Genomic DNA, 57671 nt, shown 5'->3' with positions numbered 1-57671 from the left:
AGGCCAGCAGCTCGGGGCCGAGCGTGTCGGCGCGCAGGCCGTGGCGTTCCTCGATCGGGCGCGGCGTGGCGGGCTGCATCACGCGTCCTGCTCGAGGCGGCCGATCAGGTCGCGCAGATGCGTCATCGAGGCCAGCGCCATGTAGATCGGCTCCAGGTGACCCGCGCGCGACAGCGCCTGCAGCGCCTCGCCGTCCAGCGCGCGCAGGCGCTCCTCGTGGATGGTGTAGCAGCCGCGCAGATGAATCTCCTGCCCGCCCGTCAGCTTCACGTCCAGCACGAACGACTCCAGCAGCTCATGCGACAACAGCGCCTGGATGAAGGCGCCATTGCCGGCCAGCCCGTCATGCAGGGTGCGCAGCAGCGCGACCATGTGCTGCAGCAGCGGCGCGTGGCCGCCATGCTCGAGGAACAGCGGCTCGCCCTGCGGATCGATGCGCGGATGCTCCAGGTCCACGTGCAGCATCGGCTCGCCCTGCGCGTCGCGCCCGATCGCGAACGGCTGGCGCTCGACCGCCATCGGCACGTAGTGGGCATCCCAGCGATCGCCGCGCAGGAACAGGTTCTGCCCCGGCTGCAGGCCCAGCAGCGCCAGCGGATGGAACACGCCCTGCGCGTCCTTCTGGAACACGATCGGGTAATAGGCCTGCAGCGCGCGGAACTCGCCCGGGAAGGTCACCACCGACATCGCCGCATCGTCCACCCCCGCGCCGTGGCGGGTGGAGACGCGCAGGTCGCGATGGTCGATGTTGTTGAGCAGGGCGTAACGCGGCATCGGCATTCCTGAGAATCAAAGACGGGGCAGGCCATGGGCCTTGATGTGCTCGACCAGCGCGCGATGGCTGGGCAGCGCCGGCAGCATGCGCTGCACCAGCGCCGCGCTCTCGGCGAAGCAGGCCTGCGCGGCCTGCAGGTCTTCCGAGCGCCGTGCGGGACGGGAGTGCGGACGGGCGCCCATGCCGTAGAGGATGTACTGCCAGCTGGCCGAAGGAAAGATCTCCTCGCTGCGCGGAAAATCACTGCGCGAGGGCGACTGATGGCGCCACAGCTGCAGCAGCTCACGCAGGCGCGACGGCAGGCTGGCGTCCTCGCGATGCGCCTGCCAGTAGGGCGTCATCCGGCGGCTGAGCACGTAGTGCAGCTTGAGGAACTCGATCACCCGCTGCCAGCGGTAGGCGAAGGTCTCGTTGAAGCGCGCGGCCAGCAGATCCATCTGCCCGCGCGTGGCCGGCATCTCGTCGGCCAGGCGCGCGGCGGCCAGTTCCACCAGCACCAGCGAGGAGGCCTCCAGCGGTTCGACGAAGCCGCTGGCCAGGCCGACGGCCACGCAGTTGCGGTGCCAGGTCGTGGGCCGATAGCCCGGCTGGAGATCGATCCGCCGCGCCGGCGGCAGTGTCGCCGCGGCGGGGCCGCCGCTGGCTTGGATATAGGCCCGCAGATCCGCTTCGGCCTCCTCGTCGGAGGTGAACGCGCTGCTGTAGACATGGCCGACGCCACGCCGCGCCGACAGGCCGATGTCCCAGATCCAGCCGGCGCGCTGGGCGGTGGACAGCGTCTGGCAGGCGATCGGCGCATTCGGGTCCACGTAGGGCACCTGCAGGGCCAGCGCGCGATCGTTGAACAGGATGTCTTCGACGCCGACCGGCGCGATGCCGTAGTGCGCGCCCAGCAGCAGCGCGCGCAGCCCCGTGCAGTCCACGAACAGGTCGCCTTGCAGCGCGGGCTGGTCGCGCACCGCCAGCGCGGCGATGTCGCCGTTCTCGTGGCTGAGCACCGCGTCCATGTGGCCGACGACGTGCTGCACGCCGAGGCGTTCGACGCAGTGCTGGCGCAGGAAGGCGCCGAGCCGGGTCGCGTCCAGGTGATAGGCGTAGTTGGCCACCGCGGCGTACTCCGGGGTCGCGAACTGCTTCGGCCCGCGCCCGGCATCGCACAGATGCGGCTGGAAGCAGGCCAGATGCGCGAAGGGCACCCCGCCATGCGCCGCCCAGGCCACGGCCAGCTGCGTCTCGCCATAGCCCTTGGGCAGGGTGAAGGGATGGGTGTAGCGATCGTGCGCGCCGCCGTCGACCCAGCCGACGAACTGCGAGCCCTGCTTGAAGGTCGCATCGCAGGCGCGCACGAAGTCCGCCTCGCCCACGCCGATCCGGCGCAGCGTGTCGCGCATGGTCGGCCAGGTGCCCTCGCCGACGCCGATCGCCGGCACGTCCGGCGACTCGAGCACGCTCACCCGCAGCGTGGGGCCGTGGCGATCGCGATGCTCGGCGGCGATCAGTCCGGCCGTCAGCCAGCCGGCCGAGCCGCCGCCCACGATCACCACATGCCGGATTGCCTCGTCCATCGCGCTTCCCGAACCTTCGCACCTGCCTATCAAACGCGACGGGCCACTGGTTTGCCAGTGGCCCGTGCGCCGCGTCCGCCCGCCACGCGGCATTTCCTGCAACGCCTCTCCCCACTTCACCTCGTCGTTCCCGCCAAGGCGGGAACCCAGCGACTTGGCGCGGAACGCCGAAGGCACTGGATTCCCGCTTGCGCGGGAATGACGGCTCAGCGTGCGCTTAGAACTTGTAGCGCGCGCCGAACATGTAGCGCGGCCCGAACTGCTCCAGCGAGTACACCTGGTGCATGTTGCGGCCGTGCACGCGGGTGGACTCGTCGGTCACGTTGATGCCTTCCAGCGACACGCTGAAGTGGTCGTTGATCTCGTAGCTGAAGCTGAGATCCAGCTGGCCATAGGCTTCGACGTAGAGCGGATTGTCGCCCTTGCCATCGCCCAGGGCGCTGAGGAACTCGTCGCGCCAGTTGTACGCCGCGCGCGCCTGCCACGGGCCCTTGTCGTAGAACACCACGAAGTTGGCCGTGTCGCTCAGGCCGGTCAGCGCGAACTGGGTGCCCAGCACGCCGTTGTTGTAGGTCAGGCCCGAATCGACCTTGGTGTAGTTGGCCGCCACACCGAAGCCGGTCTCGCCGAACACGTGCTGGATGTTGAACTCCCAGCCATCGAGCTTGTCCGAGCGGTTGTTGACCGGCTTGGAGATGTTGAACGCCAGCACCGGGTCGCCCGGCTGGCCGACGATGCTGCCCGTGGCCGCGTTCACGCCCGGATCGCCGTCGTGGTTGGCGAAGATGTAGTCGCGGATGCAGGGACGGTCGGTCTGCGCGCAGCCGGCGGCCACGGCCTCGTTCCAGTACGCGCCACCGGCCGGGGTGTACAGGTCCGGGATCGGAGTCTCGCGCTGGGTCTGCCGGGCGATGAAGTTGTCGATCTTCTTGTAGAAGTAGCCGACCGAGACATAGCTGCCCTCGGCGTAGTACCACTCCCAGGACAGGTCCAGATTCCTGGACACCAGCGGCTTGAGCGCCGGGTTGCCCGAACCGCCGCCGCCGCCGTCGTAGCGCGCCGGGCTGCCGAGCGTCTGCGCGGCATTCAGGTCGCCCCAGTTGGGACGGCCGATGGTCTTGCCGGCGCTGAAGCGCAGCTTCATGTCGCCGGTCAAGTCCAGGGCCAGGTCCAGGTTCGGCAGCCAGTACTTGTAGTCGCCGCCCAGGGTGTAGAACTCGTTGCCCTGGTAGACCAGGTTGAACTCGTTGGCGCTGGCCCAGTTGACCGCCACCGGCGCCGGCTGCAGCGCCGAGGCGGTGACCTTGGTGTCCTCGTAGCGCACGCCGACGGCCACGCTCAGCGGCATGGACAGATCGTAGGTGTTGCTCCACTCCAGGTAGGCGCTGTGCGACTTCTCCTGCACGCGGCTGTCGCCCACCGTGCGGCTGGCCGAGCTGCCCGGCACCGCGGCGCCGGAGTAGTCGGTCGAGGCCAGATAGTCCTCCGGCACGCCCAGGCCGGCGTTGGTGCGGGCATTGGCCGCGGCCTGGCGCATGGCCTCGAAGTCGAACAGGAAGAACGCATCGGAGAAGGCCGGGCTGTTGGCGCCGCCGCCGTCGAAGTAGTCGCCCATGTGCGCCAGCTTGAACAGCGAGTCGTCATAGGCGCCCGGGCCGGCGGGCACGTTGCCGCCCCAGGTATCCAGCTGCACGTTGGTGAAGGCCGAGCGGTTCTTGTACTCGGTGCTGGACACGCCGAAGTTCAGCTTGGAGTAGTCCTCGAACTGGAACTGGCCGGAGAGCTGGCCCTGCTTGATCTTGGCCTTCTGGTAGTCGTTGCGGAACACCGAACCGGTGGCCTGCATCATCGACGGGTCGATCTCGCTCATGCCGGGCGGCAGGTTGAGCATCAGGATCGGGAAGTCGCCGCTCATGTCGAAGCCGGCGCCCTGGCGGAAGAAGCCGGCGGTGGACATGGTGTTGCTGGAGCCGTACGGGCTGTCCGGACGCGACTCGGCGCTGGAGTCGTGGTAGTCGAAGTTCAGGCTGAAGCTGTCGGTCACCCGCCAGTCGACGTTGAAGCCCAGCGACTTGTTCTCGTGCACCACGGCGGTCTTGGACGCGCCCATGGCCAGGTCCGAGCAGCCCGGGTCGCTCGCGCCGCCCGGATAGACGCGCGGCGTGCAGCCGTAGGTCTCGTGATAGGTCAGCGGCGAGGAGCCGGAGCCATTGGTCCACGAACTCTGGTCGGGCGTGAAGTTGAACCACACCGACATGTCGTTGCGCGCCGACTGGATCTTGTTTTCCGAGTAGGTGTAATCGAGCGTGGCGGTCAGGTTGTCGGTCGGCGCGAACTGGAAGGCCAGCTGGCCGTTGGTGCGCTGGCGATGCACCGAGTTGACCGAATAGCCCAGGCTCTGCGGCATCGAATACACATCGTTCGGGCCCGGACGGTTGGTGACGTTGGGCGAGGCGGCCAGCGCGCCGTTCGGGCCGCCCACGCCGTTGGCCTGCGGGGTATCGATGTAGGTCTGCCAGCCGTTGCCCGGCGCGACCTGGGCCAGGGCCGACCCGGACTCGCGGTCCTGGCGGCTGGCGCTCAGCGAGATGCCGAAGCGGTTGTCGGCCCAGGTGTTGCTGAAGATGCCGGAGATTTCCGGCGTGACGGTCTTGCCTTCGTAATGGCCCGGCAGATCGTCGTCGGAGGTGTCCACCACGCCCTTGACGCCGGCGCTGGCGTGGAAGCCCGGGTTCTCCAGCGGACGGGAGGTCTTGATGTTGATCGTCGCGCCGATGCCGCCGGCCGGGGTGCTGGCGCGGCTGGTCTTGTAGACCTCCACCGCCGAGATCGCCTCGGAGGCCAGGTCGGAGAACTCGAACGCGCGGCCGCCGGTGGCGGTCGGCATCTGGCGGCCGTTGAGCAGCACCAGGTTGAAGTCCGGGCCGACGCCGCGCACGGTGACCTTGGAGCCCTCGCCGTTGCTGCGGTCGATGGACACGCCGGTGATGCGCTGCAGGGACTCGGCCAGGTTGGTGTCCGGGAACTTGCCCATGTCCTCGGCCACGATGCCGTCGACCACGCCCTGCGAATCGCGCTTGAGGTTGGCCGAGGACGTCATGCTCTGGCGGATGCCCTTGACCTGCACGGCGTCCAGGTTGGTGGCATCGGTGCTGGACTGCGCGCTGGCGTTGCCAGGCGTGGCCTGCGCGGCCGAACTGGCCGGCGCTTGATTCGATTCCGGCGCGGTCTGCGCGGCGGCCGTCGCGGACAACGCGACCAGCATCGCCGACACCAGCAACCGCCGACGCGGCATGGCAACCATCTGCTTCATACGACCCTCCCCAGGTGCGGATATGACGAATGCCGTCCGAGCCCTTGAATTCAGGTCTCGTACACGGCAGGTGCGCCGTTTTGTCAGAGGGTGACAGCGCTGTCACGCCGCATCGCAGCACCGCGCCGCAGGGGCAAGCGCCGCCATCGGAAGCGGACGTGGATGGCGCCGGCGGCAAAGGCCCGCCACGCGGGGCTGGAATCGTTTACGTTCCGTTAGGAAGCGATGACAACGTTGGTCACCGGCGCGACTGGCGCCGGAGCGCTCAGTGCGCGGCGCGTTGCGCGGATTGCGCGCCCTGCATCAGGCGGTCGGTCCAAGCGATGCCGATGGCCGACAGGATGAAGACACAGTGGATGATGGTCTGCCACAGCACGCCCTGCGGGGTGAGCGTGGAGCAGCCGGTGGTGCCGATCGCGCTGGCCGCGGTGGCGCTGGCCAGCAGCTCGGGCGAGCAGAACGGCAACCCGCCCAGCGCCCCGGCGGCGATGAAGGTCTTGAGCAGGTGGATCGAGGAGATGCCGATGATCGCCATCGCCAGCTTGACCTTGAGCACGCTGGCGTTGACGTGGCTGAGCCACTCGGGCTGGTCGGGATGGCCTTCCAGCCCCAGGCGCGAGACGAAGGTCTCGTAGCCGCCCACGATCACCATCACCAGCAGGTTGGAGATCATCACCACGTCGATCAGCCCCAGCACGATCAGCATGATCTGCTGCTCGCCCAGGCTGGGCGCCTCGTGGATCAGGTGCCACAGCTCCTTGCCGAACAGGAACACGTAGACGCACTGGGCCAGGATCAGCCCCAGGTACAGCGGCAGCTGCAGCCAGCGCGAGGCGAAGATCAGGCCGGCGATGGGGTTGAGGCGGGCGGGCGGCTGGGGCGACATGGCGGAACGATTCGTCTCGTGGGCGCGGCAGCGTAGCCAGCCGCCCATGACACTGCCAAGCGAAGCCGCGCCGTAGACTCGGCTTCTTTCAGCACTGTAAGGAACCGGCGCGATGATCGACCTGTACTACTGGCCCACGCCCAACGGGCACAAGATCACCCTGTTCCTGGAAGAGGCCGGGCTGGACTACACGATCAAGCCGGTGGACATCGGCAAGGGCGACCAGTTCGCCGCCGAGTTCCTGGCCATCTCGCCCAACAACAAGATGCCGGCCATCGTCGACCACGCCCCGGCCGACGGCGGCGCGGCGCAGAGCGTGTTCGAGTCCGGCGCGATCCTGCTGTACCTGGCCGAGAAGACCGGCGCCTTCCTGCCGACCGAGCCCCGCGCGCGGATCGAAGCGCTGGAGTGGCTGTTCTGGCAGGTGGGCGGGCTGGGGCCGATGCTCGGCCAGAACCACCACTTCAACCAGTACGCGCCGGAGAAGATCCCCTACGCGATGGACCGCTACACCAACGAGACCCGGCGCCTGTACGGCGTGCTGGACAAGCGCCTGGACGGGCGCGACTTCATCGCCGGGGACTATTCCATCGCCGACATGGCGGCCTATCCGTGGATCGTGCCGCATTCCAAGCAGAAGATGGACCTGGTGGACTTCCCCAACGTGGCGCGCTGGTTCGACGCCATCAGCCAGCGCCCGGCGACCGCACGCGCCTACGCCCTGGGCCCGCAGGTCAATCCCGCCCTGGGCGAACCGCTGACCGAGGAACAGCGCCGGCATATGTTCGGCCCGCGGTAAACCTTCCGCGCGGTGGAAGCCGCTTGCTCGGTGGGAGAACGGTCTGTCAGTTCAAGCCCCGGCCTCCTTGTAGAGCGGAGCTTGCTCCGCTGCTTTTCTGCCGGATCATGGGAAAGCCCCAGCGGAGCAAGCTCCGCTCTACAGGGGGGAGCCGCCAAGGGCGGCGATGAGGCTTTCCCGGTAAAGCCCCGCGCCGCCATGGCGGCTCCCAACCCACCCCCCAACCGCATGTGGCATCGACGATCATGTCCACATGAAGCCCGCTCCTCCCCTCGCCCCGCAGCCACTCACCCTCGACGCCATCACCGGCGATGCGCCGCTGAGCGGCCCGAGCCTGCTCAAGCCCACCCTGTCGCCCGACGGCGCGCGCGTGGCCTATCTGCGCGGCCGCGACGGCGCGCGGCACCGGCTGGACCTGTGGTGCTACGAGGTCGCGGCCGGCGAACACCGGCTGCTGGTCGATGCCGACCACGTGCTGCCGGCAGGCGGGGAACGGCTCAGCGCCGAGGAAGCCGCGCGCCGCGAGCGCCAGCGCATCGCCGCCTACAGCGGCATCGTCGACTACCAGTTCTCGCAGGACGGCGCGCGGCTGCTGTTCCCGCTGGGCGGCGCGCTCTACCTCTACGACCTTCGCGCCGCGCCTGCGCAGGCGGTGCGGACGCTGACCCGGAGCGAGGAAGGCTTTACCACCGATGCGCGCTTCTCGCCGCGCGATGGCTTCGTCGGCTTCATCCGCGGACGCGACCTGTGGGTGGTGGACCTGGCCGACGGCGCGCAGCACCGGCTGACCCACGACGGCGATGCGGTCATCGGCAACGGCGTGGCCGAGTTCGTCGCCGACGAGGAGATGGGGCGCCACACCGGCTACTGGTGGGCCCCGGACGACAGCGCCCTGGCGTTCGCGCGCATCGACGAATCGCAGGTTTCGCTCAAGCAGCGCAGCGAGATCCACGCCGACCGCACGGTGGTGGTCGAGCAGCGCTATCCGGCCGCCGGCGAGCCCAATGTTCGGGTGAGGCTGGGCGTGATCGCGCCCCGCTCGGGCGCGGCCCCGCGCTGGATCGACCTGGGCGACGAGGCGGACTTCTATCTGGCGCGGGTGACCGCGCGCGATGCGCAGCGCCTGACCTTCCAGCGCCAGTCGCGCGACCAGCAGCGCCTGGACCTGATCGAGCACGATCTGCGCACCGACGCGCAGCGCACCCTGATCACCGAGACCTCCCCGACCTGGGTGCCGCTGCACGATGCGCTGCACTTCCTCGCCGACGGGCGCTTCGTGTGGGCGTCCGAACGCAGCGGCTTCCTGCACCTGTCGCTGCACGAGGAGGACGGCAGGCTGCGCACGCCGCTGACCGCCGGTGCGTGGCCGGTCGATGCGCTGCTCGCCGTCGATGCGGCGCGCGAGCAGGTGTACTTCAGCGCCGGCATGCGCGACGGCTCGGCGGCGCCGACGCAGGCCCATGCGTTCGCCGTGTCCTTCGACGGCGGCGCGCCGCGGGCGCTGACGCGGGAGGCGGGCGTGCATGCGGTGCGCTTCGCGCGCGATGCCAGCGTATTCGTCGATCACTGGTCCAGCCCGTCGGCGCCACCGCAGCTGGTCCTGCATCGCGCCGATGGCACGCCGCTGGCCGCGCTGCTGGCCAACGACCTCGACGATCCCCGCCATCCGTATGCGCCCTACCGCGCCGCGCATCGCCCGCCGCGGTTCGGCACCTGCCTGGCCGCCGACGGCGTCACGCCGCTGCATACCAGCCTGCTGCTGCCGCCCGGCTTCGACCCGGCGCGGCGCCATCCGGTGATCGTGCATGTCTACGGCGGCCCGGCGGCGCAGACGGTGACCGAGAGCTGGCCCACGCGCGGCGATGCCTGGCTGGACCAGGTCCTGGCCCAGCGCGGCTATGTGGTCTTCAGCGTGGACAACCGCGGCACGCCGCGGCGCGGGCGCGCCTTCGGCGGTGCGCTGTACGGTCGGCAGGGCACGGTCGAGGTGGACGACCAGTGCGCGGCGGTGGACTGGCTGCGCGCGCAGCCCTGGGTCGATCCGGCGCGCATCGGCGTGTACGGCTGGTCCAACGGCGGCTACCTGACGCTGATGCTGCTGGCGCGCGCGCCGCAGCGGTTCGCCTGCGGCGTGGCCGGCGCCCCGGTGGTCGACTGGGCGCTGTACGACACCCATTACACCGAGCGCTACATGGGCCATCCGCGCGACAACGCCGACGGCTACGCCCAGGCCAGCGTGCTGACCCATGCGGCGGGCATCGCCCCGGGCGCGCTGTTGCTGCTGCACGGCATGGCCGACGACAACGTGCTGTTCTCCAACGCCACCGCCCTGATGAGCGCCCTGCAGGCGCGCGGCACCGCCTTCGAACTGATGGCCTTCCCCGGCGCCCGGCACGGCCTGCTCGGACACGACGCGCGGTTCCGCTACCGGATGATGGAAGACTTCTTCGCGCGCAAGCTGGGGGTTGGCAGCGCAGGCTGACGGCCTCGGCCAACCGCTCTGCGCTCCCCATCGCGCGACGCACGCCAAAGCCTCCAAGCGCTTCGCCCCCTCCCTTGCGCCGAAGGCGAAGGGGAGCTCGAAGTCGCGGCTAGCGACTGAGGGGGTGTGGTGCCTTTGCTCTTGCTTCGGGGGCTTGTCCGGTAAAGCCCCAACCCCTCCCCAGCCCTCCCCTGCGCTACGCGCAAGGGAGGGGGCCTTGAGTTGCCTCCCTGCGCAGCAGTGCGTAGCGTCGCCGCACTCTCCTTGCCTGCCAGGTGTCGTCCATGATCAAGCCGCTGGTGCTCGCCCTTGCCCTGGCGCTGTGCGCGCCGCTGCCCGGCGTGGCGGCCGAGGCCACCTCGCCGGCCGCGCCGGCCTGGGTCGCGCGCAGCAACACCTACGCCGAGGCGCTGCTGGAGGCGCAGGCGGCCTTCATGCCGGAGATGGCGAGCCAGGTGGGCCTGTCGGCCTACGACGCGCGGGTCGCCGATCTGGGGCCCAACCAGCCGGCGCGCTATCGCGCCGCGATGACCGCGGCGCGCGCCAGGCTCCAGGCCGCGCTGCAGACCGAGCGCGATGCCAACGTGCGCCAGGACCTGCAGATCCTGCTGCACGCGGTGGACATGGAACTCCAGGGCAGCCAGCTCAACGAGGCGCTGCTGCTGCCGTGGGTCGACGCACCGCAGTCGGTGTTCAACGGCATCAACAACCTGCTCTCCGACCAGGTGCCGCCCGCGCGCCGGGCCAAGGCGCTGGACCGGCTCAAGGCCTACGTGGGCCTGACCCCGGGCAGCACGCCGTTCACCACGCTCGCGCGCCAGCGCTACGAGGAGAAGCTGGCCAATCCGGCGCTGCTGCCGCCGACCCGGCTCGAGGTCGAGCGCGCGCTGTCCAACGTGGACACCTACATCGACGGCATCCGCGAGCTGTTCACCGAATACAAGATCGCCGGCGCCGAGCCGGCGCTGGCGCGGATGGCCACCGAGCTCAAGGCCTACGCCGACTGGACCCGCGGCACCGTGCTGCCCAAGGCGCGCACCGACACGCGCCTGCCGCCGCAGCTGTACGCCTTCCAGCTCAAGCAGGTCGGCATCGACATCGATCCGCAGCAGCTGATGCAGCGCGCGCAGGTGGAGTTCATGGAGACCCGCGCGGCCATGCAGCAGCTGGCGCCGCAGGTGGCCAAGGCGCAGGGGCTGCGCGACACCGACTACCGCGCGGTGATCAGGGCGCTCAAGCGCGGCACCATCGCCAACGACCAACTGGAGGCGCACTACCGCGATGTGATCGACCGGATCGATCCGATCATGAAGCGCGAGCGCATCGTCACCGTGCCCAAGCGGCCGCTGCAGATGCGGCTGGGCTCGGCCGCCGAGAGCGCCGCCTCGCCCGCGCCGCACTACCTGCCGCCGCCGCTGGTGGGCAACACCGGCCAGCAGGGCCAGTTCGTGCTGCCCATCGGCAACCCGTCGGCCGATGGCCAGGACGCAGGCAGCCGCTACGACGATTTCAACTTCGCCGCCGCGGCCTGGACGCTGAGCGCGCACGAGGGTCGCCCGGGCCACGACCTGCAATTCGCCGCGATGGTCGAACGCGGGCTGTCGCTGGCGCGCACGCTGTTCGCGTTCAACTCGGTCAACGTCGAGGGCTGGGCGCTGTACGCCGAGGCCGAGATGGTGCCCTACGAGCCGGCCGAGGGGCAGATGATCGCGCTGCAGTTCCGCCTGCTGCGCGCGGCGCGCGCGATGCTGGACCCGATGCTCAACCTGGGCCTGATCGACCGCGAGCGCGCGCGCCTGGTGCTGGAGCACGACGTGGGGCTGTCGCCGGCAATGGCGCGCCAGGAGCTGGACCGCTACACCTTCAACGCGCCCGGCCAGGCCGGCAGCTACTTCTACGGCTATAGCCGGATCCTCGAACTGCGCATGCAGACCGAACTGGCGCTGGGGCCGGCGTTCGACCGGCAGGCGTTCAACGACTTCCTGCTCGACCAGGGACTGCTGCCGCCCGACCAGCTGGCCGAGGCGGTGCGCACGCAGTTCGTGCCGCGTTACGCGGGCAAGGCCGCGCCATGAAGCCGCTGGTCGTGCGCCGCGTGGTCGCCAACCTGGCCACGCCCGATCCGGCCGGGCTGGCGGCGTTCTATCGGGCGGTGTTCGACCTGGAGCTGGCGATGGACCACGGCTGGATCGTGACCCTGGCCAGCGACGCGGCGAGCATGACGCCCCAGGTCTCGCTGGCCAGCGAGGGCGGCAGCGGCACGCCGGTGCCGCAGCTGTCGATCGAGGTGGACGATATGGCCGGCGCCTATGCGCGGGTGCAGGCGCTGGGCGCGCCGGTCGAGTATCCGCTGACCGACGAGCCCTGGGGCGTGCGGCGCTTCTTCGTGCGCGATCCGGCCGGACACCTGCTCAACGTGCTGGCGCACCTGCCGCGCTAGGGCCTTGGGTCAAGGCGTGGCGGGCGCCGTCTCGGCCGCGCGCTCGGCGCCCGGCGGGACGTAGATCGCCACGCCGTTGGCCTGCTTCTGCTGGGTCGGGATGCCGATGCCGATCCCGCCGCCGACATGGCCGCCATAGCTGCCGCCGCCGACCGACAGGCCCACCGGCGAGCGCCCGCCGGCGCCGGCGCCGATCAGCACCACGCCATTGGCGCCGAGCTTGGCGGCCTCGTTCTTGAGCCGGCGCATGGCCGCGTCGGTCTGGCCCTGGGTACCGAAGCCGACCGCGCTCTGCGCCTCGAGCTGGGCGATCTGCACCGCGCCGGGCGGCACGGCGGTGTAGACGCGCACGGTGGCCGGGTCCACCGGCGGGCGCGGCGAGGACAGCATCACCTTGGTGGTGCTGGCGCAGGCGGCCAGGCTGAGCAGCAGCGGGGCGAGGAACAGGGCGCGCTTGGACATGGTCGAAACTCCGGCTATGGGCGAGGACGGCCCTCCAGGCCGGCATGATCCACGCCGCGCGCTGAACCGCAACGTCCCAGACGGCGCGTGGCGCCGCGCGGGCGTCGGGGCGATCATGGCCTGTCCGGTTTTCCTGTCCCCTTCGCATGATCCTGCGTCCACGCCCCACCACCTGGCAGCTGCTGTACCTGATGCGCGGCTCGATCCTGCCGCTGGTGGCGCCGCGGCTGCTGTTCGTCGGCGCGGTGGCGTGCCTGGCGTCGTGGTTCGCCCAGCGTCAGCCGCACGTGTTCGCGCAGATCACCGTCGCGCCCTTCACCCTGATCGGCATCGCGCTGTCGCTGTTCCTGGGCTTCCGCAACAGCGCCTGCCACGAACGCTGGTGGGAAGGCCGCAAGCAGTGGGGCGCGCTGCTGGTGCACACCCGCGCGCTGGCGCGGCAGACCGATGCCCTGCTGGCGCAGGCGCCGACGCTGCGCACCGAGCTGCTGCGCGCGGCCATCGGCTTCACCCATGCGCTCAACGCCCGCCTGCGCGGCGGCCAGACGGCGGCCGCGGCCGCGCCCTGGCTGCCGGACGAGGCGGCCGCCGCCATCGCCGCCGCGCCCAACCCGACCGACGCGGTGCTGGGCTGGATGAGCCGCCGGCTGGGCCAGGCCCTGCACGACCAGCAGGTCCATCCGCTGCTGTATCCGAGCCTGGCCGCGCCCGTCGCCGGCCTGGGCGAGGTGCAGGCCGCGTGCGAACGCATCCACGGCACGCCGCTGCCGTTCGCCTACACGCTGCTGCTGCATCGCACCGCGCTGCTGTTCTGCACGCTGCTGCCGTTCGGCCTGGCCGGCGATAGGGCCTGCCCTCCACTCCCGAGTAGGCCGCGCCGCCCTTGCGCGTGCCCGGGGCAAGGAAGCGGGAGGGAGTGGACGTCCGTCCACGACCGAGCAATGACGCAGTCCCGGGTGCGCGCAAGGGCGGCCCTTCGGGTTGGCGCTGCAAGGCCGCCATCTTCGCGCCGCGCGGCTTGGCCTGACGGCCATTCAAGCCTGCGCCACGCGACGCAAACCTGACGGCCTTGCAGCGCCAACGCGGCCTACTCGGGAGTGGAGGGCAGGCCCCAGGCTGGGCCACGCCGCTGCTGTCGATGCTGATGGCCTATGCGATGTTCGGCCTGGACGCGCTGGGCGACCAGCTGGAGGACCCCTTCGGCCGCGCCGACAACGACCTGCCGCTGGACGCGCTGACCCGCACCGTGGAGATCGAGCTGCGCGCGGCGCTGGGCGAGACCGCGCTGCCGGCGCCGCTGCAGCCGCAACGCTTCGTCCTGACCTGATCGCGCCAACGCCGCGCCGGTCCGCGCGGCGCGGGGGCGTATCCTTGTCGGGTTGACGCTGGAGTTCTTCCCGTATGGCCTACCCCGCCCACCGTCCGCGCCGCATGCGCCGCGACGATTTCTCGCGCCGCCTGATGCGCGAGCACACCCTGACCACCAACGACCTGATCCTGCCGGTGTTCGTCCACGAGGGCGAGGGCCGCATCCCGGTGCCGTCGATGCCCGGCGTGGAGCGCCTGTCGATCGACGAGCTGCTGCGCGTGGGCGAGCAGGCGCTGGAGCTGGGCGTGCCGGTGCTGGACCTGTTCGGCGTGCCCGACCCGGCCGCCAAGACCGACGACGGCCGCGTGGCCTGGGACGAGCAAGGCATCATCCAGCGCGCGATCCGCGCGCTCAAAAGCCGTTTCCCCGAACTGGGCGTGATGACCGACCAGGCGCTGGACCCGTACACCACGCATGGCCAGGACGGGCTGATCGACGAGACCGGCTACATCCTCAACGAGGCGACCATCGAGGCGCTGATCAAGCAGTCGCTCTCGCATGCGGCCGCCGGCGTGGACATCCTCTCGCCCAGCGACATGATGGACGGGCGCATCGGCGCCATCCGCGGCGCGCTGGAAGCCGAAGGCTTCATCCACACCAAGATCATGGCCTACTCGGCCAAGTACGCCAGCGCGTTCTACGGCCCGTTCCGCAACGCGGTCGGCAGCGCCGGCAACCTGGGCAAGGGCAACAAGTTCACCTACCAGATGGACCCGGCCAACCTGGACGAGGCGCTGCACGAGATCGCGCTGGACCTGGAGGAAGGCGCGGACATGGTGATGGTCAAGCCGGGCATGCCGTATCTGGACGTGCTGCGCCGGGTCAAGGACACCTTCCGCCGCCCGACCTTCGTCTATCAGGTCAGCGGCGAGTACGCGATGCTCAAGGCCGCCGCGGCCAATGGCTGGCTGGATGGCGAGGCGGTGATGATGGAATCGCTGGTCGGCTTCAAGCGCGCCGGCGCCGACGGCGTGCTGACCTACTTCGCCCTGGACGCGGCGCGCGTGCTGCGCCAGCGCGGCTGACGCGATGAGTGCCGGCATGGCCCTGCAGGCGCTGCTCGGCCTGCCCCTGGTCTGCGCCACCGCCTTCGCGCTGCTGGTGGCGCTGATCGCCCCGCGGGTGCCTGGCCGTGCGCTGGTGCGCTGGGGCGCGGCGCTGATGCTGCTCGGTCAGGTGGGCGCGCTGGGCGTGAGCGTGGGCCAGACCCTGCTGCTGCAACGCACCCTGGCCGGCGGCGGCAGCCTGCAGCAGGCCGGCGTGGTGATCGGCCTGATCCACATGGGCCTGGGCGTGATCGCGGTGGTCGGCCTGAGCCTGCTGGCGGTCGGCTTCCTGCGCACGGCCCGGGCGGCCGCCGGCGCCATGCCGCGCTGAAGCCCGGCATGGGACACTAGGCGCTCGTCGTCCCATCCGAGTGCCCGCATGAGTCGTTACGCGCTGTTTGGCCGGTCCGTGGCCAAGTCGCCCTCCCCGCAGATCCACGCCGCCTTCGCCCGCCAGACCGGCATCGCGATGGAATACGTCGGCCTGGACGTCGAGCCGGGCGCGCTGCCCGCCGCCCTGGACACCTTCGCCGCCCGTGGCGGCCGCGGCGCCAACGTCACCGTGCCGCACAAGCAGGCCGCCTTCGCCGCCTGCACGCGCGTGAGCGCGCGCGCCCGCACCGCCGGCGCGGTCAACACCCTGCGCCTGGAAGAGGGCCAGTGGTACGGCGACAACACCGACGGCGCCGGCCTGGTGCGCGACCTCACCGGCCGCCACAGCCTGGACCTGCGCGGCCGACGCGCCCTGCTGCTGGGCGCCGGCGGCGCCGCGCGCGGCGTGGCCCCGGCCCTGCTGGAGGCCGGCGTGCGCGAGCTGGTCATCGTCAACCGCAGCCCCGAGCGCGCCGACGCCCTGGCCGACGCGCTGGGCGAACCCGGCCGCGCCCATACCCGCTACTGGGAAGACCTGGCCGGCATCGGCGACTTCGAACTGGTCATCAACGCCACCTCGGCCGGCCGCGACGCCGGCGCCCCGCTGTCGCTGCCCTTCGCCCTGTGCAACGACATGACCGGCGCGGTGGACCTCAACTATGGCGAGGTGGCCATCCCCTTCCTGGCCTGGGCCCGCGCCGCGGGCCTGCGCACCATCGTCGATGGCCTGGGCATGCTGGTCGAACAGGCCGCCGAGAGCTTCGAGATCTGGCACGGCGTGCGCCCCGACACCGACCTGGTCTACGCCCTGCTGCGCGAGGGCGCGCCGGAACCGGCAACGGCCTGAGCCGCTTAGCGCTCGCCTTTGCGGTTGCGGCTGCCTTTGCGGTTGCGGTTGCGGTTGCGGTTGCTCAAGAGCTTTTGCTTTTGCTTTACCTGTCTGAGCCGTAAAGCGAGCCGAGCATCGCAGGAAGTCAGGGCCGAAGAGTCGCCCTGTTTGAGCGAAGCGAGTTTGGGCGACGTGCCCTGACTTCCGAGAAGCGCAGGGGACCGCCGCGTAGCGGCGGCTCGCGTCCCGGCGAGAAGCGGTTTTGGCTACTTTTGACAAGACAAAAGTAGCTCGCGCGGCGAAGCCGTGCGAAAGCTTTGCTTTTGCTTTGCTTTAAGAAGCGTCTGCATGGTGCTCAAGTTTTGCTTGAAAATTTAAAGCAAGACTTGCCAGGAGCTGGCGCCGGGACTTGTAGGACGAAAGCAACGCGCCTGCGGCGCGCCAAGTGCAAAGCTTTCGCGCCTGCGGCGCGACTTCCTTTTGTCTTGTCAAAAGGAAGCAAAACCGCTTCTCGCCGGGACGCACGCCGACGCTGCGCGTCGGTCCCCTGCGCTCCTCGCGAAGCAGGGCACGGCGCCCAAACTCGCTTCGCTCAGACAGGGCGCCTCTTCGGCCCTGCTTCGCTGCGGTGCTCGGCGTGCTTTACGGCTCAGACAGATAATGCAACTGCAACTGCAAAGGCAACGGCAACGGCAACGGCAACGGCAACGGCAACGGCAACGGCAACGGCAACGGCAAGCTAGGCCATCAAACGTTGCAACGCCTCCCGCAAGGCGAGGCCGCCGCCCCCGATCAGCACGCCGAAGTAGACGATGCTGGCCAGATTCATCAGATGGCCCAGCAGCGCCGCGACGCCGTCGCGCTGCATCAGGCCGATCGCCAGCAGCAGGATCGCCAGCGCCGGCAAGGTGTTGGAGAAGGGCACGAAGCCGAACGGCGCCATCAGCAGCAGCGCGCCCAGCACCAGGCCGGCGTCGTTGACCGTCTCGGCCGGGCGCGAATCGACCAGGGCGGGCAGCCGGTGCGGGCGGCTGATCTTCTGCAGCCGCCCGACCCAGACCATGCCGCGGCCCAGCGCGCTGCGCAGCCGGTCCGAAGGCAGCTGGCGTTCGCGCAGCCGTGCCGGCAGCCACAGCGGGCGGCGCAGCAGGCGGCACAGGCCGACCAGCAGGATGCCGGCGCCGAACACCGTGCTCACTCCGGGAATCGACACCGGGATCAGGAACACCAGCGTCAGCAGCGCGGTCAGCAGCAGCAGGCCCTGCGGCCCGAACTGGTCGAGCAGGGCGTCCAGGCTGAGCTGGTCCGGCGGCAGCTGGTCGATGGCCTGTTGCAGCTGGTCGCCCAGCGCGGTGGTGGAGGGGTCGGGCGCGGCGCGCATGCGGGATCCGAAACGGCTCAGGACCGGGAGCCTAGCCCGGCCGCGCATGTCGGCGCTGTCAGCCGGCGCCCCCGCGGGCGGGCGCGATTCAGCGCGCGGCGGCGCCGTGCGCGGCCAGGAACGCGCGCAGCGAGGCCGGCTTGACCGGCTTGGTCAGCAGCCGATAGCCGCGCTCGCGCGCCTCGGCCTTGAGCTCGTCGCGGCCATCGGCGGTCAGCAGCGCGCCCGCGATCGGGCCCGGGCTGGCGGCGCGCAGCGCATCCAGCGTGTCCAGGCCTTCCAGGCGGTCGTGCAGGTGGTAGTCCACCAGCATCACCGCCGGCGCCTCGGCCACCACACGCTCCAGCGCCGCATCGACGGTGGCGGCGGTGACCACGTTCACGCCCCAGCGGCCCAGCAGCACGCGCATGCCATCCAAGATCTCCTGGTCGTTGTCCACGCACAGCACCTTGAGCCCGGTCAGCGAGTCGCTGGCCGGCATGCGCCGCGGCACGGCCGGGCGGGCGCTGATGCTGGCCGCGCGCGGCACGGTGATCGAGAACATGCTGCCCTTGCCGACGTTGCTGCGCGCGTCCAGCGGCGCGTCCAGCACGCGCGAGATGCGCTGGCAGATCGACAGGCCCAGCCCCAGGCCCTGCTCGCCCCAGTCGAAGGGCTGCTGGTAGCGCTGGAACTCGTCGAAGATCTGGCGCATGTGCTGCGGCGGGATGCCCGGGCCGGTGTCCCACACCTGCAGCTCCAGCTGCGCGCCGCGGCCGCGCATGCCCAGCACGATCCGGCCCGAGCGGGTGTAGCGCAGCGCGTTGGCGATGAAGTTCTGCAGCACCCGGCGCAGCAGGCGGCGATCGCTGCGCACCGGGGCGCGGTCGCGCACGTGCACGCGCAGCTGCAGGCCGCGACCGGCGGCCACCGGGGCGTACTGCGCGGCCAGCTCGCGCATGACCTCGGCGGCGTCGAAGTCGGTCAGCTCGGCGCGCAGGCGGTTGTGGTCCATGCGCGAGACGTCCAGCAGGCCGTCGAGCAGCTCCTCGGCCGCGCGCAGCGAGGCGTCCACGCGCTCGGCCAGGCGCACCTGTTCGGCCGCGTCGCCGCCGCTCTCGCGCAGGGCCGAGGTGAACAGCCGCGCGGCGTTGAGCGGCTGCAGCACGTCGTGGCTGATGGCCGCCAGGAAGCGCGACTTGGACTGCTGCGCCGACTCGGCCTCCTCGCTGCGCTGGGCCACGCGCTGTTCGAGGTTCTCGTTGGCTTCGAGCAGCGCCAGCTCGACGCGCTTGAACTCGGTGACGTCGTTGTAACTGGTGACGTAGCCGCCGCCGGGCAGCGGCTGACCGCGCATCTCGATCACCTGGCCGTCGCTGCGCGTGCGTTCGAACACGTGCGGGCTGCCGGCGCGCATGTAGCCGATGCGCTTGGCGATCTGCTCCTCGACATCGCCCTCGCCCAGCTCGCCGCGCTCGGCGTTGTAGCGGATCAGGTCGGCGACCGGGCGGCCGACGTAGAGCATGCCCTCGGGATAGCCGAACATGGTCTGGTAGCGGCGGTTCCAGGCCACCAGGCGCATCTCCGGGTCGACCACGCTCACGCCCGAGCTGATGTTCTCCAGCGTGGAGGAGAGGATCTCGCGGTTGAAGCGCAGCTCCTGGCCCGCCTCGTCCAGCACCGCCACCACCTCGCCCAGCTCCATGCCCGAGCCGCGCAGCACGCTGGTCAGCACCAGCCGCGCCGAGGCCGCGCCGATGGCCGAGGCCAGCAGGCGTTCGGTGAACTGCACCCAGGCGCGGTCGGCGTTGGCGTCGAGCTTGAGCTCGCGGCCCAGCTCGCGCGCCTGCTCGGCGAAGGCGCGCGAGGCGTGGCGTTCGCCCACCACGCGCTGGGCCAGCGACATCAGGTCGGCCACGCGCACGTTGCCCGGCCACTCGCTGGCGATCAGCGCGCGCCGCTGCGCGTACGGGTCCAGGAACGGCACGATGCGCAGGCGCTCGTCCAGCGAGGGCCGCCAGCGCGCCGAGACCAGCATCATCGTGCCGGTGTTGAGCAGCAGCGACCAGAACGTGCCGTGGGTGAGCGGGTCCCAGCCGCTCAGGTTGAACAGCTGCTGCGGCTTGAGCCAGGCGATGCCGAACGGCCCGGTCTCCAGCCACTCCGGCCCCAGCCAGCCCGAGGCCGACAGCGTCGGCAGCAGCAGCGTATAGCCCCACACCGCGAAGCCCGCCGCCATGCCCAGCTCCACGCCGCGCTTGCTGGCCCCGCGCCAGTACAGCCCGCCGATCAGCGCCGGGGCGAACTGCGCCACCGCGGCGAAGGCGATCAGGCCGTAGCTGGCCAGCGTGCTGTCGCCGTTGCTGCCGCGGTGGTAGGCATAGGCGCACAGCGCCAGCACCAGGATGGTGACCCGGCGCACCCACAGCACGCGCGTGGCCACGTCGGCCGCGTCGTGGCGCTCGCCCCAGCCGCGGCGCAGCAGGATCGGCATGACCAGGTCGTTGCTGATCATGGTCGCCAGCGCGATGCTGGCCACGATCACCATGCCGGTGGCGGCCGAGAAGCCGCCGATGTAGGCGGCCATGGCCAGCTTGTCCTGGCCGATGGCCAGCGGCAGGGCCAGCACGAAGGTGTCGCCGGCCTGGGCGCCGTGCCCGCCGAACAGCTCCACCCCGGCGGTGGCGATGGGCACCACCATCAGCGAGATGATCACCAGGTAGGCGCCGAACATCCAGCGCGCGCGGCGCACATCGCCCACGTCGCCGCATTCGACCACCGCCACCTGGAACTGGCGCGGCAGGCACAGGATGGCCAGGAAGCCCAGCAGGGTCTGGGTGAGGAAGCCGGCCGGCGGCTGGCTCTCAAACAGCGTGCGCGCCGCCTCGCCCAGCGGATGGTCGCGCACGCTCAGCCAGTGCCAGGACACCAGGCCCACGGCCACCAGCGCCACCAGCTTGACCACCGACTCCAGCGCCAGGGCGGCCATCATGCCGTGGTGGTGTTCGGTGGCATCGACCTGGCGGGTGCCGAACAGCGCGGCGAACAGCGCCATCAGCAGCGCCACGTACAGCGCCGGATCGTGGAAGAAGCCGGTGGTCTCCGGGTTGTGCCCGGTCAGCACGCCCAGGCTCATCGCCACGGCCTTGTACTGCAGGGCCAGGTAGGGGATGACGCCGAACAGCGCGATCAGCGTCACCAGCGCGGCCAGCCGGCGCGAGCGCCCGTAGCGCGAGGAGATGAAGTCGGCGATGGAGACGATGTTGTGGCTGCGCGCCAGCAGCGCCAGCCGCTCGATGATGCGCCAGGCGAACACCATCAGCAGCAGCGGGCCCAGGTAGATCGGCAGATAGCTCAGGCCGTGGCGCACCGCCGTGCCCACCGCGCCGTAGAAGGTCCACGACGAGCAGTACACCGCCAGCGCCGCCGAATAGATCACCGGGCGCAGCCAGCGCAGGTTGGGATACAGCCGATAGCGGTCCCCCAGCCACGCCACGCCGAACAGCACCGCGGCGTAGGCGACGGAAATCCCCAACAGGACCCAGCCTGAGATCATCGTGTTCCTTAAGGATGTGCGGCGCGCGGACGGCGCGCCCGGCGGCCAGTGTACTGAGAGCCGCCGGTAAAGCCCCTACCGTCGTTCCCGTGGTAGAGCGGAGCTTGCTCCGCTGGGGGCCTTCCCCACACACCAACCTGTAGAGCGGAGCTTGCTCCGCTGGGGCCTTCCCCACGCACCAACCTGTAGAGCGGAGCTTGCTCCGCTGGGGCCTTCCCCACGCACCAACCTGTAGAGCGGAGCTTGCTCCGCTGGGGCCTTCCCCACGCACCAACCTGTAGAGCGGAGCTTGCTCCGCTGGGGCTTTCCCCTCGAACAGAAATGAAGAGCAGCGGAGCAAGCTCCGCTCTACGGGGCTTCCCCGCGAACCGAACGAAGAGCAGCGGAGCAAGCTCCGCTCTACGGGGATTTCCACGAACCGAACGAAGAGCAGCGGAGCAAGCTCCGCTCTACGGGGCTTCTCCGCGAACCGAACGAGGAGCAGCGGAGCAAGCTCCGCTCTACGGGGATTTCCGCGAACCGAACGAAGAGCAGCGGAGCAAGCTCCGCTCTACGCCGCGCAGAAGCGCAGGCGGGCCACGGTGCCGCGGCCGGGATCGGAGTCGATGCGCAGCTGCCAGCCCAGGTGCTCGCACAGGCGCGCGATCAGGTCCAGGCCGATGCCGCCGCCGTCGCGGCCGCCGCCGCGGGCCATGCGGCTGTAGACCGCGCTGATCTCCTCCGGCGACATGCCGTGGCCGGGATCGCGGATCACCACGGTCGCGCCGGGCTCCAGGCCGACCTCGATGCGGCCGCGGTCGCTGTTCTCCACCGCGTTGCGCAGCAGGTTGCCGATGGCGGCCTGGACGATGGCCAGCGGCGCGTGGATCACGCATTCGGCCATGGGCGCGATCACCAGCTCCAGGTCGCGGCCCTCGGTCAGGTGCTGGTGGTCGGCCACCACCTCCGGGATCAGGTCCTGCAGCGCGACCAGGTCGGCGTTGCGGGTCAGCCGCGAGGGATCCTTGGCCAGCACCAGCAGCAGCGAGATCAGCTGCTCGACCTTGCGCGCGGTGCGACGCACGCGCAGCAGCGGCGCGCGCACGGCCGGCGGCAGGTCGGGATGTTCCAGGGCCAGGTCGTTGGCGCCGGCGATCACCGCCACCGGAGTGCGCAGCTCGTGGCTGGCGCTGTCGATGAAGGCGCGCTCGCGCTCGACGAAGCGCGCGTTGCGCTCCAGGTAGCCGTTGAAGGCCTCGCCGATCACGCGCAGCTCCTCGCTGGCGTCGGGCGGCACGTCGATGCGGGCCTGGGTCGCGTCCGGACGCAGCCCGGCGATCTGCCGCGCCAGCGCGCTCAGCGGCTGCACCGCCCGGCCCAGGCCCAGCGCCATCAGCAGGCCGAAGATGATGATGGCCACCGCCGCGGTCACCACCGTGGAGAAGGTCACCCAGCCCTCGACGCCTTCGAACCGGGTCAGGTCCAGGGCCAGTGCCAGCCGCCCGAACTCGGTGTCCTCCACCAGCACCACGTGCTTGACGTGGTTGATGAAGAAGTCGTCGTGCAGTCCGGGTTTGAGCCGGGCCAGCTTCTTGGGCAGGTTGGCGTCGTGCTGCAGGAAGTACATGTGCTCGGCCGGGTCGTCGATCCAGTTGTAGCCCGGATCGGCCCGCCGGCGTTCGACGAAATGCTGCAGGTCCGAGCGCATCAGCGAGCGCCAGACCTGGCGCTCGGCGTGCTCGTTGACGACCTCCCCGCCGATGACCACCGCGGCGGTGACCACCACCAGGTAGACCAGCGCCCAGCGCAGCAGGCGCGCACGCAGTGAAGGCCTACGCGCCATCGCGCGCCATGGGCTGGGCGTGCAGGCGGTAGCCCACGCGCGGCAGGGTGTGGATCAGCTTGGTCTCGAACGGCCCGTCCACGCTGCGGCGCAGTTCGTAGATATGCGAGCGCAGCATGTCCCCGTCCGGCGGCTCGTCGCCCCACAGCGCCTGCTCCAGGCGCTGGCGCGCCACCGCGCCCGGGCTGGCCTGCATCAGCACCTCCAGCAGCTTGCGGCAGGCCGGGTACAGGTGCAGCGGCCGGCCGGCGCGCTGCACCTCCAGCGTGGCCAGGTCCAGGGTCAGGTCGGCCACCTGCAGCACGCGGCGCCGGTTGCGGCCCTCGGCGCGGGCCAGCAGCGCCTCCAGGCGCACCTCCAGCTCCTGCATGGCGAAGGGCTTGGTCAGGTAGTCGTCGGCGCCGGCGCGGAAGCCGTCGACCTTGTCGGGCAGCTCGTCGCGCGCGGTCAGCATGATCACCGGCACGGTGCTGGCGTGCTCCTCGCGCAGCCGGCGCAGCACCTCGCGCCCATCCATGCGCGGCAGCATCCAGTCCAGCAGGACCGCGTCGAAGGCCTGGGTGGTGGCCAGGTGCAGGCCGGTGACGCCGTCGGGCGCGGCGTCCAGCGCATGGCCACGCGGTTCGAAATAGTCGAACAGGTTGGCCACCAGGTTGCGATTGTCTTCGATCACCAGCAGACGCATGGCGAGGGTCCTTGCAGGGGCCGCCGGCAGGAAGGCGGGCGGCGCGGGCGCGCATGGTGCACGGCCGCACGTCGGAAAGCCGTGTGGGCGCGCCAGCCGATTGTCCCATATGCTCCACCGGCTGAACGCCTATGACGGGAGCGCCAGGTTCCGACATGTCTCCGACATCGCCCGGCACAGCATCGCCACCGCTTCCCTCGTCTCGCGCGCTCTCCATGCAGATGCCTGCCGTTTTCCGCCCGCGCGCGTCGTTGGCCGCCCGCTTCCATCCCGATCTGCTGCTGTGGGGCCCGCTGTGTGCGGCGGCCGTGGCCATCGCCCTGCTGCAGGGCGCCGGCGGCGATCTGTGGCTGGCCGACCATGTCTATGCGTGGGAAGGCGGGCACTGGGCCCTGCAGCACGCCTGGGCGACCGAGACCCTGGTCCACCAGTGGGGCAAGCGCGCCGACGTGGTGATCTGGCTGACGCTGGCGGCGCTGCGCATCGTGCTGGCGCGCGAGCCCTCGACCCGCGCCTGGTGGCGGCCGCTGGACTACCTGCTGATCGCCTCGGTGGCCGGGCCGCTGCTGGTGTCGTGGATGAAGTCCTGGACCGACGTGTACTGCCCCTGGGACCTGGCCCGCTACGGCGGCAAGCATGTCTACGTGGAGCTGTTCCAGTCGCGCCCGGCCGGCTATGGCCCGGGCCAGTGCTTCCCGGCCGGCCACGCCAGCGCCGCCTACGGCTGGGTGGCGCTGTTCTTCGGCCTGGGCGCGGTGCAGCCGCGCTGGGGCCGGATCGGGCTGATCGCCGCGCTCTGCGCGGGCCTGCTGTTCGGGCTGAGCCAGCAGCTGCGCGGGGCGCACTTCGCCTCGCACGACATCGCCGCCGTGGCGGTGTGCTGGACGGAGTCGTGGCTGCTGGCGCGGCTGATGCTGCCGCGCGCGGACGCGCCGGCGTGAGCATGGAGGTGCCGCTGGACACGCGACGCGGCCGCCTGCGCCTGCCGGCCTGGCTGAGCCAGCGCCCGGTGCTGTCCAGCGATGCGCTGGTGGTGCTGGCCAGCCTGTACTTCGCCTGCTTCAGCAACGCCCGCTTCTGGTCGGCGGCGATCACCTCGCCCACCCAGCAGTGGCCGATGGCGCTGGCGCTGCTGGTGCTGCTGGTCGGCCTGCACGTGCTGCTGCTGGGCCTGCTGCTGACCCGCCGCACCGCGCAGCCGCTGCTGACGGTGATCGTGCTGGTCACCGCGGCCGCCTCGCACTTCATGGTGAAGTTCGGCCTGTACCTGGACGCGGACATGATCCGCAACGTGCTCGCCACCGACCGGCGCGAGTCGTCCGAGCTGCTTACCCCGTCCCTGCTGCCGCCGCTGCTGCTGGCCCTGATCCCGGTGCTGCTGCTGTGGCGGGTGCGCGTGCGCCAGCGCCCGCTCAAGGTCGCCGTGCTGCGCCGCGGCGCGCTGCTGGGCGGCGCGGCGCTGGCCTGCGTGCTGGCGGCCGTGGCCGCCTACCAGCCGCTGTCGGCGCTGATGCGCAACCAGCACGACCTGCGCTACCTGGCCGCGCCGGGCAACTGGATGATCTCGCTGGCGCGCGTGACCCTGGCCGGTCCGCCCGGCGACAAGAAACCCAAGCAGCCCATCGGCCTGGACGCGGTGCAACTGTCGTTGCGCCCGGCCGGCGCCAAGCCGCGCCTGCTGGTGCTGGTGGTCGGCGAGACCGCCCGCGCGCAGAACTGGGGCCTCAACGGCTATGCGCGCGACACCACGCCGCAGCTGCGCCAGGCCGGGGTGATCAACTTCCCCAACACCAGCTCCTGCGGCACCGCCACCGAGGTCTCGGTGCCGTGCATGTTCTCGCCCTGGGGCCGGGCCAACTACGACGAGGCCAAGATCCGCGGCCACCAGTCGCTGCTGCACGTACTGGACCACGCCGGCGTCGGCGTGGTGTGGCGCGACAACCAGGCCGGCTGCAAGGGCGTGTGCGAGGGCCTGCCGTTCCAGTCGGTGACCGAGTCGACCGATCCGGAATTCTGCAACGGCACGCGCTGCTTCGACGGCATCCTGCTCAAGGACCTGGACGGCGCGCTGAAGCTGGCCAAGACCAAGGGCGGCGACCGCGTGCTGGTGCTGCACATGCTGGGCAACCACGGGCCGAGCTACTACGACCGTTATCCGCCCGCCTTCGCCCGCTATGCCCCGGCCTGCCAGCAGGCCGACCTGGGCCGCTGCACGCGCGAGCAGATCGTCAACGCCTACGACAACGCGCTGACCTACACCGACCACGTCCTGGCCAGCGCCATCGCCCAGCTGGCCGCGCGCACCGATGTGGACAGCGCGCTGCTGTACGTCTCCGACCACGGCGAGTCGCTGGGCGAGAAGGGGCTGTTCCTGCACGGCGTGCCCTACGCCATAGCGCCGCGTGAGCAGACCCATGTGCCGATGGTGATGTGGTTCGGCGACGGCTTCGCCCGCGACGAGGGGCTGGACGTGCAGTGCCTGCGCCAGCACGCCGATGCGCCGGCCAGCCACGACAATCTGTTCTCCTCGGTGCTGGGACTGATGGACGTCAAGACGTCGGTGTACGACCGGTCGCGGGATCTGTTTGCGCCGTGCAGGAGCAAGTCTGTGGCGAGCAAGTAGCGCACAGCTCAAGCGGTTGCTGTTGCGGTTGCTGTTGCGGTTGCTGTTGCGGTTGCTGTTGCTGTTGCTTCGGCTGTTGCGGTTGCGGTTGCTTCGGCTGTTGCTGTTGCCGTTGCCTCCCTGTCTGAGCCGTAAAGCACGCCGAGCACCGCAGCGAAGCAGGGCCGAAGAGGCGCCCTGTTTGAGCGAAGCGAGTTTGGGCGCCGTCCCTAAAAAGGGATAAATGCCCTGCTTCGCGAGGAGCGCAGGGGACCGATGCGCAGCATCGGCGTGCGTCCCGGCGAGAAGCGGTTTTGCTTCCTTTTGACAAGACAAAAGGAAGTCGCGCCGTAGGCGCGAAAGCTTTGCACTTGGCGCGCCGCAGGCGCGTTGCTTTCGTCCTCCAAGTTCCAGCGCCAGCTCCTGACAAGTCTTGCTTTAAATTTGCAAGCAAAACTTGAGCGTCATGTAGGCGCTTCTTAAAAGCAAAGCTAAAGCAAAGCTTTCGCACGGCTTCGCCGCGCGAGCTACTTTTGTCTTGTCAAAAGTAGCCAAAACCGCTTCTCGCCGGGACGCGAGCCGCCGCTGCGCGGCGGTCCCCTGCGCTTCTCGGAAGTCAGGGCACGTCGCCCAAACTCGCTTCGCTCAAACAGGGCGACTCTTCGGCCCTGACTTCCTGCGATGCTCGGCTCGCTTTACGGCTCAGACAGGTGGAGCAAAAGCAAAAGCCGAAGCAACAGCAACAGCACAGCCGCACGGCACCCAACCCCTACCCGCGATGCGCGGTCCCCAGATACTCCGCACTCTGCATCTCGATCAAGCGCGAAGCCGTGCGCTCGAACGCCCCCGCCAACCGCGTACCCGCATACAGCGCCACCGGCGCGGCCGCCGCCGTGCAGACCAGCTTGACGTGGCGGTCGTAGACCTCGTCGATCAGGTTGACGAAACGGCGCGCGGCGTCCTCGTTCATGCGGTCGAAGGTCGGGATGCCGCCCACCAGCAGGGTCTGGAACTCGGTGGCCAGGGCGATGTAGTCGCTGGCCGCGCGCGGGCCTTCGCACAGCTCGGCGAAGTCGAACCAGGCCAGGTCCTGGCTGCGCCCGCGCATGACCAGCGTGCGGCCGTCGATCTGGATCTCGTCGCGCTGCGCCGGGGCGCCGGCCAGTTCCTGCCAGCGCCCGGCCAGCCAGGCCTCGCTGTCGGCATCCAGCGGCGCGCGATACACCGGCGAGCGGGTCAGTGCGCGCAGCCGGTAGTCCTGCTGGCCTTCGGCGTAGAGCACCACGCAGTGCCGGACCAGCAGGTCGATCGCCGGCAGGAAGCGCTCGCGCTGCAGGCCGTCCTTGTAGAGATTTTCCGGCGCGGTGTTGGAGGTGGTCACCAGGGTCACGCCCTGGGCGAACAGGCGCTCGAGCAGGCGGCCCAGCAGCATCGCATCGCCGATGTCGGTGACGAAGAACTCGTCCAGCACCAGCACGCGCAGGGAATCCTTCCAGTCCTGGGCGATGCGCGCCAGCGGGTCGGCCTGGCCGGCGTGCTCGCGCAGCTTGTCGTGGATATCGCGCATGAAGCGGTGGAAGTGCGTGCGCCGCTTCTGCCGGATCGGCAGGCCTTCGTAGAACAGGTCCACCAGGAAGGTCTTGCCGCGCCCCACCCCGCCCCAGAAGTACAGGCCGCGCACGGCCTGGGGGCTTCTTCCAGAACGCCGAGAGCCGGTCCAGGAAGCCGTCCTGCGCCTCGTCGCACAGCTCGGTATGGATGCGGTCCAGCTGGGCCAGGGCCGCGTGCTGGGCCGGATCGTCGCTCCACTGCCCGGCCTGGGCGCCCTGCGCGTACCGCTGCGAGGGCAACAGGTCCACCTGCGGGGCGCTCACGCGCCGGCCGCCGGCAGCCAGCCCTTGACCGCGTGCTGGAGGGCGCCGCGCAGATCGATCAGCTTGCGGTGGAAGAAGTGGCTGGTGTCGGGCATGCGCACCAGCGTGTGCGGGGCGCGCTCGCCGATCTCGCCCAGCCAGTCGAACACCGCCTGCGGGTCGACGATCTCATCGTCCTCGCCCTGGATCACCAGCCAGTGCGCCGGCGGATGGATCTCCGAGAAATCCCATCGCCCGGCCGGCGGCGCGATGGAGATCAGCGCCTTGGGCCGCAGCGCGCCGGCGGCCTTCAGCGAGACATAGGCGCCGAAGCTGAAGCCCACCAGCCACAGCGCCGCGCGCGGGCGCATCACCCGCACCCACTCGACCACCGCGGCCAGGTCGTCCTGCTCGCCCTGGCCATCGTCGAAGCTGCCTTCCGAGGCGCCGACGCCGCGGAAGTTGAAGCGCACCGTCGGCACGCCCAGCTCGCGCAGGGCGCGCGCGGCCATGGTCACGACCTTGTTGTGCAGGCTGCCGCCCTCGGTGGACAGCGGATGGCAGACCACGGCCACGACCGGCAGCTGGGCCGCGTCGGGCGCGGGGAAGTCGACGGCCACCTCCAGCGCGCCGGCCGGGCCGGCCAGCTGCAGGACGGTGTCCTGGGTGGGGAATTCGGGCAGGGACATGCGCCCATGATACCGCCGCGCCGCAGCATGGCCGCGGCACGGCGCTCGCCGCTACTGCAGCGAGACGTCCACCAGGTTGTCCTCGGCGATGCGGTCGACCAGCTTGTTGTACGGGTCGATGCCGGCGCGCGTGGGCAGGCGGTCCACGGTGAAGGTGAAGTCGCGCTGGCCCGCGCCCAGTCGCACGCGCTGCACGGCCAGCGGCTTCTCCTTGCCGGCCGCGCCCTCAAACACGCCGACCTCGACCAGATCGTCCATCGGCGCCGGCGTCTCGTTGCCGTCGCCGTCGGCCTGGGCCTTGCCGGCCTGCACCTGCAGGGTCACCTGGTAGCGGCCGTCGGCCAGCTTGCGCGCCGTGGCCGAGCGGGCGCGGTTGTCGTAGAGCACGATCCGCTCGAAGCTGTCCCCGATGAAGGACTGCAGGTCCGCCGGCGCCTGCGCGCGCAGCGCGGCCACGAACTCGCGCGTGTCCGGGTAGCTGCCGTCGCGCCCGTCGGCCGGGTCGGCGTTGGCGTAGCGACGGCGCAGCAGCAGGTCGCGCAGCGCCGCGTTGACCTTGTCCTCGCCCATGTAGTCGGCCAGGGTGTACATCAGCAGGCCGCCCTTGTTGTACCAGACGTAGGGCTCGTTCTGCACCAGCACCAGCGGCCGCTCGCGACGCAGTTCGCGCGTGCGCCCGCGCAGGTAGCTGTCCAGCTCGGTCCGCAGCACCTTGCGCATGTAGTCCGGGCCGTACTGGTGCTTGAGCGCCATCAGCGCCGAGTACTCGGCCAGGGTCTCGGACATCATGTTCGAGCCCTCCACGTTGCCGCCGATCAGCTGATGGCCCCACCACTGATGGCCCAGCTCGTGGGTGGTGATGAAGTAGGCGAAGTCCACGTCGTCGTCCTTGCGCCGGCGCTGGATGAAGCCCAGCGCCTCGGAGAACGGCACGGTGTTGGGAAAGGACTGGGCGAAGCTGCGATAGCGCGGATACTCCAGGATGCGGTACTGGCGGAACTGGAACGGGCTGAAGTGCGCCTCGTTGTAGGCCATCCCCGCGCGCGAGGACGCCAGCAGGGTGCCGATGTTCCAGGCGTGGCCCGGGTGGTAATAGACCTCCAGGTTGATCGGCCCTTCCTTGCCGGGGTAGACATCCTTGTGCACCGCATAGCGCCCGGAGACGAAGGCGAAGAAGTTCTGCATGGGCTGCTGGCCCATGCTGTACTCGAAGTACTGGCGGCCGTCCTTGCGCCACTGCTTCTGCAGATAGCCCGGCGCCAGCGCGGTCTGGTCGCCGCTGGTGCCCACCACCGTATGGAAGCTGATCCAGTCCGCGTTGGGACTGAACAGGTTGACCTTGGACTGCACCGGATCGCCGCGCTTGGCCATCTCCTGCTGCGGGCCCAGGCCCTGCTCGCGGCGGCGGCGCGGATCGTCCAGCTCGTTGCCGGGCTGGTAGCCCAGGATCGGGAAGAACTCCAGGTCGAAGAACGTGCCGTTGTAGGCGAACTTGCCGCCGGCATCGCCGCCGGAGAAGTCGGCGACCTTGCCGTCGGTGAAGCCGGGGCTGTCGTGGCCGACCTTGAAGTGCAGGGTCATCGTCTGGCCCGGCTGCAGCGGCGCGTCCAGTGCGTAGATCACGTACAGCCCGCGCGGCGCGCGGCTGACCAGGTGGGCGGGACGGTCGAAGGACAGCGCGCGCAGCGACTGGTTGATGTCGGTGAAGTGCAGCTGGGTCACCGGCACGCTGCCACGGTTCTGCAAGGTGTAGGTGCCGGTGGCCTCGAAAGCGCGCCGCTCCGGATAGATCTCCACCGTGGTGTCCACGGCCGTGACCTTGGGCTGCGGCAGGTCCTGGTAGCGCTTGAACCGGCGCTCGTAGTCGGCCTGGATGGCGCGCCGGTCCTTGCTGCTGAGGTACTCGTTGAGCACGTGGGTGTTGTAGTAGTACCAGCCGCCAGCCACGGCGGCCACGCACAGGCAGGCCAGGGTCGCCGGCAGCCAGCCGGACGGGCGCCGCAGCGCCGCGCCGATGCGGCGGCGCAGGCCGGTCTCGGCACCGCGCCGGGCCAGGGCCATGGACAGCACGCCCAGCGCGGCGAAGATCGCCAGCCAGTACAGGATCGACCAGAACAGCGCCGGCACGTAGTGCCCATAGCCGTTCATGTCCGAATAGGTGAAGCCCGGCGTCGCGCCCGGCAGGTACAGCGTGTTCTCCAGGCCGAAGTTGTACAGGATCGGCACGATCACCCACAGGCCGATCACGATGGCGTGGCCCAGGAACTTGTTGGGCACCACCGTCTGCACGAACAGCGCCAGCATCGAGAAGCCCACCAGCTGCGGCAGGACCAGCACGAACAGCTCCTTGAAGTACAGCAGCGGCTCGTAGTGGTAGTAGCCCAGCACCGTCTGCATCAGCACGCCGCCGAGCATGGACAGCAGCAGCATCACGAACTGCGCGGCGGTGAGGGCGAGCAGCTTGGAGGCCGCGTCGGGCAGCGGGCGCAGCGGCAGCGCGTCGAAGATGCCGTCGAAGCGCACGTCGCGCTCGCGCCAGACCAGCTCGCCGGCATACAGCGCGGTGACGATGACCAGGAACAGGTAGGCGTTGCCCTCCACCGATTCGAGCATCAGATAGGTCACCGGCCACACATCGGTGCCGCTCATGCGCCCGGCGTAGTAGCCATTGTTGACGATGAAGGCGAACAGCACGCCGCACAGCGCCCAGAACGGCACCGCCTTGAGGATGGCGCGCGTGCGCAGCGACGCCAGTGCGAGGAACTGGCGCCAGCGCGTGGCCAGATCGTGGCGCGGATGCACCTGCGGCAGCCGGGTGGCGATCTGCGTGCGCACCGGCGCGCCCTGCGACTGTTCCAAGGTGCGCAGCTTGGCCGCGCGGCGCCCCTGCGAGCGCGCGCCCAGCGCCTCCACCGACATCGGGAACAGCGCCGCCAGCGCCGCCAGCACCAGCGCGCCGAAGCCGATCCACAGCAGGCGGTTGTAGAGGAACACGCCCGGCGCGTAGCCGCTGGTGGTGTCCAAGGGGAACAGCCAGCTGTTGCGTTCCACCACCGACCAGTAGCCGCTGACCACGCGCGCCAGCTGCAGGCCGATGGGGTCCAGGATGCCCGACCAGAAATGCTCGGTGGAGCGCGTGGCCGAGAAGGCGGTGATGCCGATCAGGTACAGCACGAACAGCGCCACGCCCTGCACGTACACCACGAACAGGCTGCGGGTCAGCGCCGCCACGGCGAAGAACAGCGCGCCGATGAAGAACACCTGCACCACCACGATGGCGAGGAACGGCTGCAGGTACCAGAGCAGATGATTCGGCCCGATGCGCGCATGGTCGGCCCACGGCGCGTAGGTGCCCAGCCACGCCCCGACCAGCAGGCCGGAGAAGGCGAACAGGGTGACCAGCATCGAGCCCGACCAGCGCCCGCCCAGATACGACAGCCGCGACACCGGCTTGGTGAACAGCAGCTGGAAGGTGTCGCGCTGGAAGTCGCGCAGGATCGAGGTGCCGAAGATCGCGGCCATCACGATCATGCCGAACATGCACGCGCCGAACATGTTGTAGCCCATCGCCCAGGGCCCGTTGAGCATCACCTTGCCGCTCTGGCTGGACACCGGCCCGAAGTTCTCCGAGGCCACGCACAGGAACGCGAACGCCGCCCACATGAAGAAGTACACGTAGGTGGACGGACTCTTGAAGCGCAGCTTCAGCTCGAAGCGCAGGAACTCGAGGAACTGGTGCATGGCGCGCGCCCCCCCTGCTCAGGCGCGCCCGGCGGCGAGCCGGGTGAAGTACACATCCTCCAGGCCGGCACCGGCAGGCATGAAGCCCTCGCCCGGCGCCTGCGCGGCCAGCACGCGCACCTCGTGGCGGCCGCCGACCAGATGGGTGCTGATGAGCGTCATGTCGGCCTCGATGGCGCGCAGCTCGTCGTCGCTGTCCACCAGCTTGGACCACACCTGGCCGTCCAGCGCGGCGATGGCCTCGTTGGGCGCGCCCTCCAGCAGCACCTGGCCGCCGGCGATGATGGCCATGCGCGGGCACAGCTCGCGCACATCGTCGACGATGTGGGTGGACAGGATGACCGTGACGTCGCGGCCGATGCCGGCCAGCAGGTTGAGGAAGCGATTGCGCTCGGCCGGGTCCAGGCCGGCGGTGGGCTCGTCGACGATCACCAGCCGCGGGTTGGCCAGCAGCGCCTGGGCGATGCCGAAGCGCTGCTTCATGCCGCCCGAATAGGTGGCGATGGCCTTCTTGCGCGCGTTCCACAGGTTGGTCTGGTTGAGCAGCGCCTCGATCATCTCGCGCCGCTCGCCCTTGTGGGTCACGCCCTTGAGCACGGCCAGGTGCTCGAGCATGTCCAGCGCCGAGACCTTGGGATAGACGCCGAATTCCTGCGGCAGATAGCCCAGCACGCGGCGGATGCGGTCCTTCTCGCGGACCACGTCCACGCCGTCCAGGGTGATGCTGCCGGCGTCCGGATCCTGCAGGGTGGCGATGGTGCGCATCAGCGAACTCTTGCCCGCGCCGTTGGGCCCCAGCAGGCCGAACATGTGGTTGCCGATGGTCAGCGACAGGTCCTTCAGGGCCTGCACACCGTTGGGATAGGTCTTGGACAGTCCTTCGATGACAAGCGCCATGCACGGATCCTTTGAGGACGTACGGGAGAAGGGGGGGGGGATACCAGAACCGATACTGACCGCACCGCGGTCCGCCGCGAATGCCCGGACGTCATCATGACGAAAGATCTAGGCGGCCACGGACAGGCCGTCCGACTAACGGCCGCCATGCCCGCATGCAGGCGAGGCGGCGCCGGCGCTCGATGCCGGCGATCGGCTGGCCCTGCGGCGGCGACGTCCTGGTGCGCGGCGCTCCGTCCTGCGAAGGCCGGTGCGCCGAGCCCCATCAGGATCGGCCCCATGAGGGACAGCCACATGCTGGAGCGTTGCAGTCGGCTCATGGCGTCATGTCTGGTCGAAATCAGGAATGCGACTGGGCCCAGCTCGCGATGTGCTGCGCGGCGGGGGTCTCGGTGATGGCCTCGGACAGCGGGCCCATCGCCCACAGGAGCACGCCGCCGATCACGGTCACGGCGACGGGCCGCCTGCAGGTGGCCAGGTCGAAGAGGAAAAGCGCAGCGATCAGGCCCAGCGGGATGAGCCCGATGAGCGCCGGATGCTGGACCATCGCCGGAAACGTCAGCGCCGGCTGTTCCACCACGGGGAAGGCCATCCGGAACAGCGCCGGCGGCAGCAGTGCGGCATTGGCGATGAGCATCGCGCGCTTGTGCACGACGCGGTCGTTGCGCCTGTGGACGGCGAGTGCGACGAAGGCGCCGAAGAACAGCATCTCGATGAGGTTGCCGATCAGGAAGGACGCCGGGCTGCCCAGCGCCGGCGGCAGCGCCAGCCCGCGCGCCAGCGTCCCGAACGTGGTGAGGGCGCCAAGCACCACCATCGCCCCGGCGATGAGCGCGCCGGCCAGGCCGAGCCTGCGGTGGAGCCGCAGCTGCCCGGTCGCCACCAGCGCGGGCTGCACCACCACCAGCACCATCCACGACGAGAACACGAGCCCATGCGCGTGCACGAGCACGCTGGGCTGATGCGAGAGCGTCGCGCCGCGCAGGAAGTAGCTCGAAGCGAACCCCAGCAAGACGATCGCCAGCATGGCCAGCGACATGACGGTGAAGAACACATCATCCGCGCGCCTGTGGAGGGCCGGCGCCGGGCGCGACGTCGCGCCCATGCCGGCCGGGCGTGTCGGCGAGGGGCTGCTCATCCTCGCTCCGTCGTGCCTCCGACACCGCTGCGCGCCGGTCCACCGCCCGGGTGGCCCATCGACGCGCCTCGCGCGCCCTTGTCCGCACCGCCCGCACCCGCGATCAGCAGCAACACCAGCAGCAGGGTCATCGTCGATCTCCTGTCAGGACATCCTTGGTCGCTTGGACGTCACGCGCCGCCGGCGCGCGCCACCAGGGCTCAGTAGTGCTTGACCGCCGGGTCGTAGATCGTGGCCTGGCGTGCGATCAGCACCCAGGCCCCGTCGGTGTACTGCCAGACGTTGGTGGCGCGCCGGTGCAGCAGCTGGCCCTTCTCCGGCCCGAAGGTCGGGGTGTAGGTGTCCTCGCCCATCGACACGGCGACGTTGCCGTAGAACTCGGCGCGCTCGAGCTTGAAGGTGTAGCCCTGCTCGTAGTCGAGCATGCCGGCCTTGATCGCGCCGAAGACCTGGTCGCGCGTCAGGACCGAGTTGTCCGGCGAATTGACCAGCAGCTTGGGCGACCAGAGCTTGCTCAGCGCGGCCAGGTCGTGGGCGACGATGGCCCGCCCCACCGCCTCGGCCGCCTGCGGCAGCTGCTGCCTGGCGCGGGCGTCGAGCTCCTGCGCCTGGGCCTGGGCGAACGCGCATGGGGCGAACAACGCCAGCAACAAGGTCAGCTTCAAGGTCCTGGACATGGGAATTCCTTCATGGGTGGATGGAGGGATGCGCGATCTGCGCGAGGGCGGACGGAGCGCGGCGGGGCACGCGGCCGGCCGTGTGCGGGCAGGTCTGCCCTCTGTTACGCCAAACGGCGCGCCGGCCTGCCATCGCCGTGCTGCGGCGCTCATGGCGGGTTGGGCCAATGGAAGTCCTCGCGGGCGACCGAAACGCTGAAGTCCATCGCCGCGCCCTGGCGCCACCAGCCGAACGGGACGAACAGCGCGTCGCCCGGCTGCAGCAGCACCGCATGCAGTTCCAGCCCGCGCAGCTGCGGCTGGCGCTCATGCAGGTCCGGCGCGGTCAGGTCGCCCAGCGCGCCGGCCTGGGCCAGCGGCTGCAGACGCGCCGCCTCGCCCGGCGGCGCCAGCCACAGGCGGCGCTGGCCGTGCAGCTGCAGCAGCAGGCGGTTGCAGGGTTCGGGCGCGGCCAGGGTGCCGCTGCCGGCCGCCTCCAGCCACAGCCGGCCCGGGTCGTGTCCACGCAGCAGGCGCATCAGGTGGCCCAGGCGCGGGGCCAGGTCCGGCAGCGTCTCCAGCGCGCCGGTCAGGCGCGGCTGACGGCCTGGCGTGTCCGCGGGCTGCAGCGCCTGCTGCACGAACCGGCCCAGCGTGCTGGCCTGACCGTGGGCATCGACCAGCGGCGCGTCGCCGTGGGTCGAGACCAGGGCCTGCGGCGCCCAGCGTCCCAGGCCTTCCTCGATCTCCCCGGCCAGCAGCACCGGCCAGTTGGCGGCGTAGTGCTCGTCCAGGAACACGCCGGCGGTCAGGCCGCCACGGCGCGGCACGCTGCGGTTGCGCGCCGACAGCGCGCGCAGCCGCTGCAGGCGGGCGAGCACCTCGCTCGCATCCGGCGATGGCGGCAGGGCCGGGCCCGCCGCGCGCGCATGCGGGCAGGCCGCTACCGGCGTGTCTGCCGGCAGCGGCGTGGCGCCCTCGAAGCCCGGCAAGCGCAGCCTGCTGCGGTGATCGGCCGCCCCGGGCGCGCCATCGGCATCGGTGCCGCGGAAATAGAACTTCTGCCACTTCGCGCCCGGCGCGGCCTGCGGCGTGGCGGCGACCTGCGCCTGGAAGGCGTCGCGCGCCTGGCTCCACTGCTCGAAGCGGCGCTTGAGCTCGGGCGCCTCGTCGATCGGCGCGATGCGCGGCACCACCGCGTCGAGCAGGTCGCGCGGCAGCGGGAACAGGAAGGCCAGCGGCTCGTTTTCCTCGAAGCGCACCACGTGCCCGGCGCGGGTGAAGCGCCAGTTCATGGTGAAGGTGTACGGCGCCCAGTCGGTCTCGATGATCCCGCCCAGCGCGGCCACGCCGTCCTTGGCCAGGTTGGGCGACCCGCCCACCCACAGGTTGTGCCCGGGCGAGGTGCGGAACAGCCCGGGCACATGGAAGGTGAAGGTGCCCTGCCCGAACAGCGCCACCGGCGCGTCCTGCGCCGGCGTGCCCGGATCGGCCTGGATGCGCACGTCCTGCGGCAGCGGCCCGCCGTTCCAGTACGCCTGGAAGCCGCACGGGCTGAGCAGCTCCCAGCCGTGCGCATTGGCGATGCCCAGCGGCAGGCAGCGGTAGGCGAAGCTTTCCGGGCTGGCGTCCATCCAGGCGCGCCGCGGGCTGGCCGCACGCAGCCGCGGCTTCCAGCCCGGATAGACGTAGCAGGTCAGCTCCATCGCGGCGCTGGCCTCAGAACGTCGCGCGCAGGCTCAGCGTGCCCTGCTGATCGCTCCAGCCGTCGGCCCATTGCCCGCGCCAGGGCCAGCGACAGCGTCCACGGCCCGCGATGCCCGGTCAGCGCCGCGCCGGCTTCGCCGACATCGCGCGCGATGCCATCGCGGTTGCCGTCGAACAGCGTGCCGTCGGCGGCGGTGAGCGCGTAGCGCTGACCCTGCCCGGCCTGCGCGCGGCGATAGCCGACGTGCAGCTCCGGCGTCCAGCGCACCCCGCCGGCCTGATCGAAGCTGCGCGACAGCCCCAGCGCGGCGTACGGCGCCACCAGGGTCTCGCGCCGGGCCTGGCCACCGACCTTGAACGCATCGGGCACATCGCCGGTCTCGACGAAGGCCTCGCCGGTCAGGCGCGTGGCCACCACGCCGGCCACCGGCGTCAGCTGCGCCTGGCCGACGTCCAGCGGCAGCGCCAGCTGCAGCGCCGCGGTGGCCGCGTCGGTGCCGCGGCTGGAGAAGGCCAGGCCGATGCCGGTCTGGCGCCAGGCGTGCTCGCGCGCATGGGCATAGCCCAGCATCGCCGACACGCCCAGCGGCCCGATCAGCTGCGAGCCGTACACGGCCACGCGCGTGACATCGCTGCGGCCGCGGCTGCCCAGCTGGTCATGCAGCCAGGCGTTGTCCGTGCCGACCGCCAGGCCCAGCCGCGTGCCCTGGCCGAGCGTCCAGTCGGTGCCCACCTGCGTGGCGGTGGAGCGCGCGCCGAAGCCGACCTGATCGCTCGCCCCTTCGACATCCAGATCCTGGTAGCGCAGCTGCACCCAGCCACGCGCCGCCGGGTCGAGGCCGGCATCGCGGTTGAACAAGGTATTGCCGTCGCCCTCGACCCGCAGGCGCGCCAGCAGGCCCATCGCATCGGCCTGGCTGGACAGCGCCAGCGCGGTGGCCTGGCGACTGAACAGCTCGCCATCGTTGGGCGCGATGCGCACCGGCGCGGTGGGGGTCGGAGTTGGTGTCGGAGTTGGGGTTGGGGTGGGAGTAGGTGTGGGCGTCGGTGTTGGAGTGGGGGTTGGGGTTGGGGTTGGGGTTGGGGTTGGGGTGGGCGTCGGAGTCGGCGTTGGCGTTGGGGTTGGAGTTGGCGTCGGCGTCGGCGTCGGCGTCGGCGTGCCCAGCGTCAGGTAGGCATTGTTGGCGTCGTAGCTGACCGAGGTCGGGAAGCCGACCGGCGGCGTGGTGCCCGCCGCATTGGTCACGGTGGCGAACGTTCCGCTGATGCCGCCGCCGGCGGTGACGAAGCTGCGCGTGGCTGACGCATAGGTGCCCGGCGCCCAGGCGAAGGCCACCGTGCCGGCCAGCGTGGCGGTGCCGGCATAACCCGGATTGCCGCCGACGTTGAGCTGGTCGATGGCCGTGGGCGTGACCCCGACCACCAGCGTGCCGGTGGCGGTCTGCACGTAGTCGACGCCGCCGTAGGTGGGACCCAATGCGAGCGTATTGCCCGGCGTGCCGGATCGGCTCAAGTCCAGCGTGCCGGCGTTGTTGAGCGTCATGCGGCGAGCGCCGTCCTTTTCGAACGCAAGGCCGACGCCTGCGGCCAGAGTGGAGGCGGCATCGATGTTCAGTGCCGCATCGTTCTGATTGTTGGTTCCCTCCAGCCCCATGAGGCCGCTCAGGGTGACCACGCTGCCGTTGCGCAGATTCAGGGCATTCCAGCCGATGATTCCCACGCCGCGCGCCGCGTCGGCCTGGTGGAAAGCACCGTAGCCACTCAACTGCACCCCTTCCAGGTTCAAGCTGCTGACGCCACCGCCGGACGTGCCGGCGTTGAGGAAGGTCAGCCCGGCCAGGTCGGCCGCGCCGAGTCCGCGCAGGGTCATGTTGCCCACGCCGATGTCGATGCCGCCGCGTACCGCACCGCCGGTCCACAGCACCGTGGTCGGCGCGGCGACGGTAGGACCGAAGAAATCCGGAACGGTGTCGCCGACGACCGACCCACCCTGCAGATTCAGTGTGGCACCCCCATGCAGCGCTATGGCGGTATAGACCGAGGTGATGGTGCCGGTGTTGTTGAGCACCAGCGCACGGCCGATGTTCAGACCGCCGACCAGGGTGCCGGCGTTGTTGAGGGTGAGCAGGTTGCCCGCTGGCGAGCCGGTCAGACCGGTGCCCTGGTCCCAGACGGCTTCCACGTTGTTGATGCCGCCGCGCGGGGTGGAGCCATCGTTGGCGGCGGCATCGGCGGCCGCGATGGTGGCGCCCTGGGCGACATCCAGGGTGACCTGATCGCCGCCGGCCACGGTCAGGCCGGTATAGCCCTGGATCGTGCCGTTGACGGTGAGATGGACGGAGGCGTTCAGGCCGGTGCCATCGACGCTGCTTCCGCTGCCGCCAAGACCGGTGAGCGTCAGTCCGTTGCCGCCGGTGTTGCTGTCGACGATGTTGCCGTCGACCCGCACGTTCATGCTGCGGTTGCTGGTCCCGGGCGTGTTGGTGGTCCACTGGTTGATGCGCGCGCCGTTGGCGCCGCCCGTGGTCACGTTGCCGGCGATCACCGTGTTCACCGGGCCATTCAAGTTGTCCACGACCAGGCCGCCGCCGGTCGCGTTCTGCAGCAACGCGCCGGCGGCCACCTGGAGATCGCTGCCCGCTGCGCCTCGGTTGGTGACGTAAAGGCCGAACCCTGGAAAGATGGCGGTGCTGCTACTGACCACCTGGCCCAGAACCAGCACCGAAGTCTTGCCGGCGCCGCCGTTGGTGGTGGTGGCCTGAATGCCGTAGGTGCCGCCATAGGTGATGTTGCCCACCTGCAGCGACAGGTCGCCATCGCCCGCCGTGGCCCGCAGGCCGTTGCCGCTGCTGTCGATACTGCCGGTGGCCTGCACCGTCACCGCGCCCCCGGTGTTACCGATGTAAAGACCGTCGCCATTGCGCGCCGTGATCGTGCCGTTGCTGACCAGCGAAAGCGGCGCGCTGGTGCCGCTCACGTTCCAGAGGATGCCATTGCCGCCCGCGATGCCAGACTGCTGGGCGTCGGTGAAGCTGCCCGCGCCGGTCAGGGTCAGCGCGGTGGCGGTGTTGCCGACATCCACGCCAAAGCCGGCGGCCGTGCTGGCGGTGGTGACGGTGGGGCTGAAGACGATGGTCTGCCCGCTGGTGTTGGCGCTGGCGACGCCGTCGCAGATCCAGGTCTGTGGCGTCAGGTCGGTGCGCAGGACGCAGGCGGCCTGGGCGGCCTGTTGGCTGGCCAGCACGGCCAGGATGGAAATGCTCAGTGCGGCATAGCGCGGCACGGCCTTGCGCCGGATCGAATTCATGTCTGCTCCATGGCGGGACGAGGAAGCCGCCGCCCCGGTACCGGGACGGCGGCGCGGGCCCGCCTCGCACGGACTCGCAGTCCTCTGTTACGCCGCATGGGGGCGCGGGCCGCCACGCGTGGAGCGTTTTTTGTTCTTCTTGTGTTCGATGGGTCGCGGCGTGGGGAGCGATGCGTCCTTGCGGAAGGCTGAGAACAGCATCGGACCGACGCCTGTAGAGCGGAGCTCGCTCCGCTGAGGCTTGCCCAATGATCTGGCCGAAAGGCAGCGGAGCAAGCTCCGCTCTACAAAGAGGGCGCGACGTAGTCCGGGCGGCGCGCGGATGCGATGCGTCCTTGTCGAATGCGAAAGGGCAGCATCGGACCGACGCCTGTAGAGCGGAGCTCGCTCCGCTGGGGCTTTCCCGATGATCCGGTCGAAAGGCAGCGGAGCAAGCTCCGCTCTACAAGGTGGGCGCGACGTGGTGCGGGGCGGCACGCGGGTGCGATGCGTCCTTGCCGAATGCCAAAGGGCAGCACCCGACCGACGCCTGTAGAGCGGAGCTCGCTCCGCTGGGGCTTTCCCGATGCTCTGGTCGAAAGGCAGCGGAGCAAGCTCCGCTCTACAAGCAGGGCGCGGCGTGGTGCGGGGCGGCACGCGGATGCGATGCGTCCTTGCCGAATGCCAAAAGGCAGCGTCGGACCGACGCCTGTAGAGCGGAGCTCGCTCCGCTGGGGCTTTCCCGATGCTCTGGTCGAAAGGCAGCGGAGCAAGCTCCGCTCTACAAGGAGGGCGCGAAGTGGTTCGGGGCCGCACGCGGGCGCGATGCGTCCTTGCCGAATGCGAAAGGGCAGCATCGGACCGACGCCTGTAGAGCGGAGCTCGCTCCGCTGGGGCTTTCCCGATGCTCTGGTCGAAAGACAGCGGAGCAAGCTCCGCTCTACAAGGAGGGCGCGGCGTGGTCGACTGCGGCGAAGAACCAAGGCTTTGACGGAGCGCTGGACGGGCCCCGTCCGGGCGCCTGGCTCAGGTGCCCAGCGCTTCGTACAGCAGGGCCTTGGCGATGGCCCAGTCGCGCTGCACGGTGCGCTCGGAGACGCCCAGGGCCAGGGCGGTCTCGGCGTCGGAATAGCCAGCGAAATAGCGGCATTCGACGAGGCGCGCCAGGCGCGGCTGCTGGCGCTCCAGTTCGGCCAGGGCCTCGTCGAGGGCGACGATGCGCTCGTCGCTCTCGGCCAGCACCTCGACGGTGTCGATGTCCAGCAGCGCGCGGCCCGGGTCGCGCTTGTGGCGCAGGCGCGCGCGGGCGTGGCTCACCAGCACCTGGCGCATGGCCAGGGCGGCGGTGTTGAGGAAATGGGCCTGGCCTTCGAAGGCGCCGTGGCGGCTCAGCTTGAGGTAGGCCTCGTGCACCAGCGCGGTGGTCTCCAGCGTGGCCGCGCGCGGAAAGGCCCGGCCGCGCTCGCGACGGGCCAGGCGCTTGAGGTCGGCATAGAACATGCGCGCCAGATCATCGACCAGCGACGCGTCTGGCGGTGGGGGAATGGAGGCCATGGCGACTAGATTCTGCCCCACGCCGCGCGCGGCCGTGCGATTCAGGCGCGCTCCGCCCGACGCACGTCCTTGCCGGCGGCCGCGGTCGACGCGCGGCGGGCCTGGGCCAGCAGCTGCTGCGCCTGGGCGATGCGCGGGCTCTGCGGCAGGTCCAGGGTGCGGCGCAGCGCCAGCGAGGCGTCCAGCAGGCGCACGGCGCCGGCGGCATCGCCCTGGGCCAGCGCGGCACGGCCCTCGATCAGCTGGCCCTCGGCGATCATCGAGCGCAGGAAGGGGGCCAGTGCGCTGGCGCGCGCCTCTTCGGTCGCGGCGTGCGCGCGGCGGGCGGCGCCGGCGGCATCGCCGCCGGCCAGGGCCAGCTCGGCCTCGGCCAGCGCGCGATGCAGGCGGCGGGTCTGCGCCTTGGGGCCATCGCCACTGAGCGGCTTGAGCCTGGCGTAACCGGCCCGCGCCTGGGCCAGCTGGCCCTGCGCCAACAGCGCGCGCACGCGCAGCAGCATGTTGAAGTCGTTCGGCCCGGCGTTGCCGCGCGTGCCCATCAGTCGGTCGCATTCGTCCAGCAGCTGCCGGGCCTCAGCGTGGCGGCCCAGCTCGACCAGCGCCTCGGCCTCGCGCTGCAGGTTGCTGGTCAGCACGGTGCCGCCCGGATCGGCCTGCCGCGCCAGGCGCACGGCCTGCCGCGCATCGATCAACGCCGCCGCCGGATCGCCGGCACGCACCTTGGCCCGGCTGCTGGTCGACAGGGTCTGGATGACCAGGAACAAGGCCTCGGGGCTGGTGTCCTGACGCGGCGCGGCGGCGCGGGCCAGGGCTGCTTCGATCAGACCTTCGCGGGCGCGATCGGCATTGACCAGCGCCACGGCCAGGGTGGCGCGCGCGCGCACCAGGGCGAAGTCGTTCTCCGCGGCCGAGCCTTGAGCGCGCTGGATGCCGCGGCGCAGGTCGGCCTCGGCGGCGGCGTGTTCGTAGGCGTAGCTCTCGGTCTCGCCCAGCTGGACGTAGTAGCCGGCCAGGGACGGGTTGGGGTCGCCATCGGCCTGGATGGACACCTGCACCGAACGCCTCAGCGCCGGCACAGCCTCGGCGGTCTTGCCGCGGTAAGCGGTGGCGACGCCCTGCAGCTGCAGGGCGCGGGCCAGCTCGGACGAAGGCGGATACGCCGACAGGATGGCCACGGCCTGGGTCGCATCGTCCAGGGCGCGGCCGGGATCGTTGGTGTAGTTATTGGTGGCCGAGGCGATCAGCAGCCGGCCGCGCAGCTGCGAGCGCGTGTCGCCCCGGCGGTCGAGGATGGCGCGGGCCTGGGTGAGCAGGGCTTCGGCCTGGTCGTGATCGTTGAAGGTGACCCGCGCCTGCGCGATCAGGTCGCTGGCCAGTTCGATCGAATCCGGCCCGTAGAGCTGACGGCTCAGCGCGACGGCCTGCTGGCGCATCGGCAGCTGCTCGGTGCTCAGCGCGAACTCGTCGTACAGGTTGCCGAACAGGCGCAGCAGCGCCAGCTTGTTCTCCGGCGCCTGATCCAGCTCGGACTGGATGCGCGCCGCGCCGATGTCCAGCAGCTCGCGCGCGGTGGTCTGGCGCGCGCGCACCGGGTCGGCCTGGCGGCTGGTGTTGGTGCGGAACAGATCGACCATGAAGGCCTGCATCGCCGCGGCCCGCTGCGCCTCGCGCTGGGTGCGGCGCTCCTGCCAGGCCAGCGTCACCAGGCCGGTGCCCAGCGCCAGGAAGGCCACGCCCACCAGCGCCAGTCCGCGCCAGTGCCGGCGCACGTAGCGGCGCGCCTGGTAGCTGCGCGCGCCGGCGCGGGCCAGCACCGGGCGGTGTTCCAGATGGCGACGGATGTCCTCGGCCAGGGCGCGCGCGTCGGGGTAGCGTTGCTCGGCCGCGGGCCGCATCGCGCGCGCGACGATGGCATCCAGGTCGCCGCGCAGCGCGCGTGCCGGCACCGGGCCGTCGGCGGCCACCGCGCGGCTGGGCGGCGGCGGTTCGGCCGCGGCCAGGCGCCGCACCGCGGTGGCCAGCGCGCTGCCCTGCATGGCCCAGGGCAGGCGGCCGGCGAGCAGTTCGTACAGCGTCACGCCCAGCGCGTAGACGTCGGTGGCGGTGCCCACCAGGCCGCCGTCGAGCTGTTCCGGCGCGGCATAGGACGGGGACAGCTGCAGCGTGCGCGTGGTGCTGGCCGCATCGCCACCAGGTGCGTCCTCGAGCAGCCGGGCCAGGCCGAAATCCAGCAGCCGCGCCTGGCCGTCGTCGGTGACCAGGATGTTGGCCGGCTTGATGTCGCGGTGGACGACCAGCCGGGTGTGGGCATAGGCGACCGCGTCGCAGACCTGCAGGAACAGCGCCAGACGCTCGGCCACGCCGCTGTGGCGCGCCTGGCACCAGCTGACCAGGTCCTGGCCCTGGACGTATTCCATGGCCATCCAGGCCAGGCCCTCGTCGGTCACGCCGCCGTCGTAGAGCCGGGCGATGCCCGGGTGCACCAGCGAGGCCAGGATGTCGCGCTCGGCCGACAGCCGGCCCTGCAGCGGGTCGGGCACCTGGGCGATGAGCTTGATCGCCACCTGCTGGCGGAAGCCGCCGGCGATGCGCTCGGCCAGCCACACCTGGGCCATGCCGCCGGCGCCGAGCCAGCGCAGCAATCGATAAGGCCCGACCACGCGGCCGGGCGTGCGCGGATCGGCCTCCTGCGCCGCGCCTTCGCCGAACGGAGAACGGTCCAGGAAGCCGTCGCCGCCCTCGGCCAGGGCCAGCAGCCGCTGCAGGCGTTCGAGCCGATCCGGCTGTCCCTCGCAGGCGCGCGCCAGCGCCGCCTGGCGCTGCGCCGGCGGCAAGGCCAACAGCTGCTCCAGCAGGGCGTGCACGCCCTGCTCGTCGCTCTGCGTCATCGGAAGGTCCCAGGCCAGTCCCCCTGCCCCGCGCCGGAGCATAGCGCGGCGCGGCCCGGCCAGGCCCCGGAAACAGCGACGCCGGCCCCCCACGGACCGGCGTCGGTGTGGGCCGGCGTGACTCGCCCCGGCCCTTGGCGCCCCTTCCAGGGAATTACTTCGTGATATCCACGTCCTTGGTCTCGCGCAGGAAGATCGCGCCGATCACCAGGGTCATCAGCGCGATGCCGATCGGATACCACAGGCCGTAGTACATGTTGCCCGTCGCCGCGACCAGGCCGAAGGAGATCGTCGGCAGGAAGCCGCCGAACCAGCCGTTGCCGATGTGGTACGGCAGCGACATGGAGGTGTAGCGGATGCGGGTCGGGAACAGCTCGACCAGCCAGGCCGCGATCGGCGCATAGACCATGGTCACGAACAGCGCCAGCACGAACAGCACCGCGATCACCATCGGCTTGTTGATGCGCGCCGGGTCGGCCTTCTCCGGATAACCGGCGCCGGTCAGCGCACCCTTGAGCTGCTTGCCGAAGGCATCGGCCTTGGCCTTGCCTTCGTCCTTGGACAGCCCGCCGCCCTCGTAGGAATTGATCTGGTTGCTGCCCACGTTGACCGTGGCGATGGTGCCCGGCGGGGCGGCCTTGACGGTGTAGGGCACGCCGGCCTTGGTCAGCGCCGTGGCGACGATGTCGCAGGAGCTGGTGAAGGTCTTCTTGCCGACCGGGTCGAACTGAAAGCTGCAGGTGTCCGGATCGGCGTTGATCACCACCGGCGCACTGGTGCGCGCCTCCTCGATGGCCGGGTTGGCGTAGTGGGTCAGCGCCTTGAACATCGGGATGTACAGCAGCGCGGCCAGCAGGCAGCCGCCCAGCACGATGACCTTGCGGCCGATGCGGTCGGACAGCCAGCCGAAGAACAGGAAGAACGGCGTGGCCAGCGCCAGCGCGCCGGCGATCAGCAGCGCGCCGGTGGTGGCATCCACCTTGAGCGCCTGGGTCAGGAAGAACAGCGCGTAGAACTGGCCGCCGTACCACACCACGGCCTGGCCGGCGGTGGCGCCCAGCAGCACCAGCAGCATCAGCTTGAAGTTGCCGCCCTTGAGGCTGTCGCGGAACGGGGTCTTGGAGCCCTTGCCCTCGGCCTTCATCTGCTGGAACAGCGGCGACTCGCTCAGCTGCATGCGGATCCACACCGACACGCCCAGCAGGATGATCGAGACCAGGAACGGGATGCGCCAGCCCCAGGCCTCGAAGGCCTCGTTGCCCAGCGCGCTGCGGCAGGCCAGGATGATCAGCAGCGACAGGAACAGGCCGATGGTCGCGGTGCACTGGATGAAGCTGGTGTAGAAGCCGCGCTTGTTGGCCGGCGCGTGCTCGGCCACGTAGGTCGCCGCACCGCCGTACTCGCCGCCCATCGCCAGGCCCTCGGCCAGGCGCAGGCAGATCAGGATCACCGGCGCGGCCACGCCGATGGTGGCGTACGAGGGCAGCACGCCCACCAGGAAGGTGGACAGGCCCATGATCAGGATGGTCACCAGGAAGGTGTACTTGCGACCGATGCGATCGCCCAGGCTGCCGAAGAAGGCCGCGCCGAAGGGCCGCACGAAGAAGCCGGCGGCGAAGGCCAGCAGCGCGAAGATGAAGGCCGTGGTCTCGTTGACGCCGCTGAAGAACTGCTTGGCGATGATCGCCGCCAGCGAACCGTACAGGAAGAAGTCGTACCACTCGAACACGGTGCCCAGGGACGAAGCGAGGATGACCCGCTTGTGGCCCTGGGTGAGTCCGGCCGGCTGGCCGGCGGTGACGTTGACGCTGGACATGGGAGCTTTCCCTCGAAGCTGGATGCCGTGGTGCTGGCGTGGATGTCAGTTGGCCATGGAGCAGCCGTGGGTCTCGCGCCGGAAGGCGAGCCCTTCCGGCACGGGGCAGGCAGGTACAGCGCCCTAGAAGGTGTACTGGGCGCTGACGCTGACCTGGTTGCCGCTTTCGGTGGTGGTGTTGGCGGTGGTGCCGACGGTGTGCTCGAGCTTGTCGTGCATCGCCTCCAGGCCCAGCTTGTAGGGGCCGTTGGCGTAGATCAGGTTGAGCGCGGTCTGCCGGTTGTTGAGCAGGCCCACCGCCGTGCCGCGCCAACGCAGCACGTCGTCCTTGTCGGGGTTGTCCACCGCATAGAACGCGTTGAGGCTCCAGTTCTTGTTGAAGCTGTAGCCCACCTGCGCGTAGCCGCCGGTTTCGGAGATGTCGCCGAACTGCGAGAGCGCGCCGAAGTTCTGGCCCATGCCGTTGCCAGTAAAGGCGAACGCCTTGATGTTCCAGTTGCCGGGCTTGACCATGCCGCCCACTTCGAAGGCGGTGCTCTTGATGTCCGAACGGATCGGCGTGGGCGTGGCGCCGTCGACGCCGCTCAGGTCGATCTTGGAGTAGTGCCCGGCGGCATAGGCCACCCAGTTGCTGCCGGCCACGCGCACGCGCGCCTCGACCTGCGGGTTGAAGCCGGCGTTGCCGCCGGTGAGGTAGTTGGTGGTGCTGCCCGGGCCGGACCAGTTGCCGCTGAAGGCGCCCACGTCCAGGCGCCACTTCGGGCCATCCGAACCGTGGTTGAGGTCCTGCATGACCACCACGCCCGGATAGCGCCAGCCGATCATGCCGGTGCCGAAGCCGAGCGGGAAGGCCACGTGGGCGACCGAATCGGGCACGTTGTCCAGCGGGAACATCAGCGTCCACTGCTGGCCCACGCGCACCTTGGTGCCGGTGGCGGCATTGTCCATGTCCAGGTAGGCCTGGCGCAGGCGCGGGACCGGCTGCTGGCCACTGTAGGCGCCGGTGCCGTTGTTGCCGCCGAAGAAATCCATCTCCAGGCGCGCGCCGCCGGTCCAGTGCTCACCCATCTTGGCGCCGGTGATGTCCACCCAGAAGCGGGTGTTGCGGATGTCCACGCCGCTCAGGTCGCCCTTGCCGCCAGGCGTGGGCCACTCGGCGTTCTGGCCGTTGCCGAAGTTGAACGGCCGCGACTGCTGGAAGGCCGTGGCGTTGACGAAGCCGTGGAAGGCCACCGACATGCCCGGCGCGGTCGTGAACTGCGGCGCGGCCGGCTTGGCGGCGGCGGTGGCCTTGACCTCATCCAATTGGGTCTTGGTGTCGGCCACCTGGGTCTGGGTCTGGCTGACCTGGCTCTGGGTCTGCACGACCTGCGCCTGGGTCTGCTGCTGCGCCGAGAGCAGCTGCTGCACCTGCGCCTCGAGCTGGGCGACACGCGCCTCGAGCGCCTTCTCCTTCTTCGACTGCGCCAGGGCCACGCCCGGCGCCATCAAGGCCACGATCATGGCGAGCGCCAATGGGCGACGCGCCATCGTTGCGATGCGTGTGGTCATGCTCCCCTCTCCCAAGAGTCCGGTGATTCACCGCGGCGCGCCCTCCCCTTTGCGAGAGCGCGATGTGCGCCGCAGATTGCGCACGCATGACAGCGCCCACCATTCGCCTTTGGTCTCAAAACAAGGGCTTTAAGACCATGGTCTAAGCCAGCTGCTGCACTGCGCAAACAGTGGATCGGTCAAACTTCAAGGCCTCGACAAGTCGCTGGCCGCACCCCGCAACGGTTGGTCCATCCGCCACGTTCCAAGCAAGATGAGGTAAGGAGATTCCATGTCTGATCTGTATCCCGTCGATCCCGCATTCGCCAGCCAGGCCCTGGTCGATGCGCAGGCCTATGCGCGCGACTACAAGGCGTCGGTGGAAGCACCCGACGCGTTCTGGGCCAAGGCGGCGCAGCGACTGGACTGGATGAAGGCGCCGACGCAGATCAAGGACGTCAGCTTCGACATCGACGACTTCCGCATCAACTGGTTCGCCGATGGCGAGCTCAACGCCAGCGTCAACTGCCTGGACCGCCAGCTGGAGAAGCGCGGCGACAAGATCGCCCTGCTGTTCGAACCCGACAGCCCCGACAGCCAGAGCGTTGGTGTGACCTATCGCGAGTTGCATGCGCGCGTGTGCAAGCTGGCCAACGCGCTGCGCAAGCTGGGCGTGGTCAAGGGCGACCGGGTCACCATCTACCTGCCGATGATCCCCGACGCGGCCGTGGCGATGCTGGCCTGCGCGCGCATCGGCGCGGTGCACTCGGTGGTGTTCGGCGGCTTCGCGCCCAACTCCATCGCCGACCGCGTGTCCGACTGCGGCAGCAAGCTGATCATCACCGCCGACGAAGGCCTGCGCGGCAGCAAGAAGGTGCCGCTCAAGGCCAATGTCGATGCCGCGCTCAAGCTGCCCGGCACCAACAGCGTGGAGACCGTGCTGGTGGTGCGCCACACCGGCGGCGCGGTGCAGATGCAGGCCCCGCGCGACCGCTGGTTCCACGACGTGGTCGAGGGCCAGCCGGAGACCTGCGAGCCCGAGCGCATGAACGCCGAGGATCCGCTGTTCATCCTCTACACCTCCGGCAGCACCGGCAAGCCCAAGGGCGTGCTGCACACCACCGGCGGCTACCTGCTGTGGGCGGCCTACACGCACGAGGTGGTGTTCGACCTGAAGGAGGACGACATCTACTGGTGCACGGCCGACGTGGGCTGGGTCACCGGCCACAGCTACATCGTCTACGGCCCGCTGGCCAACGGCGCCACCTCGCTGATCTTCGAGGGCGTGCCCAACTACCCGAGCAACTCGCGCTTCTGGGAGGTCGTGGACAAGCACCAGGTCACGCTGTTCTACACCGCGCCCACCGCGATCCGCGCGCTGATGCGCGATGGCGACGCGCCGGTGAAGAAGACCTCGCGCAAGAGCCTGCGCCTGCTCGGCACGGTGGGCGAGCCGATCAACCCCGAGGCCTGGCGCTGGTATTACGAGGTGGTCGGCGATTCCCGCTGCCCGATCGTGGACACCTGGTGGCAGACCGAGACCGGCGGCCACATGATCACGCCGATCCCCGGCGCCACCCCGCTCAAGCCCGGCTCGGCCACCGTGCCCTTCTTCGGCGTGCAGCCGGCGCTGGTGGACGCCAACGGCGCCGAACTGGACGGCGCGGCCGAGGGCAACCTGGTGATCAAGGACTCCTGGCCGGGCCAGATGCGCACGGTCTACGGCGACCACCAGCGCTTCATCGATACCTATTTCCGCACCTATCCGGGCACCTACTTCACCGGCGACGGCTGCCGCCGCGATGCCGATGGCTACTACTGGATCACCGGCCGCGTGGACGATGTCATCAACGTCTCCGGCCACCGCATCGGCACGGCCGAGGTTGAAAGCGCGCTGGTCTCGCATCCCAAGGTGGCCGAAGCGGCGGTGGTGGGCTTCCCGCACGACATCAAGGGCCAGGGCATCTACGCCTACGTCACCCTGGTGGCCGGCGAGGCGCCCAGCGAGGAGCTGCACAAGGAGCTGATCGCCCACGTGCGCAAGGAGATCGGCCCGATCGCCTCGCCCGACCACCTGCAGTGGGCGCCGGGCCTGCCCAAGACGCGCTCGGGCAAGATCATGCGCCGCATCCTGCGCAAGATCGCCGAGAACGCGCCCGACCAGCTTGGCGACACCTCGACCCTGGCCGACCCCTCGGTGGTCGATTCGCTGGTGTCCGAGCGCAAGGTCAAATAAGACGTGATGGCGGCCGTGGGCAAGGAAGCATCGAAAGCCGATCGCCTGGTCTGGCACTATGCCAGTCGTACGGCGCACGACGCGTCGGACGCTTCCGTCCCCACGCCCCCCGCCTCCATGACCACACTGCTCATCGCCGACGACCATCCCCTGTTCCGGGAGGCCCTGCGCGGCGCCGTGCAGCGCGTGCTGCCCGGCGTGTCCCTGCACGAGGCCGACAGCGTCGATGCGCTGTACGCGCTGGTCGAGGCCAACCCCGACGCCGACCTGCTCCTGCTGGACCTCAACATGCCCGGCGCGCACGGCTTCAATGCGCTGGTGCACCTGCGCGCGCTGCATCCGCAGCTGCCGGTGGTGGTGGTGTCCGCACGCGAGGAACCGTCGGTGATGCGCCGCGCGCTGGACCATGGCGCGCTGGGCTTCATCCCCAAGTCGGCCGACTCGGACACCATCGGCGAGGCCATCGGCCTGGTGCTGGACGGCGAGCGCTGGGCGCCGGAGGAGGCGCACAACGCGCCGGCCATCGGCCGTGACGAGCAGGAGGTCGCCCAACGCCTGCGCGACCTGACCCCGCAGCAGTTCCGCGTGCTGCAGATGCTCGGCGCCGGCCGGCTCAACAAGCAGATCGCCTACGACCTGGGCGTGTCCGAGGCCACCATCAAGGCGCACGTCACCGCGATCCTGCGCAAGCTCGGCGTCACCAACCGCACCCAGGCCGTGCTGATGGCCGGGCGGCTGTCGGTGGATCCGGATGGGCTGACGCCGCCGCCGGAAGATCAGGACTGAACACCAGGGCCGCCGGTTTTCGCGAAGGCGGGACCGGGTGACCTTGGCGCCTGCGGGAACGACGGTAGGAGCGTCGGCGGCGCGGCGGCATCCATGCAGTAAGGTGATCAGCCCAAGAAGGCCCAACCGCGCCCTCCATGTCCGACAAACCCTCCCGGTCCGGCGACGCGCCGCGCGCCAAGGTGCAGATGGCCGACATCGCCCGCATGGCGGGTGTGTCCGAGTCCACCGTCTCGCGCGCGCTGGCCGACAACCCACTGGTCGCCGAGCGCACCCGCGCCTACGTCAAGCAGCTCGCCGCGCGCGCCGGCTACCAGGTGGACCCGGTCGCGCGCAGCCTGCGCTCGCGCCGCTCCAACACCATCTGCGTGGCGGTGCCGCTGATGCACGCCTTCGAGCAGCCGCTGTCGGACCCCTTCATGATGACCATGCTGGCGCTGCTGGCCGAGGAGCTGACCGGCAACGGCTACAGCATGCTGCTGTCCAAGGTGGACCGGCACCAGGACGGCTGGGTCGAGCGGCTGGCGCGCAGCAGCCGCGCCGACGGGCTGGTGATGCTGGGCCAGAGCTCCGAGCACGAGGCGATGAACGCCGCCGCGCGCGAGGGCTGGCCGATGGTCGTCTGGGGCAGCCGCATGCCCGGCCAGGCCTATGTCAGCGTCGGCAGCGACAACCGGCGCGGCGGCGAGCTGGCGACCGCGCACCTGATCGAGGCCGGGCGCCGGCGTATCGCCTTCCTCGGCGACGAGCAGCTGCCCGAGGTCGCGCCGCGCTTCGCCGGCTATCGGGCGATGCTTGAACAGCACGGGCTGGCGTTCGATCCGCGCCTGCACGCGCGCAGCCACTTCGTCAGCGAGGACGCCTACCGGCTGACCCGCGCGATGCTGAAGAAGGCCGACCCGCCGGACGGGGTGTTCGCCGCCTCGGACCTGATCGCGCTCGGCGCGATCCGCGCGCTGGGCGAGGCCGGCCTGCGCGTGCCGCAGGACGTCTCGCTGGTGGGCTTCGACGATCTGCCGCTGGCCAGCTACAGCCAGCCGCCGCTGACCACGGTGCGCCAGGACCTGACGCTGGCCGCACGCCACATGGTCGATCGCCTGCTGGCCCTGGTCGACGGCGGCACCGCCGACTCGATGGAGATGCCGGTGCAGCTGGTGGTGCGCGAGTCGGCCTAGCGCCGCTCTTCCACGCCCGGATAGCCCGCGCCCGCGCTTGAACGCGCGGCGCCGGCCCGCGGCGCGCGCACGCGCTGCACGCCGACGAACAGCATCGACACCGCCGCGGCCAGCAGCAGCGCCCCGGCCAGCCGGATCACGTTGCGCGCATCGCCGCCGAGCAGGCGGTCGAAGTACAGCGGCAGGGTCAGGATCTGGATCAGCATCGGCAGCACGATGAACAGGTTGAACAGCCCCATGTACACGCCGGTGCGCTCGGGCGGGATGCGCTCGGCCAGCATCAGATAGGGATTGCCCATCATGCTGGCCCAGGCCAGGCCGATGCCGATCATCGGCAGCAGCAGCAGCCAGCGGTCCTGGATGACAGGCAGCAGCAGCATGCCGATGCCGGCCGCGGTCAGGCAGGCCGCGTGGGTCGGCTTGGGGCCGAAGCGCCGCGTGAACGGCACCATCGCGAAGGCCGCCACGAAGGCGACGAAGTTGTAGAAGCTGCCGATCTGCCCGTTGATCAGCCCGGCCTGGCGGAACGCGTGCGAGGCCGGATCGGTGGTGCTGAACAGCGTGGTCGACAGCGACAGCACGATGTACTGCCAGTAGCAGAACATCGCATACCACTGGAACAGCATCACCGGCGCCAGCTGGCGCATGGTCGGCGGCATCTCGCGCAGCGCGCAGACGATCTCGCGCAGCGCCGCGCCCAGGCCCTGCCCGCCCTGGCGCAGGCGCGCGCGCTCGGCGGGCGTGGGCTGCGGCTCGCGCACGCTGCGCGCGGTGAGCAGGATCGAGCCGGCCGAGAACGCCGCGCCGATCACGAACGCGGCGATGGTGACGTAAGGGATGTGGTGGCTGTTGGCCGCGTCCTGGTCCATGCCGAACCACACCAGCAGCGAGGGCGTCAGATAGGCCAGGGTCTGGCCCAGGCCGGTGAACGCGCTCTGGGTCAGGAACCCGAGCGGGCGCTGCTCGGGCGTGAGCACGTCGCTGACCAGCGCGCGATACGGCTCCATCGCCACGTTGTTGGCCGCATCCAGCACCCACAGCAGGCACACCGCCATCCACAGCGCGGTGCTGAAGGGCATGGTCAGCAGGCACAGGCTGCACACCAGCGCGCCGAGCACGATGAAGGGCAGCCGCCGCCCCCAGCGCGTGCTGGTGCGGTCGCTGATCGCGCCGACCAGCGGCTGCAGCACCAGCCCGGTCACCGGACCGGCCAGCCACAGGTACGGCAGGCTGGCGTGGTCGGCGCCCAGGTAGCTGTAGATCGGGCTCATGTTGCTCTGCTGCAGCCCGAAGCTGTACTGCACGCCGAAGAAGCCGGCGTTGAGCAGCAGCACGCGCATGAGCGGGAACGTGGTGGGACGCGAGGACATGCCGTTGCCTTGGAGAACGGGTGGCGGGTCCGGCAGGGCCGGCGCGACATAGCCTGCGAGCTTTGCAATCGTTTGTAACGACGCAGCGCAGCAAGAAATCCTTGCAATCGCTAGGACATTCATTTGCAATCTATCGATGCTGCAGTGCAAGTTGCAATCGATTGCAAAACCCCAATACTCCGCCGCCACACCGCCGGCCATCCGGTCGGCCCGGCCCGGGGAGGGACGGTCAGGTGCGCGTATCACGCCACACACCACGAACCGTGAGAGGGGTAATCCGATGTCCATCAAGACCACATGTCGCATCCACGTCCTGGCCTGCGCGGTGAGCGCGGCCCTGGCCGCGCCGGCCGCGCTGGCCCAGCAGGCCGCCTCGGCGACCGTCTCGCCCGCCGACGGCGCCACCAACCTGGACATGGTCTTCGTCACCGGCACCACCAGCGCCAAGACCAAGCTGCGCAGCGCGGTGTCGGTCAGCACGGTGGGCGCCGAGGCGATCGAGCAGTCCGCGCCGCGCTCCAGCGCCGAGATCCTGCGCAACATCCCCGGCATCCGCTCGGAGTCCAGCGGCGGCGAGGGCAATGCCAACATCGCCGTGCGCGGCCTGCCGGTGGCCTCCGGCGGCGCCAAGTTCCTGCAGCTGCACGAGGACGGCCTGCCGGTGATGGAGTTCGGCGACATCGCCTTCGGCAACGCCGACATCTTCCTGCGCGCGGACAACACCGTCGAACGCATCGAGGCCATCCGCGGCGGTTCGGCCTCGACCATGGCCTCCAACTCGCCCGGCGGCATCGTCAACTTCATCAGCAAGACCGGCGAGAGCCGCGGCGGCAGCGTCGGCATCACCCGCGGCCTGGGCGACTGGGACAACACGCGCCTGGACTTCGACTACGGCCAGCCCTTCGCCGAGCACTGGCAGTTCAACGTCGGCGGCTTCTACCGCCGCGGCGATGGCGTGCGCGATGCGGGCTTCGCCACCGACAAGGGCGGCCAGATCAAGGCCAACCTCACCCGCCTGTTCGAGAACGGCTATGTGCGCGTCTACGGCAAGTACCTGGACGATCGCGCCGCCGGCTACCTGCCCGCGCCGGTAGGCGTGCGCGGCAGCGACGGCTCGCCGCATTTCCACGACCTGCCCGGCTTCGATGCCGGCAGCGACACGCTCTACAGCCCCTACATCCGCCGCACCCTGGCGCTGAACGGCGACAACCGGCCCGAGACGGTGCAGCTGGGCGACGGCATGCATCCCAAGTCGCAGGCGATCGGCGCCGAGGCGCAGTTCGACCTGGGCGGCTGGACGCTGACCGACCGCTTCCGCTTCGCCGACAACTCGGGGCGCTTCGTCGCGCCGTTCCCGGCCGAGGTGACCGACGCGGCGACCCTGGCCGCGGAGATCGGCGGCGCCGGCTCGCGCCTGCAGGTCGCCAGCGGCCCCGGCGCCGGCCAGGCCTACACCGGCATGGCGGTGCGCACCATGCTGTTCAACGTCAAGCTCAACGACCTGAACAACACGACCAACGACCTCAACCTCACCCGCAGCTTCGCCGCCGGCGACGGCGGCACGCTCGACCTGAAGGCCGGCCTGTACTCCTCGCGCCAGGTGATCGACGTGGACTGGCTGTGGACCTCGTACGTGCAGTCGCTGGAGCACCGCGCGCGGCTGCTGGACGTGTACAACGCCGCCGGCGCCTCGCTGTCGCAGAACGGCGTGTACGCCTACGGCCAGCCCTACTGGGGCAACTGCTGCACGCGCAACTACGACACCCGCTACACCGTCAACGCGCCCTACGTGGCGCTGACCTGGACCAGGGCCCGCTATCGCTGGACGGCAGCCTGCGCTACGACATGGGCACCGCGCGCGGCACCTACGCGGCCGCCACGACCACCACGATGGACGTCAACGGCGATGGCGTCATCGAGGCGCCCGAGCAGCAGGTAGCGGTGATCGACTACGCCAACCGCAAGCCGGTGGACTACGACTGGAATTACCTGTCCTACTCCTTCGGCGGCAACTACCTGATCAACGACGACCTGGCGGCGTTCGCCCGCTACAGCCGCGGCGCGCGCGCCAACGCCGACCGCCTGCTGTTCGGCATCGTGCGCGACGACGGCTCGGTGTCCTCCAGCGAGGCGGTGAACTTCGTCAAGCAGCTCGAGGGCGGCCTGAAGTGGCGCAGCGGCGGCCTGAGCCTGTTCGCCACCGCCTTCGCCGCGCACACCCAGGAGCAGAACTACGAGGCCACCAGCCAGCGCTTCCTCAACCGCAGCTACAAGGCGCACGGCCTGGAGCTGGAGGCGGCCTATCGCACCGGCGGCTTCGGCCTCAACGGCGGCCTGACCTGGACCGACGCGAAGATCGACAAGGACCAGATCACCCCGAGCAACGTCGGCAACACCCCGCGCCGCCAGGCCAAGTTCGTCTGGCAGCTCACCCCGAGCTACCGCGGCGAGCGCTACGAGGCCGGCGTCAACCTGATCGGCACGACCTCGGCCTACACGCAGGATTCCAACCAGCTGAAGATGCCCGGCTATACGCAGGTCAACCTGTTCGCCAACTACCACATCACCAGCGCGCTGACGCTCTCGGCCAGCGTCAACAACCTGTTCAACGCCTTCGGTCTGACCGAGGCGGAAGAAGCCAGCATCCCGGGCGACGACATCATCCGCGCCCGCTCGATCGCCGGGCGTACCGCCAGCCTCGGCCTGCGCTACGACTTCTGATCCATCACCCAAGGAGCCTGCCGCGCCCGCCCGGGCGCGGCGCCATCATGACCCCCACGCCTGCCCCACGCGCCACCCTCGTTTCCGATGCGCCCGACCCGGAGGGCCTGGCGCTTGGCCCGCGCTGGGCGCGGCACGCCCCGCGCCTGCTCGAGGCGTTGCGCGCGCTGTACGGCGACCATCCCGACTACGCCGGCTGGCTGTCGTCCTGGCTGCAGGCGGTGGCGGAGAAGATGGGGCAACGGCCGCCGGCGCTGGCGCAGCTGGACGCCACCCGCGCGCCGGACTGGTTCGGCCAGCCGGACATGGCCGGCTACAGCACCTATGTGGACCGCTTCGCCGGCGACTTGCGCGGGCTGACCGCGCGCGTGCCGTACCTGCAGGACCTGGGCGTGCGGTATCTGCACCTGCTGCCGTTCCTGCGCATGCGGCCGGGCGACAGCGACGGCGGCTTCGCGGTCAGCGACTACGGGCAGGTCGATCCGCGCCTGGGCAGCAATGACGACCTGCGCGCCCTGACCGCGCAGCTGCGCGCGGCCGGCATCAGCCTGTGCGCGGACTTCGTCCTCAACCACACCGCCGACGACCACGCCTGGGCACAGGCCGCGCGCGCCGGCGATGCGCATTACCGCGGCTACTACCACCTCTATCCCGACCGCCGCGTGCCCGATGCCTACGAGCGCACGCTGGGCCAGGTCTTCCCACGCACCGCGCCGGGCAACTTCAGCTGGGTCGAGGACGCGCAGGCCTGGGCGTGGACCACGTTCTACCCGTTCCAGTGGGACCTGGACTGGCGCAATCCGCACGTCTTCGGCGACATGGCGCTGGCGCTGCTGGAGCTGGCCAACCTGGGCGTGGAGGTGTTCCGCCTGGATTCCACCGCCTATCTGTGGAAGCGGCCGGGCACCGACTGCATGAACCAGCCCGAGACCCACGTCATCCTGCGTGCGCTGCGCGCGCTGGTCGACATCGCCGCGCCCTGCGTGGCGCTCAAGGCCGAGGCCATCGTGCCGATGGACCAGCTGCCGCCCTACTTCGGCCAGGGCGCGCACGCGGGCGAGGAATGCCATCTGGCCTACCACAGCTCGCTGATGGCGGCCGGCTGGTCGGCGCTGGCGCTGCAGCGCGCCGACATCGTGGCCAACGTCATCGCGCGCACGCCGCCGCTGCCGCCGGCCGCGGGCTGGCTGGCCTATGTGCGCTGCCACGACGATATCGGCTGGAACGTGCTGCGCGCCGAGGCCTCGGGCGCGACCGGGCTGGCG

General features: G+C 70.3%; 38 protein-coding genes and 2 pseudogenes (2 of these 40 only partly in view). 16 read left to right on the top strand and 24 right to left on the bottom strand.

Features of this window, described 5'->3' with window-relative positions; translation table 11 throughout:
* The 5 genes from ACFJIT_RS17395 to ACFJIT_RS17375 form a co-directional block, all read right to left on the bottom strand.
* Positions 1 to 79 carry the beginning of a cupin-like domain-containing protein gene (locus ACFJIT_RS17395; RefSeq protein ID WP_379654417.1) on the bottom strand. The gene continues 938 nt to the left of window position 1, outside the view, so the window shows 79 of its 1017 coding nt (coding positions 1–79); it begins with the start codon at positions 77 to 79; its stop codon lies beyond the left edge, outside the window.
* Positions 79 to 774: a SapC family protein gene (locus ACFJIT_RS17390; RefSeq protein ID WP_379654416.1), complete on the bottom strand. Its 696-nt coding sequence runs from the start codon at positions 772 to 774 to the stop codon at positions 79 to 81. The genes ACFJIT_RS17395 and ACFJIT_RS17390 overlap by 1 nt, the downstream gene beginning before the upstream one ends.
* 15 nt (positions 775 to 789) lie before the next feature.
* Positions 790 to 2340, bottom strand: coding sequence for a tryptophan halogenase family protein (locus tag ACFJIT_RS17385; protein WP_379654415.1), 1551 nt, complete (start codon positions 2338 to 2340; stop codon positions 790 to 792).
* A gap of 217 nt (positions 2341 to 2557) precedes the next feature.
* Positions 2558 to 5653 carry a TonB-dependent receptor gene (locus ACFJIT_RS17380; RefSeq protein ID WP_379654414.1) on the bottom strand — a complete coding sequence of 1032 codons (3096 nt, stop codon included), beginning with the start codon at positions 5651 to 5653 and terminating at the stop codon, positions 2558 to 2560.
* Between the two features lie 265 nt (positions 5654 to 5918).
* Positions 5919 to 6539, bottom strand: a complete 621-nt coding sequence (locus tag ACFJIT_RS17375; protein WP_130520748.1) for a TIGR00645 family protein — start codon at positions 6537 to 6539, stop codon at positions 5919 to 5921.
* Positions 6540 to 6651: 112 nt separating this feature from the next.
* Between ACFJIT_RS17375 and ACFJIT_RS17370 the strand changes: the two genes are divergently transcribed.
* From ACFJIT_RS17370 to ACFJIT_RS17355, 4 genes are all read left to right on the top strand, one after another.
* Positions 6652 to 7338, top strand: a complete 687-nt coding sequence (locus ACFJIT_RS17370; protein WP_379654413.1) for a glutathione S-transferase N-terminal domain-containing protein — start codon at positions 6652 to 6654, stop codon at positions 7336 to 7338.
* A 253-nt stretch (positions 7339 to 7591) separates the two neighbouring features.
* Positions 7592 to 9820 carry a DPP IV N-terminal domain-containing protein gene (locus ACFJIT_RS17365; RefSeq protein ID WP_379654412.1) on the top strand — a complete coding sequence of 743 codons (2229 nt, stop codon included), beginning with the start codon at positions 7592 to 7594 and terminating at the stop codon, positions 9818 to 9820.
* 287 nt (positions 9821 to 10107) lie between these two features.
* Complete coding sequence (locus ACFJIT_RS17360; RefSeq protein WP_379655798.1) at positions 10108 to 11895, top strand: DUF885 domain-containing protein; 1788 nt, start codon at positions 10108 to 10110, stop codon at positions 11893 to 11895.
* 5 nt (positions 11896 to 11900) lie between these two features.
* A complete protein-coding gene (locus ACFJIT_RS17355; RefSeq protein ID WP_379655797.1) occupies positions 11901 to 12260 on the top strand; it encodes a VOC family protein in 360 nt (119 codons plus the stop codon).
* Between the two features lie 9 nt (positions 12261 to 12269).
* On the opposite strand, the gene ACFJIT_RS17350 is transcribed toward ACFJIT_RS17355, so the two are convergent.
* Positions 12270 to 12722, bottom strand: coding sequence for a hypothetical protein (locus ACFJIT_RS17350; protein WP_379654411.1), 453 nt, complete (start codon positions 12720 to 12722; stop codon positions 12270 to 12272).
* Between the two features lie 146 nt (positions 12723 to 12868).
* Here ACFJIT_RS17350 and ACFJIT_RS17345 point away from each other — a divergent pair, with 146 nt between their 5' ends.
* From ACFJIT_RS17345 to aroE, 5 genes are all read left to right on the top strand, one after another.
* On the top strand, positions 12869 to 13786 hold the full coding sequence (locus ACFJIT_RS17345; protein WP_379654410.1) for a bestrophin family protein: 918 nt from the start codon (positions 12869 to 12871) through the stop codon (positions 13784 to 13786).
* 74 nt (positions 13787 to 13860) lie between these two features.
* The gene (locus ACFJIT_RS17340; protein ID WP_130520872.1) at positions 13861 to 14049 is read left to right on the top strand and encodes a bestrophin family ion channel; all 189 of its coding nucleotides are present in this window, start codon (positions 13861 to 13863) and stop codon (positions 14047 to 14049) included.
* A gap of 74 nt (positions 14050 to 14123) precedes the next feature.
* The gene (gene hemB / locus ACFJIT_RS17335; protein ID WP_379654409.1) at positions 14124 to 15116 is read left to right on the top strand and encodes a porphobilinogen synthase; all 993 of its coding nucleotides are present in this window, start codon (positions 14124 to 14126) and stop codon (positions 15114 to 15116) included.
* A gap of 16 nt (positions 15117 to 15132) precedes the next feature.
* Positions 15133 to 15468: a hypothetical protein gene (locus ACFJIT_RS17330; protein WP_379654408.1), complete on the top strand. Its 336-nt coding sequence runs from the start codon at positions 15133 to 15135 to the stop codon at positions 15466 to 15468.
* A gap of 48 nt (positions 15469 to 15516) precedes the next feature.
* Positions 15517 to 16356 carry a shikimate dehydrogenase gene (gene aroE, locus ACFJIT_RS17325; RefSeq protein WP_379654407.1) on the top strand — a complete coding sequence of 280 codons (840 nt, stop codon included), beginning with the start codon at positions 15517 to 15519 and terminating at the stop codon, positions 16354 to 16356.
* A gap of 721 nt (positions 16357 to 17077) precedes the next feature.
* Here aroE and ACFJIT_RS17320 read toward each other — a convergent pair.
* The 4 genes from ACFJIT_RS17320 to ACFJIT_RS17305 all read right to left on the bottom strand — a co-directional run bounded on the left by ACFJIT_RS17320 (position 17078) and on the right by ACFJIT_RS17305 (position 23761).
* Positions 17078 to 17719, bottom strand: a complete 642-nt coding sequence (locus ACFJIT_RS17320) for an exopolysaccharide biosynthesis protein (RefSeq protein ID WP_379654406.1) — start codon at positions 17717 to 17719, stop codon at positions 17078 to 17080.
* Between the two features lie 88 nt (positions 17720 to 17807).
* Positions 17808 to 21254 carry a PAS domain-containing hybrid sensor histidine kinase/response regulator gene (locus ACFJIT_RS17315; RefSeq protein WP_340649214.1) on the bottom strand — a complete coding sequence of 1149 codons (3447 nt, stop codon included), beginning with the start codon at positions 21252 to 21254 and terminating at the stop codon, positions 17808 to 17810.
* 550 nt (positions 21255 to 21804) lie between these two features.
* On the bottom strand, positions 21805 to 23076 hold the full coding sequence (locus ACFJIT_RS17310; RefSeq protein ID WP_379654405.1) for a sensor histidine kinase: 1272 nt from the start codon (positions 23074 to 23076) through the stop codon (positions 21805 to 21807).
* Positions 23066 to 23761, bottom strand: coding sequence for a response regulator transcription factor (locus ACFJIT_RS17305; RefSeq protein WP_130520729.1), 696 nt, complete (start codon positions 23759 to 23761; stop codon positions 23066 to 23068). The genes ACFJIT_RS17310 and ACFJIT_RS17305 overlap by 11 nt, the downstream gene beginning before the upstream one ends.
* Before the next feature lie 215 nt (positions 23762 to 23976).
* On the opposite strand from ACFJIT_RS17305, the gene ACFJIT_RS17300 reads away from it, so the two are divergent.
* A complete protein-coding gene (locus ACFJIT_RS17300) occupies positions 23977 to 24702 on the top strand; it encodes a phosphatase PAP2 family protein (RefSeq protein WP_379654404.1) in 726 nt (241 codons plus the stop codon).
* Positions 24703 to 24704: 2 nt separating this feature from the next.
* Positions 24705 to 26384: a phosphoethanolamine transferase gene (locus tag ACFJIT_RS17295; protein ID WP_379655796.1), complete on the top strand. Its 1680-nt coding sequence runs from the start codon at positions 24705 to 24707 to the stop codon at positions 26382 to 26384.
* Positions 26385 to 27132: 748 nt separating this feature from the next.
* Here ACFJIT_RS17295 and zapE read toward each other — a convergent pair.
* The 13 genes and pseudogenes from zapE to ACFJIT_RS17230 form a co-directional block, all read right to left on the bottom strand.
* Positions 27133 to 28222, bottom strand: a pseudogene (zapE, locus tag ACFJIT_RS17290) (cell division protein ZapE).
* Between the two features lie 11 nt (positions 28223 to 28233).
* Complete coding sequence (locus ACFJIT_RS17285) at positions 28234 to 28905, bottom strand: alpha/beta hydrolase (protein WP_130524573.1); 672 nt, start codon at positions 28903 to 28905, stop codon at positions 28234 to 28236.
* A 51-nt stretch (positions 28906 to 28956) separates the two neighbouring features.
* Positions 28957 to 32646, bottom strand: coding sequence for a hypothetical protein (locus ACFJIT_RS17280; protein ID WP_379654403.1), 3690 nt, complete (start codon positions 32644 to 32646; stop codon positions 28957 to 28959).
* An 18-nt stretch (positions 32647 to 32664) separates the two neighbouring features.
* Entirely contained in the window at positions 32665 to 33543 is an 879-nt protein-coding gene (locus tag ACFJIT_RS17275; protein ID WP_379654402.1) for an ABC transporter ATP-binding protein, read from the bottom strand.
* Positions 33544 to 33883: 340 nt separating this feature from the next.
* Entirely contained in the window at positions 33884 to 34681 is a 798-nt protein-coding gene (locus tag ACFJIT_RS17270; RefSeq protein WP_379654401.1) for a hypothetical protein, read from the bottom strand.
* The gene (locus ACFJIT_RS17265) at positions 34678 to 34812 is read right to left on the bottom strand and encodes a hypothetical protein (RefSeq protein ID WP_265937031.1); all 135 of its coding nucleotides are present in this window, start codon (positions 34810 to 34812) and stop codon (positions 34678 to 34680) included. The genes ACFJIT_RS17270 and ACFJIT_RS17265 overlap by 4 nt, the downstream gene beginning before the upstream one ends.
* Before the next feature lie 69 nt (positions 34813 to 34881).
* On the bottom strand, positions 34882 to 35358 hold the full coding sequence (locus tag ACFJIT_RS17260) for a nuclear transport factor 2 family protein (protein WP_379654400.1): 477 nt from the start codon (positions 35356 to 35358) through the stop codon (positions 34882 to 34884).
* Between the two features lie 149 nt (positions 35359 to 35507).
* The gene (locus tag ACFJIT_RS17255) at positions 35508 to 37043 is read right to left on the bottom strand and encodes a DUF6065 family protein (protein WP_379654399.1); all 1536 of its coding nucleotides are present in this window, start codon (positions 37041 to 37043) and stop codon (positions 35508 to 35510) included.
* On the bottom strand, positions 37034 to 40351 hold the full coding sequence (locus ACFJIT_RS17250; protein WP_379654398.1) for an autotransporter domain-containing protein: 3318 nt from the start codon (positions 40349 to 40351) through the stop codon (positions 37034 to 37036). Before ACFJIT_RS17250 ends, ACFJIT_RS17255 begins: the two co-directional genes overlap by 10 nt.
* Before the next feature lie 1005 nt (positions 40352 to 41356).
* Entirely contained in the window at positions 41357 to 41884 is a 528-nt protein-coding gene (locus tag ACFJIT_RS17245; RefSeq protein WP_379654397.1) for an ECF-type sigma factor, read from the bottom strand.
* Positions 41885 to 41925: 41 nt separating this feature from the next.
* Positions 41926 to 44772, bottom strand: coding sequence for a protein kinase (locus ACFJIT_RS17240; protein WP_379654396.1), 2847 nt, complete (start codon positions 44770 to 44772; stop codon positions 41926 to 41928).
* Positions 44773 to 44926: 154 nt separating this feature from the next.
* Positions 44927 to 46588, bottom strand: coding sequence for an MFS transporter (locus ACFJIT_RS17235; RefSeq protein ID WP_379654395.1), 1662 nt, complete (start codon positions 46586 to 46588; stop codon positions 44927 to 44929).
* Positions 46589 to 46711: 123 nt separating this feature from the next.
* Positions 46712 to 48139, bottom strand: a complete 1428-nt coding sequence (locus tag ACFJIT_RS17230) for a hypothetical protein (RefSeq protein WP_340648087.1) — start codon at positions 48137 to 48139, stop codon at positions 46712 to 46714.
* A gap of 271 nt (positions 48140 to 48410) precedes the next feature.
* On the opposite strand from ACFJIT_RS17230, the gene acs reads away from it, so the two are divergent.
* The 3 genes from acs (at position 48411) to ACFJIT_RS17215 (ending at position 52315) form a co-directional block, all read left to right on the top strand.
* The gene (gene acs / locus ACFJIT_RS17225) at positions 48411 to 50354 is read left to right on the top strand and encodes an acetate--CoA ligase (RefSeq protein WP_130531901.1); all 1944 of its coding nucleotides are present in this window, start codon (positions 48411 to 48413) and stop codon (positions 50352 to 50354) included.
* Positions 50355 to 50471: 117 nt separating this feature from the next.
* Positions 50472 to 51140: a response regulator transcription factor gene (locus ACFJIT_RS17220; RefSeq protein ID WP_130520703.1), complete on the top strand. Its 669-nt coding sequence runs from the start codon at positions 50472 to 50474 to the stop codon at positions 51138 to 51140.
* A 137-nt stretch (positions 51141 to 51277) separates the two neighbouring features.
* A complete protein-coding gene (locus ACFJIT_RS17215) occupies positions 51278 to 52315 on the top strand; it encodes a LacI family DNA-binding transcriptional regulator (RefSeq protein WP_379654394.1) in 1038 nt (345 codons plus the stop codon).
* Here the strand turns inward: ACFJIT_RS17215 and ACFJIT_RS17210 are convergent.
* Positions 52312 to 53685 carry an MFS transporter gene (locus ACFJIT_RS17210; protein WP_379654393.1) on the bottom strand — a complete coding sequence of 458 codons (1374 nt, stop codon included), beginning with the start codon at positions 53683 to 53685 and terminating at the stop codon, positions 52312 to 52314. The genes ACFJIT_RS17215 and ACFJIT_RS17210 overlap by 4 nt on opposite strands.
* A 280-nt stretch (positions 53686 to 53965) precedes the next feature.
* Here ACFJIT_RS17210 and ACFJIT_RS17205 point away from each other — a divergent pair.
* Positions 53966 to 56406: pseudogene (locus ACFJIT_RS17205) on the top strand (TonB-dependent receptor domain-containing protein).
* 47 nt (positions 56407 to 56453) lie between these two features.
* Positions 56454 to 57671, top strand: partial view of an amylosucrase gene (locus ACFJIT_RS17200; protein ID WP_379654392.1) — the 5' portion only. It continues 678 nt past the right edge of the window; only the first 1218 of its 1896 coding nucleotides appear in the window; the start codon lies at positions 56454 to 56456; its stop codon lies off the right edge, out of view.

It is taken from the genome of Pseudoxanthomonas sp. UC19_8 (assembly GCF_042700505.1).
Taxonomy (GTDB): Bacteria; Pseudomonadota; Gammaproteobacteria; order Xanthomonadales; family Xanthomonadaceae; genus Pseudoxanthomonas_A; species Pseudoxanthomonas_A winnipegensis.
Note: the sequence above shows the minus strand (reverse complement) of the source record. Positions and strands in the feature narration are given on the sequence as shown.

Coding starts and splice junctions, on each gene's coding strand:
- ACFJIT_RS17250 (WP_379654398.1), bottom strand. CDS start 40,351: ATGAATTCGATCCGGCGCAAGGCCGTGCCGCGCTATGCCGCACTGAGC.
- ACFJIT_RS17295 (WP_379655796.1), top strand. CDS start 24,705: ATGGAGGTGCCGCTGGACACGCGACGCGGCCGCCTGCGCCTGCCGGCC.
- ACFJIT_RS17240 (WP_379654396.1), bottom strand. CDS start 44,772: ATGACGCAGAGCGACGAGCAGGGCGTGCACGCCCTGCTGGAGCAGCTG.
- ACFJIT_RS17380 (WP_379654414.1), bottom strand. CDS start 5,653: ATGAAGCAGATGGTTGCCATGCCGCGTCGGCGGTTGCTGGTGTCGGCG.
- ACFJIT_RS17375 (WP_130520748.1), bottom strand. CDS start 6,539: ATGTCGCCCCAGCCGCCCGCCCGCCTCAACCCCATCGCCGGCCTGATC.
- ACFJIT_RS17385 (WP_379654415.1), bottom strand. CDS start 2,340: ATGGACGAGGCAATCCGGCATGTGGTGATCGTGGGCGGCGGCTCGGCC.
- ACFJIT_RS17320 (WP_379654406.1), bottom strand. CDS start 17,719: ATGCGCGCCGCGCCCGACCCCTCCACCACCGCGCTGGGCGACCAGCTG.
- ACFJIT_RS17390 (WP_379654416.1), bottom strand. CDS start 774: ATGCCGCGTTACGCCCTGCTCAACAACATCGACCATCGCGACCTGCGC.
- ACFJIT_RS17210 (WP_379654393.1), bottom strand. CDS start 53,685: ATGTCCTCGCGTCCCACCACGTTCCCGCTCATGCGCGTGCTGCTGCTC.
- ACFJIT_RS17275 (WP_379654402.1), bottom strand. CDS start 33,543: ATGGCGCTTGTCATCGAAGGACTGTCCAAGACCTATCCCAACGGTGTG.
- ACFJIT_RS17285 (WP_130524573.1), bottom strand. CDS start 28,905: ATGTCCCTGCCCGAATTCCCCACCCAGGACACCGTCCTGCAGCTGGCC.
- ACFJIT_RS17350 (WP_379654411.1), bottom strand. CDS start 12,722: ATGTCCAAGCGCGCCCTGTTCCTCGCCCCGCTGCTGCTCAGCCTGGCC.
- ACFJIT_RS17340 (WP_130520872.1), top strand. CDS start 13,861: ATGCTGATGGCCTATGCGATGTTCGGCCTGGACGCGCTGGGCGACCAG.
- ACFJIT_RS17255 (WP_379654399.1), bottom strand. CDS start 37,043: ATGGAGCTGACCTGCTACGTCTATCCGGGCTGGAAGCCGCGGCTGCGT.
- ACFJIT_RS17215 (WP_379654394.1), top strand. CDS start 51,278: ATGTCCGACAAACCCTCCCGGTCCGGCGACGCGCCGCGCGCCAAGGTG.
- aroE (WP_379654407.1), top strand. CDS start 15,517: ATGAGTCGTTACGCGCTGTTTGGCCGGTCCGTGGCCAAGTCGCCCTCC.
- acs (WP_130531901.1), top strand. CDS start 48,411: ATGTCTGATCTGTATCCCGTCGATCCCGCATTCGCCAGCCAGGCCCTG.
- ACFJIT_RS17265 (WP_265937031.1), bottom strand. CDS start 34,812: ATGACCCTGCTGCTGGTGTTGCTGCTGATCGCGGGTGCGGGCGGTGCG.
- ACFJIT_RS17235 (WP_379654395.1), bottom strand. CDS start 46,588: ATGTCCAGCGTCAACGTCACCGCCGGCCAGCCGGCCGGACTCACCCAG.
- ACFJIT_RS17310 (WP_379654405.1), bottom strand. CDS start 23,076: ATGGCGCGTAGGCCTTCACTGCGTGCGCGCCTGCTGCGCTGGGCGCTG.
- ACFJIT_RS17280 (WP_379654403.1), bottom strand. CDS start 32,646: ATGCACCAGTTCCTCGAGTTCCTGCGCTTCGAGCTGAAGCTGCGCTTC.
- ACFJIT_RS17300 (WP_379654404.1), top strand. CDS start 23,977: ATGCAGATGCCTGCCGTTTTCCGCCCGCGCGCGTCGTTGGCCGCCCGC.
- ACFJIT_RS17370 (WP_379654413.1), top strand. CDS start 6,652: ATGATCGACCTGTACTACTGGCCCACGCCCAACGGGCACAAGATCACC.
- ACFJIT_RS17260 (WP_379654400.1), bottom strand. CDS start 35,358: ATGTCCAGGACCTTGAAGCTGACCTTGTTGCTGGCGTTGTTCGCCCCA.
- ACFJIT_RS17330 (WP_379654408.1), top strand. CDS start 15,133: ATGGCCCTGCAGGCGCTGCTCGGCCTGCCCCTGGTCTGCGCCACCGCC.
- ACFJIT_RS17270 (WP_379654401.1), bottom strand. CDS start 34,681: ATGAGCAGCCCCTCGCCGACACGCCCGGCCGGCATGGGCGCGACGTCG.
- ACFJIT_RS17230 (WP_340648087.1), bottom strand. CDS start 48,139: ATGACCACACGCATCGCAACGATGGCGCGTCGCCCATTGGCGCTCGCC.
- ACFJIT_RS17305 (WP_130520729.1), bottom strand. CDS start 23,761: ATGCGTCTGCTGGTGATCGAAGACAATCGCAACCTGGTGGCCAACCTG.
- ACFJIT_RS17245 (WP_379654397.1), bottom strand. CDS start 41,884: ATGGCCTCCATTCCCCCACCGCCAGACGCGTCGCTGGTCGATGATCTG.
- ACFJIT_RS17220 (WP_130520703.1), top strand. CDS start 50,472: ATGACCACACTGCTCATCGCCGACGACCATCCCCTGTTCCGGGAGGCC.
- ACFJIT_RS17365 (WP_379654412.1), top strand. CDS start 7,592: ATGAAGCCCGCTCCTCCCCTCGCCCCGCAGCCACTCACCCTCGACGCC.
- ACFJIT_RS17315 (WP_340649214.1), bottom strand. CDS start 21,254: ATGATCTCAGGCTGGGTCCTGTTGGGGATTTCCGTCGCCTACGCCGCG.
- hemB (WP_379654409.1), top strand. CDS start 14,124: ATGGCCTACCCCGCCCACCGTCCGCGCCGCATGCGCCGCGACGATTTC.
- ACFJIT_RS17345 (WP_379654410.1), top strand. CDS start 12,869: ATGATCCTGCGTCCACGCCCCACCACCTGGCAGCTGCTGTACCTGATG.